The sequence below is a fragment of the Sphingobacterium sp. SGL-16 genome (genome assembly GCF_011043515.1).
In the GTDB taxonomy this organism is placed as follows: domain Bacteria; phylum Bacteroidota; class Bacteroidia; order Sphingobacteriales; family Sphingobacteriaceae; genus Sphingobacterium; species Sphingobacterium litopenaei.
This window is the reverse complement of sequence record NZ_JAAKGQ010000014.1, coordinates 1-57671: the sequence shown is the minus strand read 5'-3', so window position 1 is coordinate 57671 and position 57671 is coordinate 1. Positions and strand designations below refer to the sequence as shown.

The 57671-nt window shown below is 35.9% G+C and carries 45 protein-coding genes, 1 tRNA gene and 1 riboswitch (1 of these 47 running past the window's edge); of the genes, 28 read left to right on the top strand and 18 right to left on the bottom strand.

Features of this window, described 5'->3' with window-relative positions:
* Positions 1–260, top strand: partial view of a family 20 glycosylhydrolase gene (locus G5B32_RS07020; RefSeq protein ID WP_206366821.1) — the final stretch only. The gene continues 1702 nt to the left of window position 1, outside the view; 260 of the gene's 1962 nt are visible here — the last part of the coding sequence; its start codon lies off the left edge, out of view; it ends in the stop codon at positions 258–260.
* A 12-nt stretch (positions 261–272) separates the two neighbouring features.
* Positions 273–1433 carry a sialidase family protein gene (locus tag G5B32_RS07015; protein ID WP_165290833.1) on the top strand — a complete coding sequence of 387 codons (1161 nt, stop codon included), beginning with the start codon at positions 273–275 and terminating at the stop codon, positions 1431–1433.
* A gap of 69 nt (positions 1434–1502) precedes the next feature.
* Here the strand turns inward: G5B32_RS07015 and G5B32_RS07010 are convergent, their stop codons facing one another.
* Complete coding sequence (locus tag G5B32_RS07010; RefSeq protein ID WP_165290832.1) at positions 1503–2894, bottom strand: arginine decarboxylase; 1392 nt, start codon at positions 2892–2894, stop codon at positions 1503–1505.
* A gap of 108 nt (positions 2895–3002) precedes the next feature.
* Here G5B32_RS07010 and argS point away from each other — a divergent pair, with 108 nt between their 5' ends.
* From argS to G5B32_RS06970, 8 genes are all read left to right on the top strand, one after another.
* Complete coding sequence (gene argS / locus G5B32_RS07005) at positions 3003–4787, top strand: arginine--tRNA ligase (protein WP_165290831.1); 1785 nt, start codon at positions 3003–3005, stop codon at positions 4785–4787.
* Positions 4788–4898: 111 nt separating this feature from the next.
* Entirely contained in the window at positions 4899–5981 is a 1083-nt protein-coding gene (locus tag G5B32_RS07000; protein WP_165290830.1) for a Gfo/Idh/MocA family oxidoreductase, read from the top strand.
* A 250-nt stretch (positions 5982–6231) separates the two neighbouring features.
* Positions 6232–7425, top strand: coding sequence for an NAD(P)/FAD-dependent oxidoreductase (locus G5B32_RS06995; protein WP_165290850.1), 1194 nt, complete (start codon positions 6232–6234; stop codon positions 7423–7425).
* 280 nt (positions 7426–7705) lie between these two features.
* On the top strand, positions 7706–8119 hold the full coding sequence (locus G5B32_RS06990) for a response regulator (RefSeq protein ID WP_165290829.1): 414 nt from the start codon (positions 7706–7708) through the stop codon (positions 8117–8119).
* Positions 8120–8194: 75 nt separating this feature from the next.
* Positions 8195–9007: a hypothetical protein gene (locus G5B32_RS06985; RefSeq protein WP_165290828.1), complete on the top strand. Its 813-nt coding sequence runs from the start codon at positions 8195–8197 to the stop codon at positions 9005–9007.
* Positions 9008–9032: 25 nt separating this feature from the next.
* A complete protein-coding gene (locus tag G5B32_RS06980; RefSeq protein WP_165290827.1) occupies positions 9033–10121 on the top strand; it encodes a ThiF family adenylyltransferase in 1089 nt (362 codons plus the stop codon).
* 18 nt (positions 10122–10139) lie between these two features.
* On the top strand, positions 10140–12299 hold the full coding sequence (locus tag G5B32_RS17455) for a 7TM diverse intracellular signaling domain-containing protein (RefSeq protein ID WP_165290826.1): 2160 nt from the start codon (positions 10140–10142) through the stop codon (positions 12297–12299).
* A gap of 13 nt (positions 12300–12312) precedes the next feature.
* Positions 12313–13395 (top strand): hybrid sensor histidine kinase/response regulator, encoded by a 1083-nt coding sequence (locus G5B32_RS06970; protein ID WP_223815390.1) that lies wholly within the window; start codon positions 12313–12315, stop codon positions 13393–13395.
* An 8-nt stretch (positions 13396–13403) separates the two neighbouring features.
* Here G5B32_RS06970 and G5B32_RS06965 read toward each other — a convergent pair whose 3' ends face one another.
* The 6 genes from G5B32_RS06965 to G5B32_RS06940 form a co-directional block, all read right to left on the bottom strand.
* Positions 13404–13862, bottom strand: a complete 459-nt coding sequence (locus tag G5B32_RS06965; protein ID WP_165290825.1) for a response regulator — start codon at positions 13860–13862, stop codon at positions 13404–13406.
* Between the two features lie 143 nt (positions 13863–14005).
* A complete protein-coding gene (locus G5B32_RS06960) occupies positions 14006–14638 on the bottom strand; it encodes a hypothetical protein (protein WP_165290824.1) in 633 nt (210 codons plus the stop codon).
* A gap of 59 nt (positions 14639–14697) precedes the next feature.
* The gene (locus G5B32_RS06955) at positions 14698–15252 is read right to left on the bottom strand and encodes a DUF4256 domain-containing protein (protein ID WP_165290823.1); all 555 of its coding nucleotides are present in this window, start codon (positions 15250–15252) and stop codon (positions 14698–14700) included.
* 146 nt (positions 15253–15398) lie between these two features.
* Positions 15399–15779 carry a DUF423 domain-containing protein gene (locus G5B32_RS06950; RefSeq protein WP_223815391.1) on the bottom strand — a complete coding sequence of 127 codons (381 nt, stop codon included), beginning with the start codon at positions 15777–15779 and terminating at the stop codon, positions 15399–15401.
* Positions 15779–16459 (bottom strand): thioredoxin domain-containing protein, encoded by a 681-nt coding sequence (locus G5B32_RS06945; protein WP_165290822.1) that lies wholly within the window; start codon positions 16457–16459, stop codon positions 15779–15781. Before G5B32_RS06945 ends, G5B32_RS06950 begins: the two co-directional genes overlap by 1 nt.
* 50 nt (positions 16460–16509) lie before the next feature.
* Complete coding sequence (locus G5B32_RS06940; RefSeq protein WP_165290821.1) at positions 16510–18672, bottom strand: S46 family peptidase; 2163 nt, start codon at positions 18670–18672, stop codon at positions 16510–16512.
* 126 nt (positions 18673–18798) lie between these two features.
* Here G5B32_RS06940 and G5B32_RS06935 point away from each other — a divergent pair, with 126 nt between their 5' ends.
* Entirely contained in the window at positions 18799–19740 is a 942-nt protein-coding gene (locus G5B32_RS06935) for a hydrogen peroxide-inducible genes activator (protein WP_165290820.1), read from the top strand.
* A 10-nt stretch (positions 19741–19750) separates the two neighbouring features.
* Positions 19751–21538 carry a chloride channel protein gene (locus G5B32_RS06930; RefSeq protein ID WP_165290819.1) on the top strand — a complete coding sequence of 596 codons (1788 nt, stop codon included), beginning with the start codon at positions 19751–19753 and terminating at the stop codon, positions 21536–21538.
* An 18-nt stretch (positions 21539–21556) separates the two neighbouring features.
* Here G5B32_RS06930 and G5B32_RS06925 read toward each other — a convergent pair whose 3' ends face one another.
* From G5B32_RS06925 to G5B32_RS06910, 4 genes are all read right to left on the bottom strand, one after another.
* Positions 21557–22147, bottom strand: coding sequence for a riboflavin synthase (locus G5B32_RS06925; RefSeq protein WP_165290818.1), 591 nt, complete (start codon positions 22145–22147; stop codon positions 21557–21559).
* 774 nt (positions 22148–22921) lie between these two features.
* A tRNA-Arg gene (locus G5B32_RS06920) sits at positions 22922–22993 on the bottom strand.
* A 50-nt stretch (positions 22994–23043) separates the two neighbouring features.
* Complete coding sequence (locus tag G5B32_RS06915) at positions 23044–23637, bottom strand: hypothetical protein (RefSeq protein ID WP_165290817.1); 594 nt, start codon at positions 23635–23637, stop codon at positions 23044–23046.
* Between the two features lie 12 nt (positions 23638–23649).
* Positions 23650–25950 carry a TonB-dependent receptor gene (locus G5B32_RS06910; RefSeq protein WP_165290816.1) on the bottom strand — a complete coding sequence of 767 codons (2301 nt, stop codon included), beginning with the start codon at positions 25948–25950 and terminating at the stop codon, positions 23650–23652.
* 170 nt (positions 25951–26120) lie between these two features.
* On the opposite strand from G5B32_RS06910, the gene G5B32_RS06905 reads away from it, so the two are divergent.
* Positions 26121–27176, top strand: coding sequence for an alpha/beta hydrolase (locus tag G5B32_RS06905; protein WP_165290815.1), 1056 nt, complete (start codon positions 26121–26123; stop codon positions 27174–27176).
* A gap of 13 nt (positions 27177–27189) precedes the next feature.
* Here G5B32_RS06905 and G5B32_RS06900 read toward each other — a convergent pair whose 3' ends face one another.
* Positions 27190–28839, bottom strand: coding sequence for an ABC1 kinase family protein (locus G5B32_RS06900; protein ID WP_165290814.1), 1650 nt, complete (start codon positions 28837–28839; stop codon positions 27190–27192).
* 101 nt (positions 28840–28940) lie between these two features.
* Positions 28941–29954 carry a hypothetical protein gene (locus G5B32_RS06895; protein WP_165290813.1) on the bottom strand — a complete coding sequence of 338 codons (1014 nt, stop codon included), beginning with the start codon at positions 29952–29954 and terminating at the stop codon, positions 28941–28943.
* 124 nt (positions 29955–30078) lie between these two features.
* Positions 30079–30146: riboswitch (Fluoride riboswitch) on the top strand.
* A 35-nt stretch (positions 30147–30181) separates the two neighbouring features.
* Here G5B32_RS06895 and G5B32_RS06890 point away from each other — a divergent pair.
* Positions 30182–31474, top strand: a complete 1293-nt coding sequence (locus G5B32_RS06890) for a voltage-gated chloride channel family protein (protein ID WP_165290812.1) — start codon at positions 30182–30184, stop codon at positions 31472–31474.
* A gap of 4 nt (positions 31475–31478) precedes the next feature.
* Here the strand turns inward: G5B32_RS06890 and G5B32_RS06885 are convergent, their stop codons facing one another.
* The gene (locus G5B32_RS06885; protein ID WP_165290811.1) at positions 31479–32264 is read right to left on the bottom strand and encodes an ATP-binding cassette domain-containing protein; all 786 of its coding nucleotides are present in this window, start codon (positions 32262–32264) and stop codon (positions 31479–31481) included.
* 311 nt (positions 32265–32575) lie between these two features.
* Between G5B32_RS06885 and G5B32_RS06880 the strand changes: the two genes are divergently transcribed.
* Positions 32576–32830, top strand: coding sequence for a uroporphyrinogen decarboxylase (locus tag G5B32_RS06880; protein WP_165290810.1), 255 nt, complete (start codon positions 32576–32578; stop codon positions 32828–32830).
* Between the two features lie 36 nt (positions 32831–32866).
* Here the strand turns inward: G5B32_RS06880 and G5B32_RS06875 are convergent, their stop codons facing one another.
* Positions 32867–34705 (bottom strand): UbiD family decarboxylase, encoded by a 1839-nt coding sequence (locus tag G5B32_RS06875; protein ID WP_165290809.1) that lies wholly within the window; start codon positions 34703–34705, stop codon positions 32867–32869.
* A 276-nt stretch (positions 34706–34981) separates the two neighbouring features.
* Here G5B32_RS06875 and G5B32_RS06870 point away from each other — a divergent pair, with 276 nt between their 5' ends.
* The 5 genes from G5B32_RS06870 (at position 34982) to G5B32_RS06850 (ending at position 43713) form a co-directional block, all read left to right on the top strand.
* Positions 34982–36166 carry a deoxyribodipyrimidine photo-lyase gene (locus tag G5B32_RS06870; RefSeq protein WP_165290808.1) on the top strand — a complete coding sequence of 395 codons (1185 nt, stop codon included), beginning with the start codon at positions 34982–34984 and terminating at the stop codon, positions 36164–36166.
* Between the two features lie 140 nt (positions 36167–36306).
* Positions 36307–39045, top strand: a complete 2739-nt coding sequence (locus G5B32_RS06865) for a 2-oxoglutarate dehydrogenase E1 component (protein ID WP_165290807.1) — start codon at positions 36307–36309, stop codon at positions 39043–39045.
* 65 nt (positions 39046–39110) lie between these two features.
* The gene (gene odhB / locus G5B32_RS06860) at positions 39111–40346 is read left to right on the top strand and encodes a 2-oxoglutarate dehydrogenase complex dihydrolipoyllysine-residue succinyltransferase (protein ID WP_165290806.1); all 1236 of its coding nucleotides are present in this window, start codon (positions 39111–39113) and stop codon (positions 40344–40346) included.
* Between the two features lie 374 nt (positions 40347–40720).
* Positions 40721–42544 carry a DUF4859 domain-containing protein gene (locus G5B32_RS06855; RefSeq protein ID WP_206366819.1) on the top strand — a complete coding sequence of 608 codons (1824 nt, stop codon included), beginning with the start codon at positions 40721–40723 and terminating at the stop codon, positions 42542–42544.
* 191 nt (positions 42545–42735) lie between these two features.
* Positions 42736–43713, top strand: coding sequence for a c-type cytochrome (locus G5B32_RS06850; RefSeq protein ID WP_165290804.1), 978 nt, complete (start codon positions 42736–42738; stop codon positions 43711–43713).
* A 46-nt stretch (positions 43714–43759) separates the two neighbouring features.
* Here G5B32_RS06850 and G5B32_RS06845 read toward each other — a convergent pair whose 3' ends face one another.
* Positions 43760–44836 (bottom strand): fatty acid desaturase family protein, encoded by a 1077-nt coding sequence (locus G5B32_RS06845; RefSeq protein ID WP_165290803.1) that lies wholly within the window; start codon positions 44834–44836, stop codon positions 43760–43762.
* Between the two features lie 567 nt (positions 44837–45403).
* Between G5B32_RS06845 and G5B32_RS06840 the strand changes: the two genes are divergently transcribed.
* The 3 genes from G5B32_RS06840 to G5B32_RS06830 are packed head-to-tail and all read left to right on the top strand — an operon-like array spanning position 45404 to position 51809.
* Positions 45404–47167, top strand: coding sequence for a redoxin domain-containing protein (locus G5B32_RS06840; RefSeq protein WP_165290802.1), 1764 nt, complete (start codon positions 45404–45406; stop codon positions 47165–47167).
* Positions 47168–47181: 14 nt separating this feature from the next.
* Positions 47182–50415 carry a SusC/RagA family TonB-linked outer membrane protein gene (locus G5B32_RS06835; RefSeq protein WP_165290801.1) on the top strand — a complete coding sequence of 1078 codons (3234 nt, stop codon included), beginning with the start codon at positions 47182–47184 and terminating at the stop codon, positions 50413–50415.
* Positions 50416–50417: 2 nt separating this feature from the next.
* Positions 50418–51809, top strand: a complete 1392-nt coding sequence (locus G5B32_RS06830) for a RagB/SusD family nutrient uptake outer membrane protein (RefSeq protein ID WP_317166095.1) — start codon at positions 50418–50420, stop codon at positions 51807–51809.
* Positions 51810–51849: 40 nt separating this feature from the next.
* Here G5B32_RS06830 and G5B32_RS06825 read toward each other — a convergent pair whose 3' ends face one another.
* Positions 51850–52161 carry a hypothetical protein gene (locus G5B32_RS06825; protein ID WP_165290799.1) on the bottom strand — a complete coding sequence of 104 codons (312 nt, stop codon included), beginning with the start codon at positions 52159–52161 and terminating at the stop codon, positions 51850–51852.
* Positions 52162–53571: 1410 nt separating this feature from the next.
* Between G5B32_RS06825 and G5B32_RS06820 the strand changes: the two genes are divergently transcribed.
* The 5 genes from G5B32_RS06820 (at position 53572) to G5B32_RS06800 (ending at position 57059) form a co-directional block, all read left to right on the top strand.
* Entirely contained in the window at positions 53572–53943 is a 372-nt protein-coding gene (locus G5B32_RS06820; RefSeq protein WP_165290798.1) for a hypothetical protein, read from the top strand.
* Between the two features lie 123 nt (positions 53944–54066).
* Entirely contained in the window at positions 54067–55596 is a 1530-nt protein-coding gene (locus G5B32_RS06815; protein WP_165290797.1) for a sulfatase, read from the top strand.
* A gap of 47 nt (positions 55597–55643) precedes the next feature.
* The gene (locus tag G5B32_RS06810) at positions 55644–55922 is read left to right on the top strand and encodes a pyrimidine/purine nucleoside phosphorylase (RefSeq protein ID WP_165290796.1); all 279 of its coding nucleotides are present in this window, start codon (positions 55644–55646) and stop codon (positions 55920–55922) included.
* 105 nt (positions 55923–56027) lie between these two features.
* On the top strand, positions 56028–56720 hold the full coding sequence (locus tag G5B32_RS06805) for a hypothetical protein (RefSeq protein ID WP_165290795.1): 693 nt from the start codon (positions 56028–56030) through the stop codon (positions 56718–56720).
* A gap of 123 nt (positions 56721–56843) precedes the next feature.
* Positions 56844–57059, top strand: a complete 216-nt coding sequence (locus G5B32_RS06800) for a hypothetical protein (protein ID WP_165290794.1) — start codon at positions 56844–56846, stop codon at positions 57057–57059.
* A gap of 16 nt (positions 57060–57075) precedes the next feature.
* Here G5B32_RS06800 and G5B32_RS06795 read toward each other — a convergent pair whose 3' ends face one another.
* Positions 57076–57417 (bottom strand): Rieske (2Fe-2S) protein, encoded by a 342-nt coding sequence (locus tag G5B32_RS06795; RefSeq protein WP_165290793.1) that lies wholly within the window; start codon positions 57415–57417, stop codon positions 57076–57078.
* Between the last annotated feature and the right edge of the window lie 254 nt (positions 57418–57671).

Genomic DNA, 57671 nt, shown 5'->3' with positions numbered 1-57671 from the left:
ATAAAGGCAGTCAAGCTTTTGTAAATGGTCAGCGTATTGCACCTCCTGTTTGGAAGCAAGCAGGACAGAAAGGTGAATTGGAAGTGCCGTTGCTTGATGAAGGGTATTCTTACCGAGAGCCAACGATGATTTCGTTGAAAAAAGGTTGCAATGAGGTGCTATTGAAATTGCCAGTAGCAGAGTTTAGAGGAAGAACTTGGGACAATCCTGCAAAATGGATGTTCACGTTTATTCCTGTTGAAGAAGAAATAAATAAATAAACACTAAATACTATGAAGAAACTATTTTTAAGTGTCTGTGCTATCACGGCTTCTTTTGTGCTGATGGCGCAGGATGTGACTGTTTTCAAATCTGGAGATGATGGCTATGCGAGTTATCGTATTCCAGCTATTGTGAAAGGAAAATCAGGAGATTTAATTGCTTTTTCGGAAGGCCGTGTGGATCATGCTGGCGATTTTGGAAATGTAGATATTGTATATAAGGTAAGTAAAGATGGCGGAAAGACTTGGGGCAAACTTCAAATTGCTGTCGATTATGACAAATTGCAAGCAGGTAATCCAGCTCCAGTAGTGGACTTGTTAGATCCAGCATATCCAAAAGGTAGAGTTTTCTTATTTTACAATACGGGAAATGACCACGAAGGAGATGTGCGCAAAGGGAAAGGCTTGCGAGAGGTATGGTACATCGTATCGAATGATGGTGGTCAATCTTGGTCTCAGCCTGTAAATATTACAGCACAAGTGCATAGGCCAAAGCAACCACAAATCAATCCTGAATACAACTTCAAAGAAGATTGGCGTACGTATGCTAATACGCCAGGACATGGTTTTCAGTTTGTGTCTGGACCAAACAAAGGAAGAATTTATATCGCAGGCAATCACAATGCTGGGGATCCACTTCCTGGAAATAAGGATTGGAATGCACATGCCTACTATTCGGATGACCATGGTAAAACTTTTAAGTTGAGTGAGAAAGTTCCTTTTGCCAGTACAAATGAATCTTTAGCGGCGCAAATAGGAGAGAATTCCGTGTATATGTCGTCTAGAAATCAATCTTACACCCCGAAAACACGTATCATTTCTATTTCTCATGATGGCGGTCAAACTTGGATTTCTTCAGCTCCTGATACTAATCTTCCTGATCCCATAAATCAAGCATCGGTATTATCATGGAAAAAAGGTAAGAAATTTATCCTGGCACACAGCAATGCCGCTGATGAAAATAAACGAGATAACTTGACTTTACGCTTATCCAAAGATCAAGGCAAAACCTGGCATTTTAACAAAGTAGTAGCGAAAAGTCCGGAGGGATATAAAGGAGGGGCATATGCTGCCTATAGCGATATAGTTTTATTGAAGAAGAATTCGATTGGCGTATTGTACGAAAAAGATGGGTATAAAGAAATTGTATTCGTACCTGTTGCGATTAAATAATTTAAATTCTCCATTAGTAATAAACAAAAAACGCTGTTCAGATTTTGAACAGCGTTTCTTTTATCTTTTCTATTGGTATCCCAATAGTTTCATTACTTGTTTGGAGTTTTGCTCTTCACCGAAAACTTCATAGTTGAAAGTTTCGTCTCTATTGCGACGTATCAATACGTGCTTAGGTGATGGCAACAAACAGTGGTGAATACCACCATAACCAGATAATACGTCTTGGTAAGCACCCGTATGGAAGAATCCTAGATATTGTACTTTACGAGTTTTAGGCATAAATACGGAGTTCATGTGTGCCTCTTGATTGTAATAATCTTGACCATCACATGTGATACCACCTAAGTTGACACGTTCATATTCCGAATCCCAGTTATTTATTGGCAACAAAATGTATTTTTGATTCAACGCCCAAACATCAGGTAAGTTGGTGATGAACGAACCATCAATCATAAACCATTTTTCACGGTCATTTTGTTGTTTACGGCCTAATACCTTGTATAAGATGCCTGAAGCTTCGGCCACGGTGTATTTACCAAATTCAGTAATGATATCTGGTTCCATTACTTCGTGGTGCGCACAGATTTGTTTGATGCGGTTTACGATTTCATTCACCATGTATTCATAGTCGAAATCATGAACCAATGAATCTTTGAAAGGCATACCTCCACCGATATCCAATGTATCCAAATCTGGATTGATTTTCTTGAATTTACAGTAAAGTGTTACGTATTTCTCCAACTCATTCCAGTAATATGGTGTATCCGAGATACCTGAGTTAATGAAGAAGTGCAATAATTTCACTTTGAAATTAGGGTTATCTGCAATTTTGTTATTGTAAAATTCAATAACATCTTCTTGACGAATACCTAAACGTGAAGTATAGAATTGAGAATCTGGTTGCTCTTCTGATGCAATACGAATACCCAAAGCACAAGGCTCTTCTAATTCGATTTCATCATCGTACAAGTTGAATTCTTCTTTATTATCCAATACTGGTATGATATTCTTGTATCCATCATGAATCATATCAATAATGTACTGCTTGTATTGATATGTTTTGAAACCATTACAGATGACAGTAATATCTTTAGTTACCGTACCTTGACGCTCCAAAGAATCAATCATCGGCATATCAAAGGCTGATGAAGTCTCTAAGTGGATATCATTTTTCAACGCTTCTTCTACAATATGTTTGAAGTGCGATGATTTCGTACAATAACAGTATTTATAAGACCCGCGATAGTTGTGTTTCAAAATTGCGGTTTGAAACAAGATTTTCGCTTGTTGTATTTTTTTACTGACAATAGGTAGGTAGGTAAAACGCAATGGCGTGCCATACGTCTCAATCATTTCCATCAAGTTCAAATCGTGGAAATACAATTCGTCGTCGATGATTTCGAATCCGTCTTGGGGAAAACCAACACTTAAGTCAAGAAATTCCTGATAGCTCTGCATTTTTTATTATTTTTGCAAAGATATACTTTCGAAATGAATACCTAAATACCTAGGGTGTTATTTTTCCTGTTCATTATCAGAAAGATAGAATTATTACGCAATATTTACATGGCTAATTCGATACAACAAACGCTAGTTGAACAAACTGTTGCCGCTGTCAAAGCGCTTTATGGTGCTGATATTCCAGAAACACAGATTTCTCTGCAAGAGACGAGAAAAGAATTTGAAGGTCAAATTACTATCGTTACTTTTCCAGTAACTCGTTTTTCGAAAAAATCACCAGAACAAACTGGTACAGAGATAGGGGAGTATTTACAACAAAATATAGATCCTATTTCGGCATTCAATGTGATAAAAGGATTCTTAAATATCTCTTTATCGGATACCTATTGGATTGCTTTATTGAATAATACAATCGTAGCTGAAAACTTTGGTAAGTTCCCAGCAAATGGTAAAAAGTTAATGGTGGAATATTCTTCGCCTAATACCAATAAACCCTTGCACTTAGGTCACATCCGCAACAACCTGTTAGGTTATTCGGTAGCGGAGATTTTGAAAGCTTATGGTTACGATATTATAAAGGCGAACTTGGTAAATGACCGTGGTATCCACATCTGTAAGTCTATGTTGGCTTGGCAGAAATTTGGTAATGGCGAAACACCCGAATCCTCAGGCTTGAAAGGTGACCATTTAGTAGGTAAATACTATGTGGTATTTGACAAAGAATACAAGAAAGAAATCGAAGCCTTAAAAGCAGAAGGACAAACAGAAGAGGAAGCAAAGAAAAATGCGCCTTTGATGTTGGAAACGCAAGAAATGTTGCGTCAATGGGAAGCAGGCAATAAAGAAGTTATTGCTTTGTGGACGATGATGAACGGTTGGGTGTATGCTGGTTTTGAGAAAACATATAACCAATTGGGCGTTAACTTTGATAAGTTTTATTATGAATCAAATACCTACTTACTAGGTAAAGATATTATCCAAGAAGGTCTTGACAAAGGTGTTTTCTTCAAGAAAGAAGACAACTCCGTGTGGATTGATTTGACGGATGAAGGTTTAGACCAAAAATTGGTTTTACGTGGTGATGGAACTTCGGTGTATATCACACAAGATTTAGGTACAGCACAATTGAAATACGATGAGTTCGGCATGGACGAATCAATCTACGTCGTAGGTAATGAGCAAGATTATCACTTCAAAGTGTTGTTTACTATTTTGAAAAAATTAGGTAAGTCTTGGGCTGAGGGTATGTTCCACTTGTCCTACGGTATGGTGGATTTACCATCAGGTAAGATGAAATCTCGTGAAGGAACAGTGGTGGATGCTGATGATTTGATGGCTGAAATGATTGAAACCGCTCAATCTCGTACGGAAGAATTAGGTAAAACAGAAGGATTTTCAGAAGAAGAGAAGTTAGAGTTATACAATACTATTGGTATGGGGGCTTTGAAATACTTCTTGTTGAAAGTTGACCCTAAGAAACGTCTATTGTTTGACCCGAATGAATCGGTGGATTTCCAAGGTCATACAGGTCCTTTTATTCAATATACGCACGCTCGTATCAAATCGGTATTACGCAAAGCGGAATTCACAACTGATGTTGCGGTAACTGTACCTGCAACAATATCTTCATACGAACGTGATTTGATTCAAGCTTTAGCTGAGTTCCCGAATGTAATCGAGGCTTCTGCAAAAGAATTTTCGCCAGCGCAATTAGCAAACTTTGCATACGAAGTCGCTAGATTATACAATAAATTCTATCACGAAGAGACAATCCTGAAAGCAGAAGATGCTAACGTGAAAACTTTCCGTTTACACTTATCGGCTTCAGCAGCGAAAGTAATCGCAGAATCTATGCGATTGTTAGGAATTCAAGTTCCGGATAGAATGTAATTCATTATTTCTAAATATACTTAGTGAAATAATCTAACCTATTTGGGTTAGATTATTTTTTTTGCGCTTATAGCTGACTATATTTGGCATCTTATATGTAACAATAAAATTATGAAAAGATATAAAGTAGGATTAATTGGTTTTTCAATTGGGGGACATGTTTTTCATGCGCCATTTATTGCAAGCAATCCAGATTTACAATTATATAAAGTAACAGCTCGTAAAGAGGAGCAACAAAAAATGTTAGCTGAGCGTTACCCTGATGCGATTGGGGGATTATCAGCTGATGATATTATTAATGATCCCGAAGTGGATATTGTAGTAGTAGCGACATCCAATGATGTGCACTACAGTCTGACAAAACAAGCTTTGGAAGCTGGTAAACATGTCATTGTAGAAAAGCCATTCACTAATACTACAACAGAAGCGGATGAGTTAATTGCATTAGCAAAAGAAAAGGGATTGTTACTCTCTGTTCATCATAATGCACGTTTTCATTCCGATTATAAAACGGTTAAACGTGTGTTAGCAGAAGGTCGATTGGGTCGAGTAGTGAGTTATGAAGCTCGATTTGACCGTTTCCGTAATTTTTTAAGACCAGGCGCGTGGCGCGAGCAAGCAGGTCCAGGATCAGGAATACATTACGATTTAGGTGCACATTTGATAGACCAAGCTTTGCAGTTATTTGGTCATCCCGAATCGGTGTTTGCCGATCTACGGGTACAGCGGGACGGTGCGGAAGCAATTGACGATTTCGAATATATCTTATCTTATCCAAGACTAAAAGTAACCTTAAAAGGTCAAATGCTAGCGAAAGAACCTACACCTCGATTTGCTATCTATGGTATGAATGGTTCTTTTGTAAAACGAGGTGTAGACCCTCAAGAGAATTTACTCCGTGCAGGTGTAAGACCAGAATCAAAGGCGGATTGGGGAGTAGAGCCAGCTGATATACAAGGTTCCTTGTCTTTGTTGGAAAATGGAAAAGATGTACAAGAATATGTATTAAGCGAAGTGGGTACAGGGCAGGATTTTTATAAGAATATAGTAGCTACTTTGCGTGGAGAAGAGGCTTTATATATCAAGCCAGAAGAAGCTCGAGATGTAATTCGTATTTTGGAGTTGGGTGATATTTCTTGGCGAGAAAAAAGAACTGTACCAGTTGAAGGTGAACTGATTTCTTCAAAATATTAGTTTATTAAAATCCCGGAGTTAGGTATACTTCGGGATTTTTGTTTTCATTCTCTATATCTTTTCATTTTTTCAAGCGAAAAGAAATATGGTTAGAGATCGAATAATAGACTTCTCCTTTCGTTGAAGTGACTGGGAACAATAACGTTTTTATTTTCTATTTCTAATTTCCTACTTCTAACTTTTTACTTATTATTAACTTGCCATATTTCCTAAGACGACCTATCTTTGGCATTCTAATAGAAAAATAGTGGTGAATTACGACGCAATAATAATTGGTGCGGGAGCTTGTGGATTGATGTGTGCTGCACAGGCAGGATTGTTGGGCAAGAAAACGTTAGTTCTCGAGCGCAATGAAAAGCCAGGTGCTAAGATTCTCATCTCAGGTGGAGGACGTTGTAATTATACCAATCTAGGCACTTCCGTAGAAAATTTCGTTTCTGAAAATCCAAAATTTTTAAATACTGTCTTTTCACAATGGACAGTAGAAGATACCATTCAGTTTTTTGAAAATTTTGGAGGTATTAAACCGCAAGAAAAGACATTAGGTCAACTTTTTCCAACAACGAATAAGGCTAAGGATATAGTCGCTACTTTTACCAAATTGCTTTTTGAAACAGGACAAGATTTATGGCTGAATGCATTGGTAAAAGCTGCTCGAAAAGTTGAAAGCGGCTATGAGCTCTCGATAGAACGGAATGGCAAAGAAGAAGTTTTGCAATCTAAGAAAGTAGTTTTTGCTTCAGGTGGTTTGCCTGTTCAAAAGTTAGGCGCTTCGGATTTTGCATTACGTGTAGCGCGTCAGTTTGAGTTGGAAATCGTACAAACTGCGCCTGCTTTGGTTCCGTTGACGATTACCGGAAAAGACGCAGACTGGTATGCTTCTTTATCAGGTAATTCCGTTTTTGCGCGTGTGTACAATGATAAGATTTCGTTTGAAGAGAATATTCTTTTCACACATTGGGGCTTGAGTGGACCTGCTGTTTTGCAGATTTCCTCATATTGGAGAGCTGGTGAAACTTTTACAATTGATTTGCTTCCAAAATTCAAATTAGAAGATGTCATTAAGCAAGAGCGCAACAGTGGCGGTAAGCGTTTGGTAGGGCAGATGCTAAACGATTACTTTACTAAAAAAATGGTCGATGCATTGGGTAAATTCTTGCCATTGGATATTAAAATTGCTTCGCTGAGTAAAGCTGATGCAAAGCTAATAGTCGAAACTATTCACAAATTCAAAGTCAAACCAGCTGGTGACAAAGGTTATGACAAGGCTGAGGTGATGCGTGGAGGTATTTCTACTTCAGAATTAAACCCTAAAACTTTGGAGTCAAAGAAAAATCCTGGTTTATATTTCGGTGGTGAAGCTGTTGACATTACAGGTTGGCTTGGTGGCTATAATTTCCAATGGGCTTGGGCGGCGGGATTCGCTATTGCGCAGGATATTTAAAAATATCATAGTTTATATCTAATATTATTCAAATCTTTTATGGGCTAATAAAAAGTTTTTGTATTTTGCAGTAGACTAATCATTCTTTTTGGGGAATATTAGGATATATTTGCTATGAAAACATTTTGATTATTGTAGATAATCGATTCAATCTAACCTTTTGTATTCTAGAGTTTTATTGTGAATGACCTGTGAAGTATTATTTGATAGTAGCTCGGATGGTTATTATTAGAATATTGTAGCAATACATAATAAATTAGTACAAAAGGGATTACTACCTATGAGTTCAATGCGCGTAACGCTAGTAGAAGATAACGCTATCTTCTGTTTCTTATTTAAAAAATTTCTGGAAGATTATCCTTCTAGAAAGATAGATGTGGAAGTTTTTTCGGACGGTAAAAAAGCTTGGGATCATTTTTTGTCGATAAAAGATGCGCCTAATTTATATCCTGATATGGTTTTCATTGATATTAATATGCCATTTATGAATGGTTGGGAATTAGTAGAAAACCTGGTGGTTAATAGCTTTGAATTTATTCATACCGCACCGATATACATAGTTAGTTCTTCAAAAAGTTCATTAGATATAGGAAAATTACAAGAATATAAATTCATCAAAGAATATATAATCAAACCGATTGATAGGGAAGGGATTTATCAGATTTTGGATAAATATAACGAGAATCTATTATAACCGTATGGATTGTTAATGAAGTAGCTTTGTTGACATTCAATATATTATACATTTCATTTTATTGATTATTTTAAAGTGGCACTAGTATTCAAAGAAGGAAGGCCTGTAGTACGATTAAGAGCTTTTAGAGCTATAGATGATCCGAAAACTTGCGAACGCTTTATTGCGGGGCATGAACACGTCCTCACAGCGATTGGCGTAAAAAAAGTTACTTCATCCAAAAACGATTGGATGTATAATCCCGCCGCATTTGTACTTATTGTAGAATCATTAGACGGTGAAAACGTCTATGGTGGTGCGCGTATACATGTAGCTGGAGGTAATCAACCTCTTCCTATTGAGGAAGCTACTGGAAAGATGGATCCTAAGATTTTTGATTTGGTATGGGAGTACGGACAAGAAGGAACTGGCGAAGGTTGCGGTCTTTGGAACTCGCGAGAAATTGCTGGATACGGAATTGGCAGTATTTTTTTGACAAGAGCTGCTATCGCGATTGCTCCTCATATAGGCATCAAATCCTTGTTCGCCTTATGTGCTCCTTATACTATCAATCTTACAAAAAGTGTAGGATATAGGCAGGAAACTGGTGTAGGAAATAATGGTACATTTTATTATCCCAAATTGGATCTCTTAGCGACAACAATGATTTTGGAGGATGTTAATACCTTGGAATTGGCTTCCGAGGAAGATAAGAATGCAATTTTAGCCTTACGTAATACCCAAAATTGCACTCGAATCGAAATGTTACGTTCCAAGGAAATTGAAATTCAATATCAACTGGAACTTGATCTTAAAGGAAGTTGGGATATCAATGAGGTGATAGCCAATGCTCCTAGAAGAGCTGGATTGGATAAGTATGCGGAGGACAGCGATATTCAAATAATGTAACTAAACAAATATTGACGCTATAAATATGAAAGACATCTTGGAAAACCAATTTCCTTATAAACCTACTTTCTTCCGTATTTCGAATAAAGAAGAAAAGGACGCTTTGAATGACCTTAAAAAAATAGGTGATATTGCTTTTACGTACGATGAAATTGAAAGACAGATTAAAGAATTAATTCGTTGCCGTTTCCCGATGGGCGTGAGTGAGCAAGAAGCGGAAGTGTTACGAAAAGAAATTCTAGGAAATAAAACTGTCGAGGAGTTTGGTGTCTGGGTATATTATCCTTGGAGAAAGTCATTGGTTCATATTCTGGATGAGAGGGAGTTTATTGAGGTAAGAACAAATCGTAATCAGCTAAAAATTTCTAAAGAAGAACAACAGAAGTTAGCTTCTAAAAAGATTGGTGTAATTGGTTTGTCTGTAGGACAGTCTATAGCACTAACCATTGCGATGGAGCGTATTTGTGGAAGTTTAAGGTTAGCTGATTTTGATTCGCTGGATTTGAGCAATATGAATAGACTTCGTGCGGGGGTTTTCAATCTTTCGGTACCCAAAGTAGTCATTGCAGCACGAGAAATTGCAGAGATAGATCCTTTTCTTGATGTAGAAATCTATCCGGAAGGTGTCGCAGAAAATAATTTTGAGGCTTTTTTGAAAGGCAACGGAGGCGTAGATGTATTAGTTGAGGTGTGCGATAGTTTTGAAGTCAAAATAAAAAGTAGATTAGAAGCGCGTAAAGCTGGTATTCCTGTTGTGATGGATACCAATGATAAAGGAATGTTGGATATTGAGCGATTTGATTTGGAACCTGGAAGGCCCTTGTTTCATGGTTTAGCGGATGGATTAACAGCGGAAAAACTTTCTACATTATCCCCAGAAGAAAAAATGGGCTATCTGATGAAAATAGTGAATGCTGCTAATCTTTCGAACAGGATGAAACAATCTCTACCAGAAATAAATAAATCATTAGCATCATGGCCACAATTGGCCTCTGAGGTGTTTCTAGGAGGGGCTATTACCACTACAGTATGTCGTGAAATATTACTGGGACATTCTGTCCCATCTGCAAGACATTATGTCGATGTAGAAAGTTTGATAAGAACTGAGGAATAATCTATATACAATCTTCCTATGAATTTTAGAGTTATTCTTTTAGTTATATTAATATTCGCGTCTTATTTAAACGCATTTGCTTATAGTCCCGTTGTTTTCTCAAAAGAAAGTAATGGCAAATATATAGGTAAAAATATTTCTATTTTAAAGGATCCTACGCGAACACTCTCTTTTGAACAGATTGTTCAAATGGGAAATAAGTTTGTTGATAGTAATCAAGATGTACCTAACCTGGGTGTGGATGGTTCGAATAATTGGATTCGTTTTTCGGTAAAAAATGTTTGCGATATAGACGATTTAGTTATTAATCTTTCCCAAGTTGGTATTGATGAAGTAGTCTTTTATTGGGTTCATAATGGCAAAGTCGATAGTTTAAATGCAGATGCGAGGATATCTAGAAAGAAATTTGAATTCCATCATCAATTCTACCTATTTGAAGTTCCGGTTAAAAAAGGTGAACAAGTAGAATGTTATTTAAAACTTTTTAATCATACACAGCTTTCTGCACCGATTTCTATCCATAGTCCCGAAAGCTTGTTTGATACTTTATTGCAATCGGATATTTTCTCGGCAATATATATAGGTCTCATGCTTTCCATGATTCTCTATAATATTTTTCTTTATTTCTCCACACGAGAATCACATTATTTCACCTATGTAAACTATATCTTTTGGGTAGTAGTAGCACAATTGGCCATTCTAGGATTATTGGAGCCACTGTTGGCTATAGAAAGCACTTGGATTAAAAGTCGCCTTTTAACTTTGACTGGAGCTCTTTCTGGATTGGCAGCGATATTTTTCGTTAAGTCATTTTTACAAACGAAAGAGGAATCTCCAAGATTCAATAAGCTATTGAATATTTTTATAGGTGGTTACCTTATCGCTATTGGATTATTACTCGCGGGAATAATAACTCCAGCCTACAAAATGGTCAATATTGTTGCTGGTGGAGGATCTACGATCGTATTGGTATTAGCTTTTCGATTGTCTCGCGAGAAATATCGACAGACAAAATATTTTCTTTTTGCATGGTGTATATTTTTAATTAGTGTATTAGTGTATGTGCTCAAAGATTTTAATGTGTTACCGTACAACTTTTTTACTTTACGTTCTATTCAAGTAGGGTCGGTAATTGAGGCAATTCTCCTGTCATTCGCCCTTGGGGATAAAATAAATGTCTATCGCAAAGAGAAAGAAGAATCCCAATCCAAAGCACTTAAAATACTACTGGACAATGAACGATTAATTAGAGAGCAGAATGTAATGTTAGAACAAAAAGTAGAAGAACGCACGCGAGAATTGACGGAAAGTAATGAGTCTTTGCAAACAACGCTTACGCATTTGAAAGAAACACAATCTCAACTGGTGGAAGCGGAAAAAATGGCATCATTAGGTCAGCTTACAGCGGGCGTGGCGCATGAAATAAACAATCCAATCAATTTTGTAACCTCCAACGTAGCTCCTTTGCGTCGAGATATAGATATGATTTGGGAAGCCATTAAAGAATTCGAAAGCTTAGCATTGAACGCAGAGCTGTCTTTTGAAGAAAAATCTACTTGGATTCAAAAATATAAGCATGAGCTCGATATGGACTACCTAAAGACAGAGGTGGAATTCTTGCTTAAGGGTATGCACGAAGGAGCAAGTCGCACGGCAGAGATTGTGAAAAGTTTAAGGGTATTCTCACGAGTAGATGAAGATACTTTAAAATTTGCCGATATCAACGAAGGTGTAGAATCGACGATGGTCATCTTGAATAGTTTAGTTAAAGATAAAATCAAGGTGAGCAAATCCTATGGTGATATCCCTTTTGTGGAATGTTACGCAGGGAAATTGAATCAAGTGTTTCTAAATATCCTTTCGAATGCTATATATGCCATTGATAAGAAATTTTCAGAAGATTATGGGGGCGAATTACAAATAACTACAGGTCTGTACGAGGATGGTAATTCTATATTCATCAAGATAGCTGATAATGGAATAGGTATACCTGAAGATATCAAGAATAGAATTTTCGAACCATTCTTTACAACCAAAGATGTGGGTGAAGGGACAGGACTGGGCATGTCTATTGCATACAATACGGTAGACAAGCACAATGGAAAAATATTAATTGAGTCTGAAGTAGGCGAAGGAACGACTTTTATTATCGTTATTCCAATAAAGCAGACTGTTTAGTTAAATGAGTATTATGGAAAAAGTTGAAATCTTGTATGTTGATGATGAGGTAAATAACCTGTTGGGATTTAAAGCAAATTTCAGATTGGATTACATCATCCATATAGCTTCCAACACAAAGGAAGCAGAAAAAATATTAGCAGAGAATCCTAATATAAGAATCATTTTCTGTGATCAACGTATGCCTGATGAATTGGGGGTAGATTTTCTTGCGCGAGTAAGAAAGGAATATCCTCGACCAATACGCATTCTACTGACTGCATATGCAGATATGAGTGTAGTTATTGATGCCATCAACAGAGGAAATATATTCAAATTCGTTCGTAAACCTTGGATCAATGAAGATATTATCTCTTCTATAGAAGAAGCTAATAAGTTTTACATCGCAACCTCTTTATTAGATGTTCGCAATGAAGAATTGCAAAAAGCGTATGATGAATTGGATAAGTTTGCCTACAGTATTAGCCATGATCTTAGAGATCCATTGACTGGTGTTTTGTCTGCGATTACGTATGCTTTAGGCTATGATAAAGTGAAAGATATTCATGAACTGTTGAAGATGATGCAAGGCTCTATATTGAAGCTTGATCAATATATCGACAGTTTAAGGGATTATTATTTATTGCGAAGAGGAGAGTTGCTTTTAAAAGATATTGATTTTAATGAAGTCGCTAATAATCTGAGGGAATTTTATCAAGTATCCGTAGAGCGAACGCAAATTGATTTTAAAGTTGAAGTAGATCAACCTACTAATTTCAAAAGTGATATTTCTTTAATTGAGCTTATCATGCACAATTTATTGAGTAATGCTTTCAAATACCAAAGAGAAGGCGAAGCTAATAAATTTATACATGTAACAATAAAAGTAGCTAAAGGAATAGCCACCATTGAAGTAAAAGATAATGGTATTGGTATTCCAACAGAGGCTAAAGAAGAAATTTTTAAATTATTTTATAGAGCGAGCAATCAGTCACAAGGTATGGGATTTGGATTATACAATGTGAATACCGCTCTAATCAAGATCAAGGGAACTATACAAGTCGAATCTGAATTAGGAAAAGGAACTAAATTTACTATTCAGATTCCTAGTAAATAGCTTTTCTATTAAGACAAAAGCTTTTGTCTTAATAGAAATTCCAATTGTTCATTTGATACTTCCAGCTGCGAAAATTTTTCCATTGTGGATTTCCGATCTGAATAGATTTGATAAGCGCGTTGAATCGTATCATCCAATTCTTCTTCGCTCCATGGTTTAGTCAGATAATGAAAGATTTTTCCTTTGTTGACAGCATCTATTACTGCTCCCATGTCCGTATAGCCAGTTAGCAAAATACGTATTGGCTCCGCATTGATATCTATAACCTTTTCTAAAAATTCAACACCTGTCATTTCTGGCATTCTCTGATCGGTAATAATGATGTCGATAGGCGTTGATTTAATAATTTCTAATGCTTCATTACCACTAATAGCGGTATGTACATTATACTTAAGACGGAAAGTAGCTTTGAAAGAAAACAAGTTGTTTTCTTCATCGTCTACATAAAGCACAGATATTTTGCTCATATGTTTGTTCAATAGATAGAATACTTTAGTAAAAATGGGTTTTACATTCAGTCTTGCAATATACACAAAATATTGTATTTTAATAAAATTTTAGTGCCTTCTGTTGATAATCAATGAGTTGTGTGGATTATATTAAGTGACTTTTAATTTAAATGATGATCATTAGTTTGCTTTTTGACTGCTAATGGTTTTGCGGATAATACGATTTTCTGTATGAGTATAGAAATAATAATGATTATCACAATCTCTAAATAGGAGAGTATACTTCTCGTATTTGTCATGCTCAAGACTTCATCTAACTTATTTTTTCCTTCATCGACCTGAATAGAAGATAACTTTTTTAGGATTTGAAGTGCTTCTACACTTTGCTGCAAAGCTTCTTGATTTTTTAATGTAGTAGTGGGTTTCTTCATCTCAGTGATGAGAGAAGTGAATCTTGTAAAATTATCTTTTTCTATTTCTGTCAGATAAGTCTTATCATATTTGATATTTATCGAATCAATCTGATCAAGAATAGTTTTAACATCTTTAGTGACTGAAAGATCATTAGATTGAAGATGATGGATAATTTCTTCAACATGGTAAGAAAGTAGTAAGATATAATTGCCAACCACGACTCTATCTTCGTAAATAGAAGTTACTGTCTCGTTTACTCTTTTGATCATCATGCGTTCCTGAAGATTAGTCAAAAGAATCAAACAAAGTACGGAGAAAACTAGCGTTGTGGTTTTAATTTTGTTTTGGGCATTAAAGCCTAATTTTTTGAATAGCATCATCAGATTTCTTTTACTTATCAGGAAATATTGAACAGATGGATAGTTATTTGGAGTGAAAATTACACGCGAAGAAAACCTCTAAAACCTCTAACGCCATAATATGAATCAGCGCCATTGTGGTAAATAAATAGGCGACCAAATCTTTTATCTCCAAAAAGTGCTCCGCCGCGATCCCGTATTTCTTTCGGAGTTTTAATCCAGCTGGAGGTCTTGAGATCAAATTCTCCAAATTTTTGTAATTCAAAATATTGATTCTCATCTAGCAATTCTATTCCTATTTCCTCAGCCATATTGATTGCCGAATTTTCTGGTTTATATTGCTTTCGTGCTTCTAATGCTTCGTGATCATAGCAAATACTGCGTCTTCCTTTCGGCGTTTCTGTAACACAATCTACAAATACTATTTCATTGTCATTACCTTCCCAGCAAATGACATCAGGTTCGCCACCTGTTTCTTCCATTCTGAATAATATACTTAGTTTTAGAGGACTATCTTTTAATTTTTTATAGACTTCTTCCCATTTCACTTCGGGATGACGGTGGGAATTTTTGTGAAATCTTTTTTCCAGAATATTTAATAAATCGGTTTCTTGCTGTATATCTAAAGTTTTCATTGGTTATTAGACTTTTATTTTTTTATTAAGATATCATTCAATATACAAATCTGCTCGCAAAATATAGATGATTATAGAATTATTATTGAAAGTTTATTAATGATTATAAAGGTCTTAACGAAAAATATAAGCGAAAGGCTTTCTTCTTATTTCAAAAATGAGATCAATAATGCTCCCCATCCAATGATCATTAAAAGTCCTCCCAGGGGAGTAATGGGACCCAAGAATTTCAAATTCTTTTTCCAATATTCGGCGAATGACAGAAAGTAAATGCTAAAAGAGAAAAGAATCGTTCCTGCGGTAATACCATATACAGCTAGGCGTTCACTATAAATATCAAAATTTAATTGAAATCCAAGAATCAGTAAAATCAATGTCGAATACATTTGATAACGAACACCTACTTCAAAAGATGCTAACTTTTCGGCTGAAATAAGTTTCTTGAATGCATGAGCACCAAAAGCGCCTAAGATGATGGCACTACTTCCAAATAATGTAGCGATAATAAGTGTAGCAGTATTCATCATTATTTTAATTTTTTCTCTAAAGTTTTAAGAGTAGTTAAACCAGATTTTGACCAAGTTTTTTGGCCATCTTTAAATATATACAATTGGGGAATTCCTGAGATTCCCAGTTGCTTAAGTAAATCTTTGTTTTCATCGGCGTCAATCTTGATTACCTTCAAATTATCTGCTTGCTTTTGAGCTATTTTATCAATTATTGGAGCCAATTCTTTGCAAGGAGCACACCACTCCGCATAGAAGTTAACAAGCACTTTTGGATGACTTTTTGTTAGAGATTCGTACGCGTCAAGGTTGATTCCTGTTGTTTTTTCGTTGGCAGATACTAAAGGTAGATTTGATGCTTCCCATTTCATTATTCCTCCTTCAATATCAAATACTTCGAAACCTTTTTCCGACAAATATTGTGCAGCTTTATTGGAACGTCCACCAGACAAACAATACACATAAACTGGCTTTTTCTTATCTAATTTGCTAGCTAAAGCATCAAAGTTTTCTTTATCATTCCAATTAATATGGATAGAATTTTTAAGATGCTTCTTGCTGTATTCTTCATCAGTTCGTACATCAACGAGCTGAACATCTTCGTTATTTATTTTTTGTAAAGCTTCCGTATTTGCAATTTTGGTTTGCCCAAACGTCATTAGACTACAAAACAAACCAGCTATTGTAATGATATATTTCATGCTTAAGTCTTTTATAGTATAAGAGGTGCCATTCAGCACCTCTTCCAATTTTAAATTCCCATTTCTTTAATGATGAATTGTGCATTGTCAATTTTGTCAGCAATCCACAAGACATAGCGAATGTCGACTCCGATAGAACGACTGTAACTTTCGTTCCAAGCGAAATCATTAATTGTCGCATCATAAGAACGGTCAAAATTCACACCGATTAGTTCTCCGTATGCGTTCATGATTGGCGAACCTGAATTTCCTCCTGTAGTATCCATATTGTATAAGATATTTACAGGGACATCATTAGTTCCTTTTCTTACATATGGACCGAAGTTTTTGGCTAACCATGCTTCTTTAATAGGTTGTGGGTAGTTAAATTCAGGATCTCCAGAATTACCTTTTTCTATAAGACCTTTTACTGTCGTGAACGGAGACATATAGGTAGCATCAGCAGGGCTATATCCTTTTATATTTCCAAAAGTCAAGCGTAAAGTCGAGTTAGCATCAGGAATAAAGTTTTTCGATTGAAAAACTTCTTTTACAGCCACATAATCTCCCATAAGTCGATTTAAAACTCCTTCACGACGTTTTAATTCATCTTTGAAAATGCTGTGTTCGGCATCCAATTCCTGTTGGATAGTTAGAATGTCATCTGAATACGATAATAATGTATTAGCATCTCTTAAAACAGAATTATAAAGACTTTCTGCAGAATTCAATTTAGAATTATCTACTGCATTTTTAATGAATCCAGCAGCTGCATCATCGGAAGAGAAATTTCTTTTTGCGATTGTTTCTACACGATGTTTATCCGTCAATGCCATTGCGTCAGCAAACATTTTTGCAGCAATATTTTTATCAACATCTACATTATAGCTCTCGTAAATAGCATTAAGCTGTTTTTTTACATTGGCAATATTCAAATCAAAAACTTGCTGACGATTGCTTGCTGAAGTTTGTTTTATCAATGCATTCTTGAATGAATTAATCACATTCGCAACTTGCATTGTACGAATTCCCGAATACAAATTATTAAACCATAACTCGCGCAAAGCATCAGAGAAAACCAATTGATAATGTTGGTCAATATCCTGCATCAATGAGCCATATTTGCTTTTCAATTCTGGTTTAGAATTGATGAAATTCTCTAGCTCTTGGTCTTCTTTTTTCTTTGTGCCAATTAAATCAATATTTCGTAAACCTTTAAGTTTTCCTCGGTAATTTTTCATCACATTGGCATTACGCTTAATGCGCGTTGCTAATGCTAATTCCGTTGCTTTATCATTTTTACCCGCTAAAGCCATTTGCTGATTTTGAAAATCATACAATTCAGAAGTGAATGGTAACAAGAATTTTTGTTGGTATTCTATAAACTGTGCTGGTCTGTGTCTGAATGTACGACCTGGATAACCTAAAATAAACACAAAATCATTTTCTTCTACGCCTTTAGGATTTACCTTCAAGTATTTTTTAGGTTTATAGGGTACATTATCTTTAGAATACTTAGCAGGTTTTCCGTCAGGACCTACATAAGCTCTCAAAAATGAAAAATCTCCTGTATGTCTTGGCCACACCCAGTTGTCCGTTTCACCGCCAAATTCTCCAATATCTTGGCGTGGAATATATACGAGACGCACATCTTCAATAGTTTTGTATCGGAATAGGACGTATGTTTTTCCGATAAACATTTCCGACACTTCAGCTTTGATGCTTGGATCTTTGGCTTCAGCTTCTTTTGCAATTTGCTCACGCAATTTTGTGATGGTGTTGATACGTTTAATAGGGTCGGAGATGTTTGCTACGGCATTTAAAATACGTACTGAAACATCTTCATAAGAATCTGTAATGCGAATCGTCAATCCTTTCGCTTCTATTTCTTGCTCTTGAGAACGGGCTACAAAACCATTTTCTAAATAATTATGCTCAGGCGTAGAAGCCAATTGTACCGCGCTAAATGCACAGTGATGATTCGTGATAATAAGCCCACTGCCCGATACGAAAGAACCAGAACATCCTGAAACTTGTACTAAAGCATCGACTAGACCAATTTGTCCCGGATTGTAAATATCTTTTTCACTAATTTTCAAACCGGCTTTTTTCAATCCTGCACGGCTCAATTCGCTCAAAGGAAACATTCCTTCGTCTGGTATAGAGGCTGTAAATACAGACGCTGATCCAAACAAAAGCGCGATTAAAGCTGCTGACTTAAGATTTAATTTCATATTTAAATGTATTTTCTCAAAAATACGAATTCTTTTATAAGCATTTAAAAAGATACGAGAAGAATAGCTTTTGTTAATGTGTTTTACTTATAGGTTTCTTACCTTTGTATAAGAAAAATTTATAGAATGACTTTAGTTCAACTGGAATATATTGTTGCGGTGGATACGTATAGAAGTTTTGTCGCAGCAGCAGAAAAATGTTTTGTAACTCAGCCCACACTGAGTATGCAAATCCAAAAGTTGGAAGAATCCCTTGGTGTTAAGATTTTTGATCGCAGTAGACAGCCTGTTGTGCCAACAGAAGTGGGATTGAAAATCATTGAGCAGGCACGCGTAGTGTTGATGGAAAGCAAAAAAATCAATGAAATTTTACAGGAGAAAAAGGGGGAGTTAGAAGGTGAACTTCGTGTAGGCGTAATTCCTACGGTTGCACCATATTTGCTTCCGGATGTCATTACTGCTTTCTTAAAAAAGTATCCTAAAGTTAAATTGCAAATTTGGGAATATACAACCGAACGTATTGTGCAGGAATTGAAACAAGGGATTTTGGACTGTGGGATTCTTTCTACGCCTTTGACAGATAACAATATCGTTGAAACTCCCATTTTCTATGAAACTTTTGTAGCATATGTCTCGGAAAAAAGTAATCTTTTTCAAAAGAAAATCTTAAGCACGGATGATATTGCCGACGAGAAATTATGGTTGCTTAATGAAGGGCACTGTATGCGTGGTCAGGTGTTGAATATCTGCAACTATAAGCACAATTATGGTTTGGAAGGAACTTTTGAATACAATACCGGTTCCGTGGAGACATTGAAGCGTATGGTAGATATTAATTCAGGTATTACTATCTTACCCGAGTTGAGTATTATGAATTACAATGAAGATGAATTAACTCATGTTCGGTATTTCAAAGCACCAGAACCAGTTCGTGAAATTTCAGTTGTGACGACGCAAAACTTTGTCAAGAAACAAGCTGTTAATACTTTAATTAGGGAAATATTGGAAATCGTTCCAGAGCGTTTCAAATCTAAAAAGAAGAAAGAAGTCATGGGCTTTGATCTGTAAATCATAAGGAATGAATAGATTTTCTATAAAATTACAGCAATTGAATAAATGGCGGATGCAACGGGTTTCGAATAGAAACTTTATTATCATCCTTGCCTTTGTGGTTGGAATTGTCGGAGGGATTGCTGCTTCTTTACTAAAAGGAATGACGCATTCCATTGCCTCTTTTTTGCAGGATGATATTGATTGGCACTATAAATATTCCTTGTACCTGATTTTCCCTCTTATAGGTATTTTACTATCTGTTCTTTATTTGAGGAAAGTTTTGAGAGGTAAGAAATTTGAACATGGTATTACGCCAATTATTTATGCCATATCTCGAAAATCTAGCCGCATTGAACCTCATAATATTTATTCCCAAATAATTACTTCAGCGCTAACTGTTGGTTTTGGTGGATCGTCGGGATTGGAAGCACCTATTGCCCACAGTGGGGCAGCCATAGGCTCCAATATAGGTCGTTTTTTTGGGTTGAGTTATAAGGAAGTAACCATGTTGTTAGCATGTGGAGCTTCTGCAGGTATTTCAGGTGCTTTCAACAGTCCAATTGCCGGAATGATTTTCTCCATAGAAATTCTATTGACTGAATTTTCTATCCCGGTGCTTATTCCGCTTTTGATTTCTTCTGCTTTAGCAGCTGTCGTCTCAAAAATTGTATATAGTGAACCCTTATTCCACACTAGCGTAACCGATTGGAATGTTAACGCCCTTCTATTTTATATTCTCCTTGCAACTATAGTGGGGGTTTATACCATATTTTTCTCCAAATTCAGTCAAGCTGTCAAAGGCTGGCTCGGTAATATTCACAGTCCTTACATGAAGGTTTGGGTAAGTGGGGTGTCATTAGGGGTGTTAATATTTGTGTTTCCTGCTTTATATGGCGAAGGTTATTTGACCATACAACAGATTTTGGATGGTCAGTTCGATGCTATCGTTAAGAATAGTCTATTTGCTGATTTTCGTCATATAGGCTGGGTTATTGTTGCTTATACTACTCTTACTTTATTTGCTAAGGCACTGGCTGCGCTCGTTACGGTAAATAGTGGGGGTAACGGCGGTGTATTTGGCCCGAGTTTAGTCATGGGAGGTTTATTGGGATTTGCTTTTGCATATGGGATTAATCTTACTGGCTTGATAGAACTGAATGTTCCGAATTTTGTGATGGCTGGTATGGCAGGAGCATTGAGCGGGATTATGCATGCGCCTTTAACAGGTGTATTTTTGATCGCGGAAGTGACTGGAAGTTATATGCTAATGGTACCTTTAATGATTGTAACTTCTATTTCGTATCTAATTAATAGAAATGGTATGAAGCATTCTATTTATACGAAGGTATTAGCAGAATCTGGAGATCTAATTTCATATGAGGATAAAGATCGCACAGTCTTGAGCATGATGAAACTTCGTTATATTATTGAAACGAATTTTGTTATTTTACGCCCTGTGGAAACTCCTAATGATCGTAAAACGGATATTATACATTCCAAAAGAAATATCTTTCCTATAGTGGAAGCTGACGGTAAATTTTTGGGAATTATTTACAGTGAAAGGTTGTTTTCTATTTTATTGGGCGAAGAAGATGGTGTTAATCGAAATTTTATGACCTTAGCACAGAAACCCAATGATATTATTCGTATTGATGAAAATATGGATATTGTGATGAAGAAAATGAATAGGGAAGATGTTTGGATTTTGCCCGTCATTGATAAGAATGGAAATTACTTAGGTTTTATTTCCAAATCAGCTGTATTCAACAAATACCGGGCATTACTGATGCGGCAAGGTTCGTACCTAGAATAGAATTAAAAATAATGGCTCTTATCCTCTAAGAGCCATTATTTTTGAAACATATTTTCCTACTATATCAAATTCCAAATTAACCGTCGTTCCTATATCGACATGCTGCAGGTTTGTATGTTCGATGGTGTAGGGGATAATAGCGACAGAAAATTGATCTATTTGTGAATTCACAACCGTAAGACTTATTCCGTTTACGGTTATAGAACCTTTTTCTACAGTTATATTATTGGAAGAGGGATCATATTGAAAAGTAAACAACCAGCTTCCATTTTGATCTTCTCGCGCAATACAGACCGCAGTTTGATCCACATGCCCTTGTACGATATGACCATCAAAACGACCATTCGCTTGTGTACAACGCTCTAAATTCACCACGTCACCCACCTGCAAATGACCTAAGTTAGTTTTCTGTAATGTCTCATCAATAGCCGTTACCACATGTGTATTCGCATTAACTTCTACTACAGTTAAGCAAACTCCATTGTGCGATACACTTTGATCTATTTTCAATTCATTTGAAATGGATGATTCAATATGAAAATGAATATTAGACTGTTCTTGTTGAATGTTTTTGACTATACCTAATGTTTCTATAATCCCTGTGAACATGCGAATTTATTTTTTACAAAAATACACAAACTATTCGAGAATAATCTTCCTGCATGAAGAATTGGAGATAAACGTTAAATAAGGAAATAGAATGGGGGGGGGAAGTATAATAAGGGAACAAAAAAATATATGTATTGATAATGTTACATTGAAGATTAGCTGTAAATTTTAAATGTAATTTATGCTTAATTACTAAAAGAAAAATTCATAAAAAAGGCTTTCAATAATAATATACGCAGTTTTTTATTGTTTAAAAGAATAACAACTTCTTTCAAATGCCATGATTTTTAAACCAAAAGCAATAGTAAAATATTGCTAACAAAAACTTTTTTTCAAAATCATTTGCATATGTGTAAAAAGTACACTATCTTTGGTGTATCATAATTTAGGTTTATAATTGGTTATCGAAGGTTTTCATTCTCCCCGTTTGAAAACCTTTTTTTATTAATATTATCTAATTGATTACCAGAATTTTAATGAACCAATAGTTAAATAAATAATATTTTTTGCAGTAAGTATTTGGAACTTAATAAATTATTTTATTACCTTTGTGAAGGTTTAGGTTGATTTACCTCGTAATGAGGTTTTATTAAGCCTAAGAATTCGCTCGAATTTCTTAGGCTTTTCTTATTTTAAAGAATTAAAAAGGACTTTTTATTTGCGAAAAGTCCTTTTTGTTTTTGTATAAATATGATTTTAATGGAACTTATAGCAGTTTAACACAAAACATAAAAGCTCATTTACGAAAAGTAAATGAGCTTTTGTGTTTTTAAGTGCCCGCGGCGGGAGTCGAACCCACATCGGCAGAACCGGAATCTGATATTCTATCCATTGAACTACGCAGGCGGTTTCGCAAAAATATCATTTTTAGGCGAAACTAAAATTAGTTTTTGATATTAATGTCCGTGACCTTCTTCTACAAGGTGTGCTTCGAATTTTAAATCCAAATCTATAGCACCTAATTTGATTGCAGTATTGTTCCAATCGGAAGCTTTCAGCGTTTGTTTTGATGCTGCATTAAGATGACGCATGATGTAATTTAATACGACAGATGCTTCTTTTTTCGGCGTGATGTATGCTGTAATACCAACATTATTTTCGTCTCCGTACACAAATTCCAGTGTGGCGTTATCTGCGCCTAATAAGAAAGCTTGGTGACTTTCTGAACGATTTAAGAAGGTTTGCTCTGAAGCCCTTCCAGCAAAGTCTGTAGTTTTCAATGATAATTTATACGTTTCGCCGACATGTAAATCCAAATGCGTACCCACTTCAGGCAAATAGCTTGGTGCTTGGAACTTGATGCTTTCTACTTCTCCACCTTCGATTGACGTATATATAGTTTTACCGTCTTTAATTTCTTTTTCTACAGGAGTAAAAGTTAAGGTAGCTGTACTTAACTGTTCTTGATCAACTTCTGGAATTGGATCATCTTTTGTACATGATGAGAATGCAAATACGCTGATCAGAGCTATTAAAATGTAATTTTTCATAATATATAAGTGTTAGAATGTGTAATTTATCTTTAAAGATGTGTTTCTTCCTGGGCTATGTGTGTAATATCTAAATCTGTCCAAATAGTCCTTGTATGCTGTGTTGAAAATATTTTCTACCGATAAAAGCAAACCGATAGAATTCATATTTGGTAATTTCCAGTTGCTGCTAGCTATTAATGCGAAAGTATGATAGCTTGCGGGAGGCGCCGCGAAATCTGAATTCGCTTCATATCGCGTTTGACGTGCTTGAAATTGATGTTTAAGCTTTAAGTAGGAATTATTATTTTCTTTTAGCAAGAATTTGTAAGCAATAGCTTGTTGTATTCTATCCGCTGGGATGTAAGGCAAGTAGCTATTTTTACTTATGTTTTTAGCTCTTACCGAAGAAAATCCCATTTCGTAAATTGTTTTTTTACCTAAATCAATATGCGCCTGTAAATCCAATCCATAGAAGACCGCATTATCCTGCTGATATTGAAAAATTGGAAAGGTGCCTCGAATAGTTTGACGTACAGAATCAGGATAAGGTTGACTGTAGATGTAATTGTCAATCATTTGAGTGAATAGATCCGCATTAACTGCTAACCAAGGAGTTTTGTATTGCAAAGTATTGACCCACTTTAACCCCTTCTCACTTTTCAAATCGATGTTGCCGATTTCATAAGTACCAGTTCCATGGTGTATTCCATCGCTGTACAATTCACTAGCAGATGGCGCACGCCAAGCTAAGGAAATTGTACTTTTCCAAGTGAAGTGTGAATTTATGGCTAAAGTATTGCCCACTACACCCGAAATATTATTGAAATGTCTTCTGTCCTTTAATAAATACTGTGGTACTGTTCCGTCATCGTTCATTTTGTCATAGGCAAATCGATAACCTGCAGCATCGAAATATTTATAATCATAGCGAGCACCTAATTCAACCTGGTTTTGTCCATATAGAATCTTGTGATTGGCAAACAAGGCGATATTATGATTATCAAAGTTTGGAATGATTGGCGTAGTACCTGTACCTGCAGTATTATTGTTTATTTGTAAAGAACCTACTAATCCGACTTGCGTGTATTGATTAGAATAAACAGCTTCTACTTGTTGTGTAGTCAATACCATATCCGCCATAGGTGTATTATCCGATTGGGCGCGACGTAAATCAAATTCCCGACGGTGATTTTGTTGAATACTATAATATGTTTCTAATTTTTGATTCTCATCAATTTGATATTGGTAAGTCAATTTTGCCAATTGATGCGTAACCTTCTGTTTTGGAGCGGCAATTTCATAGGAGAAATTATAGTTTTCGAATGGTCTTCCATATGCAATGCGTGCAAAAATGTCTTCTTTCGTACCTATATGCGCGCCTTGGAAAATTCCTAATTCAGTCCCGAAATGACTGAAGAAAATGGAAAAGTCGTGCTTTTCTTTTTCGTACTGCAGAAATGCATTACCATTTAATTCATTTTTTCCAGTATTTCCGATGTAATAATCTGGTGTTTTAAGATTTCCAGCTTTCATCGCCGTAATGCCTGCACGATAAGAAAAATGGCCTTTAGTTCCTTCCAATTGCGTATTGAGATATCCACCACGACCATTGGTATGTGCCCCAAGACTTACATTTCCTGCTAATTCTTTATTTTTAATAATATCTTGTTGCTCTAATTTTATCAGACCACCTAAAGCGTCCGCTCCGTAGCGAATGGCTTCTGCATTTTTGAGAATAGAAATTTTTTGGAATGCAAAAGGGTCAATTTCAGGCGCGTGATCCAATCCCCATTGCTGGCTTTCATGTCTCGTACCGTTATTCAGCGTAATAATACGATTACCATATAAACCATTAATCATTGGTTTGGCAATAGTTGCCCCAGTACGAAGAATGCTTACACCTGTGATATCAGCTAAAGCGTCTGCTAAGTTTTTGCCTTGACTTTCTTTACGTTGCTCGATTTTTAAGGTGTTTGCAGTATTGTTTGGACCTGCTTTATGGACATTGACCTCGTCTAAATCAATGGATTTTGGTGTTAGATAAATATTAAAAACAGTGTCTTTTGAAAGGTTTACACTTAGCTTTTGAACTTTATAAGCGACATGTGAAATATCTAGATTTAAAGTTCCTTTTGGAAGTCCATTTAAATTAAATTCACCTTGGTGGTTAGATAATACCGTGATTTGATTGCCGATCCGTATATAGGCGTGAACAATGATTTCTTTCGTGTCATCGTTTAATACTTTTCCCGAGATATGGATTTTTTGTTGAGCTTGTACAGCTCCAAAGAAGACTAAATTGTATATCAAAAAAAGTATAATTCGATTCATGAAAAATTCGTTGTTGCAACAATGCTACAAAATTATATCAAATGCATCAAAGTTGCAAATTAAATGCATCAAAGTTGCATAAACTTTTCTCAAACCAAAACCTGACTTAATTGTGTTATATTGGATAATAATAAAAATCTATGCTTTTCTGTCTTTTTCAGAACTTTAATATGAGATTATTCTTTTATTCAATTTTACTTATTGGGTTATGTATTTCATGTGGAATACAGCATAATGCACCCACTGCGGTAAATCCCAATCGTCAAATTCCACCGCGCACTACGATTGCATTTGTAGACCAGTATGGAGCATTCTATCCCAACGATTGGAGTAAAGTGTATGGTATCCCGCCTCGTAATGGGAAGAAGAATGCATATTCTTTGAGTAAATTAGCAGAAGAGAAATCCTTGTCCAAGGATTTAGAAAAATTCGAAAAAGAATACCTCAGCCTTTTAAAGAAACATTTACAGAATAAGAAGCGTGTTTTTATTTTAATTCATGGATTCAATGCTAAAGAACGAGAGGTAACACGTAATTACGAGCGTATTCAAAACAAGCTTAATCTTACCAATTCGGATGAAGTCATTCAATTCTATTGGGATGGATTGTATACCAAAAATCCTTTCTCCAGTTTGAAAACGTGGTTCACAGCTTCGGATTATTCTCAATATGTGGGAAAATTCGCGTTGCGAAAGATTTTAAATAGTATTTCAAACAAGGATGTGTATTTAATTTCGCACAGTAGGGGAGCATCGGTCATTATGTCCGCATTGAGTTCGGCGCCGATAGATAGTGTGAAGATGTCTGATGTGGTAGAAAACCATTATATAGATACTGCAAGTTTGCAAAACGACCTTATCCGCAATCAGAAAAATAGGATTTATGCTATCGCGTTGGCGCCTGCTATTGGAAAATCAGATTTTGAAATTAAACATGAGGACAGCATTTATAATGTGCTATTTACACCACAGCTTAAAGCTTTTCATATTTCTACGAATAAAGACGATTTAATGCTCAAAAAAGTGGTTGGTTGGCTGTCCAATAAATTACATCCTACAGATTTAGGTTACAAAAGCGACTCTTTTGAGGAATTGTCCCAATCATATAAATTTTTGAAACGAACGGATTTTTCTGGTTTACGATCCCATCATTTTATAAATTACATTCAAGACAAGCACTTCAATGTAATTCTCAAAGAATATAAGCTAAACAAAGTAAAAAAATAATATGTGGGGTACTCTAATTATTCAACTTGTATTTTTTGAGCATCATTTTAATAAAAATAGCAAAAGAGAATGCAAATAAAATCCAAGAAATAACAGATATGCCTTGATAATTTACTTGCTCTACATTGGCTAATAGACATCCACCTAAAAATAGCACAGCGGAAATAACAAGCATTCTATTCAACGAATTGTTACGAAGTTCTTGCGATCGGAATCTTTCAAATTCACGGTAATTGACCGAAACTTTGAATTCTCCTTGATTGAACTTGTCGATAATAGAAGTGAATGACTGAGGAGCGCTATGTAGCATACGACGCATTTCCCAAAGCGTCCCCACATTGTCTTCCAACAATTTTTCTGGAGATATACGTTGCGTAGCTATTTTAGTAATGTATGGTTTTACTTTGTCCACAATATTGATTTGAGGAGAAAGTTCCCGACCAATTCCTTCCATAAGTACAATACCTTTGACCAGAAGATAAATATGTTCGGGCATAATGATATTGTTTTCATTCAAAAGATGAGAAAATTTGCTAAACAAGGCTTTTATATCCAGTTCTTCTAAAGAATGCGTATTGATTATGTCCAACATTTCTTGAAAAGCACGAATCAATAGTTTATCATCCTTGATATCAACATGCAGTGCCATTTTCTTTAATGTGTTCACTAGTCGATTAGCGTCTTTATAAATGAAGTAAACAACGAAGTCTTCTAACAAATCCTTGTCGTTTGGAGACATTTTAGCAACCGCGCCCAGATCAATAAAAGAAACTTTTCCAGTTGGAGTAACCAAAATATTGCCTGGATGCGGATCCGCATGAAAGAATCCATGTTCAAGCATTTGGGTAAGGTAGAGATTGAAGCATTTGTCCAATATCGCTTCAGGGTTAAGATTTAAGGCTTGAATACCTTCCTTATTATTAATTTTAACACCTTCTATATAAGAAATACACAATACATTATCATTGCTCAACTCCGGATAAACTTTCATGGTCTCGATGTCCGGATTTCCTCTAAAATTCCGTCCGAAAAGTTGAATATTCTTTTGTTCGTTTGTAAAGGATAATTCTTCTTGAATACTTGCTGCAAAAGCATCGAAAACATGTAAAAGGTTTATTTCGCGTACAACGCTGTAATAGTTTGTCAATAATTCGATGATATCTTTCATCAACAGCAGGTCTGCATGAACGATTTCTTTGATACCTGTCCGTTTGAGTTTTAGGATAACCTGTTCTCCAGATTGGAGTTTGCCTACATATGTTTGAGCAATGGAGGCTGAAGCGATAGGCGTATTATCAATTTCAGTAAAATAATCACCTACTGCTATTTCCAGTTCCTTCTCAAGATGAGGAATCAAATCAATCTCTTCGGGAAGCACATTGTCCTGTAATTTTTTGAATTCTTTGATTAAAGCGGAAGGAAACAAATCTTCACGCGTGGATAATGTCTGTCCAAATTTCACATAGGTAGGTCCTAGTTCTTCAATAGCACGGCGTACACGTTCATAAAAAGCGGAATCTTGCGCTATTTTGGCCTCATCGGTACTGTCGGAATTATTATCGAGCTTTGACTTAAAGTCTTCAAAACCATACTTCGTTAATATTTGCATGAGTTTAGCTGCTCTTTTAAGCTTAGCCTTTTGTCTGTCTAAAATTCCGTCCATATGAATTACTGTTTTTGTCTACCCATGCATAAATAATACCTAATTGCACTAAATTGTTTGTATTACAATAAAAAAATAAGGCATTAGAAATTTCTAATGCCTTATTTTTTCCAAATAGATTGGTCAAATCTATACAGTAATGTAAACGCTTGTTGATTATCCATTCCATCTTTATGAAAGTGAAAAGAGGCGGTAAATTTCCCGTCTATGTTTTTGCTTTTAAATGGTATCCAGCCTAAATCTAGTCTATTGTATTTATCACGATGATAAAATGAGTCGCCGTTAGGAAGATTGATTGCATCTCCTAAATACAACGTGTTATGTAAAAAGACTTTCTTGTATCCTAGATGAATGTTGTTTATAAAAGCTTTGCTGTTTGTATTATATTCCGTTCGTACTCGGTCGTAGCCTAAAACTGTTCCTGCATCAATTGTCAACGAATCCAATGCTGTACTCGCGGAAAAATCCAATCCTAAACGTAATACTAGCACAGCGTTATCTTGAATATGTGTGGTCGGATCTTCCACATTCGTCAATGCATTGTGATAGAGTGTTCCATCATTAGCAAAATACCCTTTGCCAAATTTATAATGTCCTGAAATACCTGCTATAAATCGTTCTCGGTTTTCTGAACCTTGTTTGCTCAGCCAATCGATGTAAAGAGACTGCAAAATTTTGCTTGTATGGTAGTTGAAAAATATTCCTTCCAAATTGGGCCTGTCATACAATAAAGTATCAGCTAAAACGACTAGTGGAATGTTTTTTAGCTTTTCGTGACGTGGTATGAATCCAATTCCAAAATCAATCCGTTCAGAATTGTAGTTATAATAAGCTATGGGATTGACTTTGTTCTTATTTTCGGAATTTATACCAAAATCTTGATTATAATGTAAGCCACCTACTAACTGATGATTTCTGTCAAGCTTGATGTAGAGTTGAGGCGAAAGAATCGCGCCAAAGAAGGTTTTGTCTATGGTATATGGAGCTTTATACTCTCTGTTGTCGGCATAGCCAAAAAAATCAATCTTTGTTCCTACTTCTTGGCCTTTAGTATGATGAATGGAAATACAGCAAAGAGTACAAACGGTTGAAGCAAGAAATTTTGATAAGTTCATCGCTGGGATTTTGTTTTACACAAAAATAGAAAAAGAGGTAGAACTTTAGGGAAGAAGCGTGAGAAATCACCAAAAAAATAAAAATAGGATTGAAAAATGGGATGAACGCTTATATTTGTGTCAAATAATTAAAGGAAATGGTGTTCTTCCTTAACCAACCGCTAAAAAATAGCTGATGACGCCTGATGAGTTATTCAATTTATTTTATAATTTGATCAGGAGTTTTTATGTCAGAAAATAATCAAACCAAATCAAACATTCTTACGGCTGTATTGAATACTAAATCTATTTATGCCTATGCATTGAAATGGATCGGTCTTAGTTTATTGCTTTCGATATTAATAGGATCTGCTTCAGCAGGATTTCTTATTTCATTAGAATGGGTAACAAACTACAGAGAAAGTCATCTTTGGATTATAGTATTTTTGCCGATTGTAGGTTTTCTAATCAGTTGGATATACGACAAATATGGCAAAAATTCTGGTCAAGGAAATAATCTGCTAATTGATACTATTCATGATGGCGAAGAAAAGATTCCGTTTAGAATGGCACCTTTTGTTTATATAGGAACAATTTTAACGCATATGTTTGGTGGTTCTGCGGGACGTGAGGGTACTGCTTTGCAAATGGCTGGAGGAATTGCAGATCAATTTTCGAAATCATTAAAACTTAATAAAGAAGATCGCAGTATACTGTTAATTGCGGCTGTGGCAGGAGGTTTTGGGGCGGTGTTTGGTACGCCATTGGCAGGTGCAATATTTGCTTTGGAGTTTTTTTTAATAGGTCGTTTGAGGTATAATGCACTATTTCCAGCGTTACTAACTGCAGTTTTATCAGATCAATTCACAACACTTTGGAATGCACACCATACACATTATTCTATAGATTTTGTGCCTGAACTTAATTTTCAAGGAATTTTGTATACCCTAATAGCAGGTGGACTTTTTGCTTTATGTGCTGCAACGTTTAGTAAAGGGATGCAGTGGATGTCTGGTTTTTGGAAAGCAAAAATCCAATATGCCCCTTTACAAACCTTTGTAGGAGGGCTGTTCGTGATTGCTGCAGTTTATCTATTGGGAACTTCAAAATATATCGGGCTGGGTATTCCCACTATTGTTTCTTCGTTCAATCAGCCTTTACCGGCTTATGATTTTGCGTTGAAAATGATTTTCACCGTGGTGACTTTATCTGCAGGATTCAAAGGGGGAGAAGTGACGCCATTGTTTTTTATAGGAGCGACTTTGGGTAATGCCTTGAGCTTTTTTATTCCATTGCCCATGGGGTTGCTTGTCGGAATGGGGTTTGTGGCTGTATTTGCGGGAGCCACAAATACGCCTATTGCCTGTACCTTAATGGCCATAGAATTATTTGGTGCCGATTGTGCGGTATATGTTGCGATAGCTTGTTTTACTTCGTATTTGTTTTCAGGAAATACAAGTATCTATAGAAGACAGATTGTGGGCGAACCCAAAAATCCAGCTCAACGGGATATCCTCGGTAAAAGATTGAACGAATTGTAGTGAATTATTCTTCATCAAAAGTTCCTTCAGGAACATAGAACATTTCTAAATCTTTTTTAGATTCAATTCTTCTGCATCCACCATTTTGTAGAAGAACTATTCTTGTAGCAGTTTCGAGTACAGTTTGGTAGTGATGATCTGAGATTATAAAGCCTTTATCATTGTGTGAAAGAATGATTTGTTGAATTCGTTCTTTCATATAAGGTGATACTCCCGAAAAAGGTTCGTCTAATAAATAAAAATCAGAATTTTTTTGTAATAAAATCATGAGTTCCAAATAACGTATTTCTCCGCCAGATAATTCTGCAACCTTTTGATTTTTGATGGTGACGATGATTTCGTCGTCATTTAATAAGGCGTTTTGTTTAATCTTATCCTCTACCATTAGTTTGATTACGTCTGTCACTGCTAAATAATTGGGAAGGAATTTTTGCTGAGGTAAATAGCAGATATTTTTTGACAAATATCCTTTGCTATACCTAATGTCATTAATTCTAATGAATGCCAATTTTGGTTTTATAACACCAAAGATTATTTTCATGAGGGTTGACTTTCCACAACCATTTCTACCTAATAATCCGACCACTTCGCCTATTTCGCATTGAATATGAACCCCAGTTAATATATCGACGGAATGTGTGTAGGAAAATTCTATCGAATCAGCGTACAATAGCTTTTTTAGAGTATCCATAGCAACAGTGAAAATAGACTTGAGATAACTGTATTGATTAAGAATGTATATAAGATTATTCTTGTCTTCGAATATCCGATGTTGAGATATACGTACCAAACACTATGGTAGAAGTAGAGGTAAATAGCTATTGTGCTCATAAATCCAAATGTCCCAAAAGTAAGGGGAAAAGGATTAGAACTCACTAAACTAAAAGCAATTGAGATTGCTAAGTTTATAAAGAATAATTGCTTGTATGCGAACCAATAAACTTTCATGCATGAGGATGGTTTGTATAAAAATACTAATATTTGGATTTGCTGAAGAGGGATTCACACTATTTAACAATATATCTATTTGTTAGAAAGTGCTGAGTTAAATGATGTTCAAACAATGAAGGTTTATTTGTGTTATTTGTAAAAGTTTCAACCATGGACAATCTTATCACCCAAATTAGTGGCTACGCAGCTTCATTTTTCTTAATTATCTCTTTTTTGATAAAAGACCAGATAAAATTGAGAGCAGTGAATTTAATTGGTTGTATATTTTTTGTGATTTATGGCTTTCGGTTAGATTATGCTTGGCCTATTATTATTCCAAATGCTATAATTGCATTTACGCAGATTTATTATTTATGGATAAAACCGATTCCAAAAGAAGAAAGTCAAGAAGATAATATAAACTAAAAGCATCGAAATTTCGATGCTTTTAGTTTATATTATTTAACCTATTCCGTGTAAAGAACCACCTTTTGCAAATAGACGGTCAATATGTCGTTCTACTGTTTCATCTTTTATCAAATCAGGCGCATGATGCGGCTTACGTCGTGAATCGATGATTATTGGCCCTTCGCAGCCCCAATGTTTAAATCTAGTAAAGGATTTGATTCCGTATATATCGTATGCTGGATTTGATTTAGTGAAAGTTTCCCAAACAAAATTATTTTCATTTGCACTCGCGAAATTAGCATTATTCACCAATACTAGAAGTTGAATTCCATCAAAATTAACTTCTTTGGCAGCATTTGTCCAAGCTTCTAATACTTTTTCTTCATTTTCGTAAGAAGTGAAATCCGCACCTTCTAGGACTAGAATGCCTGGTAAAGCAAGTTTAGCCTTATTAAAAGGTCTTGGTAAATCTATATTTGCTAGAATTTCAGTCGCTAGCTCTCTTTTTTTAGCTCCAGCAGCTGCAAAGATAACTTTCGAACCAGCATTCAATCCATCACCTGTATAATCCAAGGTGTCAATAGTCGTGTTAGTTTGGAAATGTAAATCTCTTGTGTTGTCAATTCTTTCCAAAATATGGGTGAAGAATCCTTTGATATCATGTATGTCCAAATTGGGATTATCTTCTCCAGCAGCAATAAATAGATATTTTGCTAAGCTTAGTTGATTCTTACCTAAAACCTGATTCGCAATTGTCAAGATTTCCTGCGGTCTATCAACTTTTTGGTATGGCGTATACGATTCACGACCAATAGCAAATAGAAGTGGGTGTACGCCAGCTGGGTCTACCGCGTGAATTGCTTTCAATCCGTTAATTTCTTGCGGAATAGCTGAGCCTGTGATTTCGTGAATCAAAGCACCAAAACTTGTATCTTCCTGAGGAGGACGGCCGACCACTGTAAAAGACCAAATCGGATCTTTCTTGTGGTATACGTTGTGCACTTTCATCAACGGGAAATCATGTGTCAAACTGTAATAACCGATATGATCTCCAAAAGGTCCTTCTGGTTTGTTCTCACCTGGATAAACTGTTCCTGTGATTACAAAATCTGCATCTGCTGAAATACAAAATCCCTCCTCATCGTAAAAATAACGGAATCTTCTATTGCCTAAAGCTCCGGCAAAAATCATTTCAGATAAACCTTCTGGCAACGGCATTACTGCCGAAAGGGGATGCGCTGGAGGACCACCAACGAAAATACTTACTTTAAGTGGTTTGCCTATGGCATTAGCTTTTTGTTGATGAACCCCGATGCCACGGTGCAATTGGTAGTGCAAGCCTATCTCTTTATCTTGTATATAATCGTTTCCTGATAATTGGATGCGGTACATACCCAAATTGGCTTTCATAATGCCGGGTTTGGTTACGTCTTCTGTGTATACTTGTGGCATTGTCACGAAAGTGCCACCATCCATGGGCCAATTGACAATTTGAGGAAGCTTGCTGATTTGTGTTTTACCATATAAAATGGATGCACCAGATTTCTTTTTCCAAGGTAATGCGCCTAAAGCTACAGCGGAAGAGCCAATATATTGAAAAGGATTTTTAAGCACCGCAGTAGGATCCATCTTCACATCTACTAATTTTTTGATGTGATCTAAGGTATCCCTAAACATAAACTTCGAACGATCGAGCGTGCCGAATAGATTGGAGACAGCAGGAAATTGTGAGCCTTTGATATTTTCAAAAAACAAAGCTGGACCTTCTGCATCAAATACACGCATATGTATAGCCGCCATTTCTAAATATGGATCTACTTCTTCTTTGATTCTTATCAAATGACCGTGTCTCTCTAAATCAGCCACACATGCTGCCAAACTTGGGTACCCCATAATTTTTCGAAGTATTTGTGAATTGCAAAAATAACAGATTATTTCACTTTATCGTACTTTGTAAATGCTTCATATATATTAAATATCTGTCACCACTTATGTTTTTCTACGCTCAAATTCTTGATTGTGTAGGATAACCTGTATTACTCAATTATTGTTAGATTTATATTGTTAGAATTGTGTAATATTGGGTTGCCAAAGTTTATTTATACAGATAAATACAATATCTTTACGAATTAACATTCTAAATTAAGAGGGACTTCGCACAATTTTATAATGAGTAGAAAGGTAATACTAGTTTGGTTTCGAAACGATTTACGTACATCTGATAATGAAGTATTGTTCTCAGCCGTTGAAAAATCAACTTTCGTAATTCCTGTATACATTTTTGATCCACGTTATTATACCGAAGGAAAATACGGATTCTCCAATACAGGAGATTTACGGCAGCAATATATTGTACATTCTGTAGCAGCTTTGAAAGATAAGCTACAAAAACTTGGTGGCGATTTATTGACTTTCGAAGGTTATCCTGAGGAAATCATTCCGCAATTAGTTCAAAAATATGAAGTAGATGAAGTCTACCATCATCGTGAAGTTGCTAGACGAGAGACACGTATTTCTGAGCTTGTAGAAGAATCATTGTGGCAAGTAAAACGTAATTTGAAGCATTTTATTGGTCATACAATGTACCACAAAGAGGATTTACCTTTTCCTATTAAAGACATTCCAAACGATTTCAATACGTTTAAAAAGAAAACAGCTAAGGAAAGTTTCGTACGTGCGTGTTTGCCGGATTTAGAACAAATTTCATTGCCACCTCATTTAGAAAAAACGGATTTCCCATTCGAGATAGATACCAATTCCTTAGTAAATTATGGTGAGTGGGCTGCTCAAAATGCGCTGGAGACTATTTTGTCAAATACAGATAACAAAAGAGATTTGTATACCACTATTTCTCCATTTTTAGCATTAGGTGTATTGTCTGCTACACAAGCCTTCCATTTTATTCAGTCTAAAATTACAGCGCAGAATAAAAAGAAGATAAACTTTATTTTGGACGGTTTATTGTGGAGAGATTATTATCGCTTTATGCTGAAGAAATTCCCTAACTGTTATTTCAAATCTTCAAATGCGTTAAATAATGATTCACAAATCGTTCAGTCATTTATTGAAGGGAATAGTGATGATGGAGAAAGTAATGCTTTGGTTCAAAAATTGAACGAGAGAGGAGAATTGACTAGAGCGGAGCGCGAATATCTAGCTTTGTATTTTATCTATGAACTAAATCAAAATTGGTTGATTGGTGCATCTTACTTTGAACAGCAACTGATAGATTACGCTCCAGCTACAATTTATGGCTTTTGGGCTCACGTAGCAGGAGAGGGAACAAGTGTGAAAAACAACAGGTCTAAAGCGGACTGGGAAAGAATAAAAAAGAGTAAAGAACAGGTAGTATAAGATTGAAAATTATCCATAAAAGTCAAAAATATTTCAGTAGCTAAAACTTTGATTTTTATGGGACAAAATATCAAATTTCAATAGGTATTACTGCTTTTTTATTCTTAATTTTGGCGAATTATTTAGACTATAACAAAATAATGGATAAACTGACATATTTGAGTAATGCCGATTCAAGTTACATTGACGGCTTATATCAAGCTTACAAACAAGATCCAAATTCGGTAGATTTTGGATGGCAAAAATTTTTCGAGGGATTTGAATTTGGCCAAAGTTCTGAGGGCGTGGTAATTGAAGATGAGAACGTATCAGAACATGCGCTTAAAGAAATCAATGTATTGAATATGATTCACGGGTACAGAGACCGTGGTCACTTATTTACAGATACTAACCCTGTTCGTGAGCGTCGTAAATATTACCCAGGCAAAGAATTAGAAACATTCGGTTTGTCAGAAGCTGACATGGATACCGTTTTCAATGCAGGTATTGAAATTGGTCTTGGTCCAGCGAAATTGCGTGATATTCGTCAGATGATTGAAGATACTTACTGTCGTTCAATCGGTGCTGAGTTCAAATATATCCGTAATCCAGAGAAAATTAAATGGTTGCAAGATCGCATGGAAGCGGATCGCAACAAACCTAATTATACAGTAGAACAAAAGAAACGTATTTTACAAAAAATCAATAGAGCAGTAGTTTTTGAGAGCTTCTTAGGAACGAAATTCTTAGGTCAAAAACGTTTCTCTTTGGAAGGTGCTGAAAGCTTAATTCCTGCATTGGATTCAGTAATTGAAAAAGGTGCGGACTTAGGTATCCAAGAATTCATGATTGGTATGGCGCACCGTGGTCGTTTGAACGTATTGGCAAACATCATGGGGAAACCATACAAAACTATTTTATCAGAATTCGAAGGTAAAATGTACAAACAAGAAGATCCTGAGTTGCAATTTGGCGGTGACGTAAAATACCACTTAGGTTATTCTTCAGATATCAAAACTGACAACGGTAAAAGCATTCATTTGTCATTAGCACCTAACCCATCACACTTAGAGACTGTAGATCCTATCGTAGAAGGTATGGTTCGCTCTAAAATTGACATGAAATATGATGGTGACTCTTCTAAGATTGCACCTATCTTAATTCATGGTGATGCAGCTATTGCTGGTCAAGGTGTTGTGTACGAAGTGACTCAAATGTCTAAATTGGATGGTTACAAAACTGGTGGTACAATTCACATTGTAATCAACAACCAAGTAGGTTTCACTACTAACTACAAAGATGCGCGTTCAGGAACTTACTGTACTGACGTAGCTAAAATCACTTCTTCTCCAGTATTCCATGTGAATGGTGACGATGCTGAAGCTGTAGTATACGCAATCAACTTAGCGGTAGAATACCGTCAAAAATATAAAACAGACGTTTACATCGACTTATTATGTTACCGTCGTTTCGGTCACAACGAAGCGGATGAGCCTAAATTCACGCAACCTTTGTTGTACAAACTAATTGAAAAGCATGCTAATCCTAAAGAAGTGTATGCTAAAAAATTAGAGGCTGAAGGTACTATCGATTCGAAATACGCTAAAGAAGTAGAGAAAGAATTCAAAGATTACTTGCAAACACAATTGGATGCTGCTAAAGCTGTTGAAGTTTTAGTTGATGAAGTTCCAATGTTTAGCGGTGCTTGGAAAGGTTTACGCCCTGCTAAGAAAGCAGATATCTTCAAACCGGTAGATACTAAAGTTGACGATAAAACTTTCTTAGAATTAGCTAAAGAAATTACCTCTTTACCAAAAGATAAAAAATTCTTCCGTAAGATCTCTAAATTGTATGAAGACCGTGCAGCAATGATCGGTAAAGATTCATACGATTGGGCAATGGGAGAGTTGATGGCTTACGCTACATTGTTGAATGAAGGTAAACGTGTTCGTATCTCAGGACAAGATGTTCAACGTGGTACATTCTCTCACCGTCACGCGGTATTGACATTAGAAGATTCAGAAGAAAAATACGCTCCTTTGGCTCAAATTAAAGGTGGTGATAAATTCAATATCTATAACTCATTCTTATCAGAATACGGTGTGTTAGGTTTTGAATACGGCTATGCTTCTGCCAACCCTCAATCTTTGACAGTTTGGGAAGCTCAATTTGGTGACTTCTACAATGGGGCTCAAATCGTTGTTGACCAATACTTGAGTTCAGCAGAGACAAAATGGAAACGTTCAAACGGTTTAGTAATGATGCTTCCTCACGGTATGGAAGGTCAAGGTCCAGAGCACTCTTCAGGTCGTATCGAAAGATTCTTGGAATTGTGTGCTAACGACAACTTAATCATTGCGAACTGTACTACGCCAGCGAACTACTTCCACTTATTGCGTCGTCAATTAGTACGAGACTTCCGTAAACCATTGGTCGTATTTACTCCAAAAAGTTTGTTGCGTCACCCTAAAGTAGTTTCTCCTTTAGCTGACTTTACAACAGTTAACTTCCAAGAAGTAATTGATGATACTGCAGCTGATACAAAAGCAGTAAAACGCGTATTGTTCTGTTCTGGTAAAATTTATTACGAATTGTTAGATCGTCAACAAGCTGACAATCGTACTGATGTAGCAATTGTTCGTATCGAACAATTGTATCCTTCACCTGTAGAACAATTGCAAGCTATTCACAAGAAATACAATAAAGCAACAGAATTCATTTGGGTTCAAGAAGAAAATGAGAACATGGGTGCATGGCCTCACTTCTGCCGCAAGTTCCGTAGAACAGACATTGAATTCACGGACGTAATCGCAAGAACTGAAAGCGGAAGCCCTGCAACAGGTTATATGAAACAACACGTTGCACAACAAGAAGCAATTATTAATAAAGCATTTGCATAAACAAAAATAGAAGACCGGCGTTGTAATAGATAACTATTGCAACGTTGGTTTTAAAGAATAAACACATGAGCTTAGAAATCAAAGTCCCTACCGTTGGTGAATCAATCACCGAAGTAACATTAGCCCAATGGCTAAAACAAGATGGTGATTTCGTCGAAATGGACGAAAACATCGCTGAATTGGAATCAGACAAAGCTACATTTGAATTACCTGCGGAAAAAGCTGGTATTCTACGTATCATCGCTCAAGAAGGCGATACGTTGGAAATCGGTGCTGTAGTATGTACTATCGAAGATGGTGATGCACCTGCTGGTGAGAAAAAAGCTGACGCTCCTGCTGCTGCTGAATCGGCTGCTCCAGCTGCTAAGGCAGAAGAAGCATCAGAAGATACTGACTCGTACGCTGCTGGTACAGCTTCTCCTGCTGCCGCAAAAATTTTAAGAGAAAAAGGTATTGATTCTTCAACTATAAAAGGTACAGGTAAAGACGGTCGTATCACAAAAGAAGATGCAGGAAAAGCACAAGCTAAACCTGCAGCTCCTAAAGCGGAAGCAAAACCAGCTGCTGCTGCGCCTGCTGCTACTCCAATTGTTGCTGGTGCACGCAATGAGCGTCGTGAGAAAATGAGTTCTTTACGTAAAACTATCGCTAAGCGTTTAGTTTCTGTGAAAAATGAAACTGCTATGTTGACTACATTCAATGAAGTAAACATGCAACCCATCATGGATTTGAGAGCTAAATACAAAGACGTTTTCAAAGAGAAACATGGTGTGGGTCTTGGTTTCATGTCGTTCTTCACTAAAGCAGTGACTACAGCATTGAAAGAATGGCCTGCAGTAAACGCGCGTATCGAAGAAAACGAAATCGTTTATTCTGACTTTGCTGATATTTCAATTGCAGTTTCTGCGCCTAAAGGTTTAGTAGTTCCTGTTATTCGTAACGCGGAATCACTTTCTTTACAAGGAATTGAAAAAGAAATCATCAACTTAGCTACTAAAGCGAGAGATAATAAATTAACTATTGACGAGATGACTGGTGGTACATTCACTATTACTAATGGTGGTGTATTCGGTTCGATGATGTCTACGCCGATTATCAACGCACCTCAATCAGCTATCTTGGGTATGCACAATATTGTGCAACGTCCTGTAGCGGAGAACGGTCAAGTGGTAATTCGTCCAATGATGTACATCGCATTATCATACGATCACCGTATCATCGACGGTCGTGAGTCTGTTAGCTTCTTAGTTCGTGTTAAACAATTATTAGAAGATCCAGCTCGTTTATTATTAGAAGTATAATAGTATCCTATATTTTATACTCAAAAGCCTCATCATATTTGAATGGGGCTTTTGTTTTCAGTTTGCTTCCATTTTTTGTATAAAACATGTAATCAACCTAACTTATTATTTCTCAGTAACTTCTTTTATGCGAGAATATGGTTGTTATTGGTTAAGTTTTGATTGTTTTGGATAAAATATCTTATCTAATTTCGATATACGTTGTTGAGTAGTTTTTATTACTTGTTGTAAATCAATATGCTATAATTGCCGGAATTTACTTAGCAAATTAATTTTCAAGCATTATATGCTAATTATAAACTTATAACATTACCTTACCCATGATCAGCTTATATCAAAAAAAATCGAATTTCTACAAATGGCTTTTTGTCTTCATGATGATAAGTTTAGTACCCTTTTATTCTTGTGGCAAAAAAGATGTTATAGAGGAACCTATTGTGGAAGAGGAGCCTGTAGAGGAGCCAGAACCAAATAATTCCCTTAAAATATATATACCGAAAGAATTTGCTAGTTCAGGTTTTGAATCCAATGTCAACAAGTGGGCTTACTCACGTAGCAAACAGTCTGAGCATTTTATTTTATTCTGGGAATCAGGTTATGGTGATTTGCTTCCTTCGGATAGTAAAGTCCCAGCTGATTATCGAGTGGATATTGACAATCTAATTCTTAAAGCTGAAGAATTTTACAAGTTAAATGTGGACCAGTTGAAATTTGCAACGAAAGACAACAATTCATCTAAGTTGGAATCCTATAAAATGATGATCTTTTTGCATTATACAAAAGACTGGATGGCATACGGAGGAGGTTATGATGATGTTATTGGAGCTTTATGGATTAGTCCTAGTACTTGTCAACCTGTGGGAGCTACTATAGCACATGAAATTGGACATAGTTTTCAGTATCAGGTACGATGTGATTTAGGAGCTAATCATGGGTTTAGATATGGTTTTGGTGGAAATGACGGAAACGGTTTTTGGGAACAGACCGCCCAGTGGCAGGCTATGCAAAGCTATCCGGAAGAAATTTTTGCTACACACCACTTTCCTGTATATCTGGATAATCATCATAGACATCAGCTTCATGAGAATTATAGATATGCTAATTATTTCATTCATTTTTATTGGGCAAGTAAGCATACAAATCAAATTATTAGTAAAATCTGGAGAGAGTCAAACAAACCCGAAGATCCCATTCAAGCCTATATGCGTCTAACGAATATTAATGCGCAGCAGCTTAACGCTGAAATTTATGATATGGCTTCAAAATTTGCGACTTGGGACTTGAATGAACTACGTGCTAGGGGTAAAGATTATATAGGTAGACAAACTAATAAATTTGATGTGCTTCCGAATGGTCAGCTTCGAATCAAATATGTACAATGTCCAGGAACGACAGGATTTAACGTTATTGGTTTAGAAGTACCTCAATCAGAACAACAGATCACAGTAGATTTTGAAGGTTTAGTGAATGCAACAGGATATAATACTGTTCAAAATCCAAGTCGCGCAGGTTGGCGTTATGGTTTTGTGGCTCTATTAAAATCGGGAGCACGTGTGTATAGTCCTATGTATGAGGATGCAAAATCTACAGTTTCTTTTTTGGTTCCTAATCAATGTGAGAAGTTGTTTTTTATAGTTACAGGAGCTCCTTCAACTTATATGCCTCATCCTTGGGACGAAAATGAAAATAATGACGATCAATGGCCATATCAAATTAAAGTTTCGGGTACAGAGGTAATTGGTTACCCTAATATTGATAATTCGCAAGAACCAAAAGATATAACTTTTACGCATAATTTGGAGATACCCTTTGATGCAGTTTCTTATTCTGGCGTTACGGTTCAAGTAGATCAGAGTGCATTAGCAAAAGCATTTGTTTTACATCCAGATGCAATAAAAAGTTCAATTGGTACTGTTATTAAATTTTATGCAGTTGAAAAAAATGGCGATCTCAATGGTAATAATACTGCTCAAGGATTGGGACATTGGTTTTCTGCCGAAGGCAATGTAACAAATTGGGGATCGTCTGCTAAAGTTTTTTCTGAGTTTAATAAAGATGCTTTACTGTTTACAATAGGTCAATATCCTAATCAAACTAAAGTTGGAGATACATTTACTATCAAACAAAAATTACAATATGTACTTAATGATGGGCAAAAAGTCAGCGCTACTTTTGTCTTTAATATCAAAATAATCTAGCATAACTAGGGAGATTAAGGCGGTTTAAATTTTTTATAGTACTTCATTTCAAAAGTTCGAATTAATAAAAGAGAGCTTTTAGAATGAAGTATTTATTTATATTTTAATTTTATATTAAAATAAATCCTAAAAATAAAAATATTTTAATAATTTTATTTTCAATTTACTAACCAACTTAGTTATCTCTATTTATGAATAAACTTTTCAAAGTTATCATAATAGTACTCGCTTTTGTACTATTATTGGTGCTGTTTGCAGGAGTATATCTCATCACCTTTATGCCTAATATTAGTCCCGCTCCACAACTTAATGTAGAAAAAACGACGGAACGGATTGAACGAGGGAAGTATTTAGCTCATCATGTCACGGTATGTATGGATTGTCATAGTTCCCGAGATTGGTCCAAATTTTCTGCTCCGCTTGCAGGACAGTTAGGTGCTGGAGGTGAAATCTTTAATAATGATATGGGCTTCCCTGGCACCATATATTCCCTTAATATAACCCCATATAATTTACAACATTGGACGGACGGGGAGATTTTTAGAACCATAACGACAGGAGTGGATAAAGATGGTAAAGCATTATTTTCGGTGATGCCTTATCATAATTATGGGAAGATGGATAAAGAAGACATTTATAGCATTATAGCTTATATACGCACATTAGACGCGATAGATTCTGAAGTTCCGGAAAGAAAATTGGAATTTCCTGTAAATCTATTAGTAAATCTTTCTCCTCAAGAAGCAAGTTTTAGTACTATTCCTGATGAATCAGATCGCATAGCCTACGGTGGTTATTTGATTAATGCAGCCGGATGTGTGCATTGTCATAGTCAAACAGAACAAGGTGCTATTGTGCCAGGAACCGAATATGGAGGCGGAATGGAATTTGTGCAGCCTGCAGGAATTGTTCGTGGTGCAAATATTACGATGCACAAGACAAAAGGTATAGGTACTTGGACAATGGAATCTTTTGTTAAGCGTTTTAAGCATTACGCGGATAGTAGCTATGTGCCAGAAGATTTAAAACCTACAGATTGGAATACACCTATGCCTTGGACCATGTATGCAGGGATGAAAGTTTCAGATTTAGAAGCTATTTATACGTATTTGAGTTCTTTAGAACCAAAAGATAATACAGTCGTCAAGTTCTCGCCACATAAACGCTAAAAAGTAAAGGGGCAAGATTTCACTAACCTTGCCCCTTTATTTTCTCTTATTTATAAGCTGGTTTTGCCATCAGCTTGATTACCTTAATATGGGATAGAAAAGCTTGCCAGAAGGATTTATACTCAATGTATGGAATGTTATGTTCCTCGCAAGTTTGTCTCACGATTTTATTAAGTGCAGGGTAGTGTACATGACTGATTTTAGGAAATAAGTGATGCTCTACCTGGAAGTTTAATCCACCTAATAACCAGGTCAAAACTTTATTTTTCGTAGAAAAATTTGCTGTTGATTGCAATTGATGTATCATCCACTCTTCTTCAACCATAGAATTATTTATAGTTTTGAATTCTGTATCGGTAACCACATGCGCTAATTGGAATACAATTGCTAAACACAAGCCGCATACAACGGCTGTAATCAATAATCCCAATAGAGCTGTAGCCCAACCTAACATATAAATAGGAATAACTATAAATAACACAAAATGAAATATTTTGGAAGACCAGAATATTAATTTCTCGTGAAGAGGAAAGTGAAATTTATCCTCGGAATGCGGAGCCATTTTTTGTCTAAAATATTTTTCATAATCCTGATAGAATATCCATGCTAAATAGGAAATACCATACAGAAATATAAAGTAAATATGCTGATATTTATGATGTTTCTTAAGTTTTTGATCGTGATGTATGCGCATAAATTTTACTTCAATATCATGATCTTCACCATCAATATTGGTATAGGTATGGTGTGCAATATTGTGTTTTAATTTCCAGAAGTAAATGTTACCACCTAATAAATTAAGACTGTAGGATAGTACAGTATTTAACTTTTTATTGTCTGAAAATGAATTGTGGCCTGCATCATGCATTATGTTAAATCCAATAGCGGCCAGATTCACACCGAATATTAAACAAAGTAAAATGCTAATGGACCAATGGGGTTGGACGAATACTAAGATGCTATATATTGCTAAAAAAGAAACGAGCAATACAGATGCTTTAATGAAAATTCTTCTATTTCCGGTTTTTTTGGTGAAAGTGCTACTAAAATAATTATTAGTTTTTTGCTTTAGGCTTTTTGAGAATAGTGAATTCTTTTGATTGAACTTGATTGTTTGAGTCATTATTTATTTGACTTATTTGGGTGTTGGATAGTCACTTCCAATATTAATTTCTTTAAATATACTTATAAGAAATCAGATATTTTTCTTTTTAACATAATTTGACAATTATTCTGTATACTGATGATATTTTTATAATTTTCTAAATATTTATTACATACTATAGTGCATGGGCTACTACTGTATACCGTTTTTGGAGGGCGTCGGAACCCTGTGGCGCGGTGGTGGTAGTCCAACTATAGCTACGCCTCCCGAGACTCACCATTTATAAATAAAGGCGAGTTATGAAAAAGCAACTGTACAAATTAATTATTTCAGCTCCGGAATAGTTCTGGATCCCCTTAAGACATATTCTGTCTTCATTTACCGAATCTGTGTTTGAATTCTACATATTTAAGGTAGGATGATCGCTAACGACCAATTATACACGCCACAATTCGGCAATCAATTCTTTTATTTAATGTTAGCTGACGTTTATAAATAGGCAGTTTTTCAGGGATCTAAAAATTATCTGCTGGATATTCCTTTTATAAACCGGTTAACTTTTTACTTACTTATAATACTTGGAAAATGAAGAATTTTTACAAGCCAGGACTTCGTATGTCCATAATACGACTGCACTTATACCTAATAAAATTTCTTGCTGATATACTGATATTCATTATTTCTTTTATTGGCAAAGGAGATGACAATACAAATTCTGATTTTTCTAAAGGGAATTCTAAAACGAGTAGCTCGAGAGCTAATAAGAAATCTAGAATTCTTATGCTGTCGGGGATATTATTTTCCAAAAGAGCTGTTAAAAAGAAAAATGATCAGCAGCAAGAGGAACAGGACTCCTATGGCCAGTACCTCTCGAATAAAATCTATGAACATCAGCTTTCCCTTGCAAATCGAGAAAAGGGGATTAAGATAGCTGAGGACATAAAATCCAAGCGCGGAGCCTTAAGATTTTCTAAAGGCTATTTTCCGTATGCTCAAGATTTACTTTGTGGTTTCGCTTTGCTGTTTATATTTTCTTTTCTGAACTTTAGCAGTTATGCTCAAGCTAGAGAAGCCACTGAGCCAGAAGCACTTCAAGTAGGGGATACTGTACCTCAGGATTTGTGGGAATTACCTATCCATGTTGTGAACGATAATTCGAAAAACGTAAGATTAAGAGATTTTAGAGATAAAAAAATAATTATTCTTGATTTCTGGGCTACCTGGTGCGGTCCGTGTATCAACTCGCTATATAAACTGGACTCACTGCAGCCTGCATTTTCTAAGGATGTTCAGTTTATTCCTATTTCTAATGAAAGTGCAGAGAAAGTAAAAACATTTCTTGATACAAGAAAAATAGGTCTTCTCTCGGGTCATGGAAACTCTGATATATCAAAATATTTTCCTTATCGTAGTATCCCTCATCAGGTTTGGATAGTGGGGGAGAAAATATTTGCTACTACCGATGGAATAAATACTACCGGGGAGAACCTTGGAGAACTTATTTCAACCGGGCATGTGCAACTACGAAATAAAGTGGATAACATGAGCGTGGATCTACAGCAGCCCTTGCTTATCGGCGGCAATGGGGGGACTGCTGAGCGGCTTGTTTACCGTTCTTTATTTATGAAAAGGATTCAGGCTGACATCGGGGGTATATCTTTTGATAGAGGGGCCAATAATGTGCTGATGTATAATGTAACTCTAGCCATGATGCTTACCAGAAGCTTTTTATATGATCTTCCCTTAGCGCTACGAAAGGAGAATCGGATAGTTTTTGAATGTTCAGATTCTTTGATGAATACTATTACAGCCCGTAATTTAAAACGTTCGAGTGGAAACTACCAGGATGATGTTGCTTACCACAACTGGATGGATAGTAACCTTTATTGCTATAATCTTATCCTTAATAGGAAAATTCCGCAGCGTGATGCTTTAGAAATCATGAAATCTGATTTAAAAAACTTTTTGCTTTTGGAGAAGGGTATAGAGGTGAAATTAGAAAAGCGAGTCACACGTACCTATGTACTTCAAAAAATGGACAGCTATAAAAACCTTACTACAGCCGGAGGTAGAAGCTCCCTTGAGGCTAGCAATGGTGAGATTTTTCTTATTAACAACTATATGAGCGCATTAGTATCCTCGGTGTCCAATGCGCTGGATAGAAAAGGAGACCCCTATCCGGTAACGGATGAAACGGGGATAAAACATAAGATAGATTTACGGCTAGCAATAAGCCGTATAGAGAATATCGATCAGCTCAATGGAGCCCTTAAAAGATATGGCCTTGAGCTGGTTCTTAAGGACATACCTATGGAGATGATCGTGTTAAAAGAAAAAAATTATAACTAATAACCTTAAGAAATATGAGAAAGAAGATATTCTATAAATATATACCATTAATAGCAGGAATGTTAATGACTCTTACCGGACATGGTCAGCAAATTGCGCTTAAGGGCAAGGTAAGGGGTAAAGGCAGCAATGCCGGACTTCAAGGAGTAAAGATACAAGATCTAAAAAGCCGAAAGGTACAATATGCTGATGTGGAGGGTCTATTTGAGGTTCGTTATAATTTAAGGGATACACTAATTTTCAGCGCTCCAGGTTATTCTGATTTGAAGTGGTCTGGTATAATATCAGCGGAGGATACACTTCAAATAGAGTTACAACAGCTGCATCAATATATCGATGAGGTGGTTGTAAGCACCGGTTATTACAATATTCCTAAAGAAAGAGCTACGGGGAGCTTTACGCATGTTGGAAATAAGTTACTTCAGCGGGAGCCCAGTACAAATATCTTGGATAGACTCGAAGGAGTCGCAAATGGAGTTAATTTCATTCGCGGCACAGCCAATAAGGAAGGCAGCAAACAGGCATCTTTTCGGGTGAGGGGGCTGGCTACAATACAGTCAAATTCCAGTCCGTTGATTATTGTAGATGATTTTCCTTATGATGGCGATATATCGAGTATTAATCCGAATGATGTGGAGGATATTACGATTCTCAAAGACGCGGCTGCGGCCTCAATCTGGGGCGCGCGAGCGGGTAATGGAGTTATTGTTATCCGCACAAAGAAAGGCAGGAATGATCAGAAGGTAGGCATTAGTGCAACAGGCAGCATGCTGGCCACAGCACGGCCAGATCTGTTATATAATCCAGATTTTTTGAATGCCGCCAGTACGCTTGAAGTGGAGAAATTCCGCTTTGATAAAAAGATGATGGTGGAGAATAACTGGACACTGCTGAGCCCAGGAGTGGAGCTTTTGATTCAACACCGCGATGGTAAAATTAGCGCAGATGATCTCCAGCAGAAGCTCGATCTCCTTAAGGAACAGGATATACGTAAAGAGGCACTTGATAATCTCTACCAGCTGGGTCTGAACCGTCAGATGCAGGTAAGCCTTAGTGGGGGCTCTACAGGCCACAGCTATTACTTTTCTTCTGGCTATGACGATAACAGATCACATATACGTGGCAATGGTTACTCTAGGTTGACCCTGAGCATGAATGATAGCTATCAACCTGCAAAGTGGTTAGATCTGCGTGCATCGGTGAACTATTCACAGGACGGCTCTGCCAGTAATGGTCTAGGGATAAGTGATATTGTTCCTATGGAGAACTATTCCGCTCAGTTTCCATATCCCTATCTGCGGCTGAAGGATGAAAATGGTGCTGCCCTTGCTGTTCCTAGAAAATATAGAAGCGCATATGTAGAGGGTGCCCCAGCACTCGGATTATTAGACTGGCAGTTTCGTCCTTTGGATGAAATAGAGCTGAATGATATTACGGGTAGCAGCAATACGGTTCGGATTTTTACAGGAGCCAACTTTAAATTATTTCGCAGATTCGCTCTGGGATTAAAATATCAGTATCTGCGAAGCCAAAGCGATAGAGAGAATTACTACAGCCCAGAATCATTTTTAGTTAGAGATCTGGTTAATTCCTTTACTCAGAGTGATATGAGTAGGGTCATACCCCTTGGAGGTATTCGTGAGGGGTCAGGGGGTAGTAGCCATTGGCATCAGGGTCGCCTTCAGGCTGATTATAATAGAGCATGGGACAGACATAATCTAAGTGGAATTGCAGGTGCCGAGATAAGGCAGGTAAATCAGCAGTCTGCTCCGGGGTATAGGGTGTATGGATACGATAAAAATACGATAACAGGAACTTCACTTTTTGACTATAGCAAGCTATATCCTTCGCGTCCGCGCAACAGCCAGCGCATTGCTCAGGCGATTAGCAACTTTAGCGATGTCACGGACCGTTTTCTGTCTTATTATAGCAATGTTTCCTATAGCTATACACAGAAATATACGCTTTCTGCAAGCAGTAGATGGGATGGCTCGAATCTGTTTGGTGTTAAGGCCAACCAACGAGGTGTTCCGTTATGGTCTGTTGGAGGAGCCTGGCTAATGAGTGAGGAAGACTTTTTTAGCACTAAATGGGTGGACCGCTTAAGATTTCGCCTGAGCTATGGGCATAACGGAAATGTAAACCAACGCGAGAGTGTTTATCCTATAGTAAGCTATATGGTAGATACCTATACCCAGCAGCCAAGCGGTAAGCTACAAAACATAGGTAACCCTTCGCTACGCTGGGAGAAGGTTTCCAATCTGAACGGTGCCGTGGACTTTAGCCTGCTTGGAAGCCGAATATCTGGAAGTGTAGAATGGTATAGCAAGAAAGCAAATGATCTAATAGGCAATAACATTGTTGCTGGATCAACGGGGATTTATAAGAATGGAGTGGTGTATAATATGACCAATAGGCTTAACTATGCATCAATACATACTAAAGGGATAGACCTGGAGCTGCGTACGGTCAACACCTCAGGCCAAGTTGGCTGGCAGACAGATTGGATTTTTAACTACACGGGTAATAAAGTGACAGATTATATGCTGGAGAGTAAGCCTATTATAACCAATTATCTTGGAGTAAATACAAATGCTGTAGTGGGGGAATCATTGGATCAGCTTTATGCTTTACCCTGGCAGGGTCTTTCCTCCGAAGATGGCTCTCCTCTTGTTGGTAAGGATGGGGTGCTGAATAAAGATTACACAGGCTATCTGAGCGGTTTAACTCTAGATGATCTGTTACGTGTAGGTGTTTCGGTAGCTCCTTATAGCGGATCGATGCGCCATACCTTAACCTATAAGGCCTTTCAGCTCAGCTTTAATATGCTGCTAAGCGCAGGGCATGTATTTAAGAAAAGTTCACTGAACTATCAGGATCTTTTGAATAATGCCAAAGGTCATCAGGAGTTTCAGGAGCGCTGGCACCAGGCTGGTGATGAGCTGAGTACGTCGGTACCATCACTGCCTTCCTCGATCATTGCTAACCGGGACTTGGTATATCAGAGTTCACAGATACATTTCCAGTCAGCCTCGCATATCCGTCTTCACGATATAAATATGGGATATAGGCTGCGGGGTACAAAGTTGAATCATCGTTTGGGGATGGAATCTCTAAGCGTGATGGTGAATGCCCGCGATCTAGGGATATTGTGGAAGAAGACTGATATAAATGTTGACCCATCCTATGCTTATTCGTTATATCCGCCACAGCGGACCTATTCGTTTACCTTACAATTAAATTTTTAGCCATGAAAAGTTTATTAATATTTATAGTAGGCCTGATGTTCCTTTTTAGCTGTACGCCAGAGTTTTTATCCCTTAAGCGTGATATGAAGAATGTGGTACCCCAGAGCCTGGAGGACTTTCAGTCGTTGATGGATTACTCGGCAGTGATGAATCTAAATTCAGCATATCTACTGGGAGAGATTGGTGCAGGAGATTTTTATCTGAAAGACGAGACGTGGAATGCCCTTAGTTCCCCTTGGGTAAAAAATGCCTATAACTGGCAGAAAGATATTTTTCAGGGTAGTCAGAGCGATATATGGAATAGGATGTATGAGAAGGTGCTCTATTGTAATATTGTATTGGAGGGATTGGCTCGTAATAAGGATGATATATATGATATTAAAGGATATAACGATGTGCGTGGTCAGGCTCTTTTCTGGCGAAGCTATAGTTTTTATCAGTTAGCTCAGTTTTTCTGTGCAGCCTATGATAAGCAAAATTTAGAGGGCATTATTGGTCTACCCTTACGTTTAGAATCGGATATTGACCAGAAAGTGCAGCAGTCCACCTTGCAGCAGACATATAATAAGATTGTAGAGAATCTTTTGGAAGCAGAAGAGCTTTTGAAAGATGATAAACCATCGGTATATGGCACATACTTTAAATCTCGTCCTTCAAAGATAGCCCTTAGAGCTCTGCTAAGCAGGGTGTATCTGCAGATGCAGGATTATTCCGGGGCCAAGGAGTATGCCCAGAAGGTGCTTTCGATGCAGTCCGAATTACTGGATTACAATAAAGTAGCTGTAAAACCAGCAAAGGAGTACAGTTTTGACTTTTTTGGTGCCACAAATCCTGAAGTTTTACTGTATGATGTAATGTTTTATAATAATGTCATTGCTCAAAGCAGGCTCATAGTAGACTCTGTTCTGCTTAGAAGTTATCAGGAGCATGACCTTCGCAAAGAAAGATTTTTTACCAGTACAAATGGCGGGGATACGACTTTTAGAGGTTCATATAATGGAAATGTAGACCTCCATGGATTTATTACTCTACCGGAGGTATACTTAACACTAGCTGAAAGCAGTGTAAGAACGGATGATTTAATAAAAGCTAAAGATGTTATGAATGTGTTTTTAAGCAAACGTTATGCTAATGGATCAGCTAGAGATATAAGTTCTCTTGACAAGGGGACATTATTAGATTTTATCCTACAGGAGCGAAGGAAAGAATTGGTGTTTAGAGGGGTTAGATGGCAGGATTTAAGAAGGCTAAATTTAGAGCCTCAGTTTGAAAGAACAATAACAAGAAATATTGAAGGGACAGTTTATACACTTCTTCCAAATAGTTCTAAATTTATCTATCCTTTACCCGAAGATGAGGTAATATTAAATGGATATAAACAGGTGCAAAGATAATGGTTAGGGCTAAAGGCCCTAACCGTAGTTTGTAAAAAGCTTATTGTTCTCTTTGGAAAGCTTGTTGTTTTATTAATTCATCAGGATCATCTTCTACTTGTAAAGGAGGCGTTACCCCTTGAGGAACTGCAATTTTACACATATCCCCAGTTAGACCAATATTACAATCATCTGTTGGTGCTGGCGCTGTGGTAGAAGAGCCCACATCATGCTGAGAAGTAGATGGATTAAAAGAAACATTATACCAATCATAAGATTGGACATTTGAAGATCTAAAAGACATCAAAGAGATGCTGAAAGCTGCAATTACCATGGCTATGAGTGGTAATGCAAAAGTTTTGCTTTTTTTCATAACTTTAATTAGTTGAAACATTATTCTTTATAAGAATAAGGTTTAATTAATGAATGGGACCGATAAGTAATTATTGGTCCTTTATTATTTATTTACCAGCTAGAATTTTTATAAGATGTGAACCAACAAAAAATATTAGCTGTATAAGCACTTTGGCTGGCTCTGCCCCTTGCCTTAATTATCTGAAATTAAGGTTTGGCTGTGAAAATCTATTGTTAAGTAAATGGTCTTTTTGGAAATTTTCTGGTCTTATATTCAAACATGAGACAGCTAACGTTTTATGGGACCAATTAAGATGTATAAATAGTAAAAGCTAAATTAAAGAGACATCGACTTGAAAAAATTCTCTATAGGGAAACTTAATATTATAAAAAAAAGACTATTTATTAATAGACTTTCCATTTTTCAATACTAAATATAAGTTTGTGGAGTTTCCATATATAAGCCTATATTTATAACATTTTATAATGAAGGAACAAAGGACATAAATATGAAATCATAACTGTCATAAATAAAACTTATGACGTATAAAACCTACTTTCTTCTATTCATTATGAAAGTTTAGGTGAGAAATTCAATTATAGCCTACCTTAGATTTTAGAAGAGTTTATATGGTCCTTTTTATTAGGAGGTTTACTTGAAAAGAATGGATCATTAGCCCATTTCCAAAGATCAATTTTCACAATATAATCAAGCAAATAAAGTTCACCAGATTCGATAAGTTCCATTCATATGTGGCCTTCTTTTGAATGTATTTAAATAGTATTATACCTATTAATGCAGTCTAAATCTGGATATATACTGCATTTTCTGAGGTTTATACAAAACTGGTTTCTTTTAAACGCTTTTTTAGATGTTTGAAGAAAGTTTCAATCTCTCATCTTTCCTTATATTAAGGTTGCTTTCCAGGTGTATCAAACTCTACGATCTGATCTTGAAACACTTCGCTGTCCTTGATTGCTTCACTTTTATATGTGCACACTACACACAGTATATTTCATATTGCTCTTATTTCGTGTGACAAAGAAGCTCTGGTTGCTGTCCAAAACAATCATCCAACGGATTGATATTGTTGAACCAATTTATTAAAATGTCCCGGTCTATTAGATATAATGTTTGAGAAAATACGATTATATTTACCATGGTGGTATTTATTTTAGCTAATTATATATAGCAATCCCTGCTATATTAAACCACCGCCAATTTTCCCCTTATTTGGGACGCTTCTGAAATAAATATATAAAATATTAATTTTAACAACCAGATATTAATCATAATAATTATATCAAATAATTTTATTCAAAAATTATTTGATATAATTATTTTATATAATTTAGTATTAAATTATAATCTATACTGAAAGGCTTGTTATAGTAAAATAGCTGACTAATTATAAATATATCTTTATTGATGAAAAAATTAATTCATGTAGACGGTTTGGTAATTGGTAGATTTTCTTTTCATGGATTTATTGTAGACAAAGAAAATAATCGATTGGCTTATTCCATTTTTGTCAATGATATAGATGAACCCTTAGTAGAATTTGAAGCGGATGAGAAAAGAAATGTTAGAATAGGGATTAACTATAATGTACTTAATTTTATTAAGGAAAATAAGACTGCAGATAAAAATCTTCGAAAAGCATATTTTAAGGAATTTTATAATTTTATTATCGCCAGCGAGAAGAAAGCTTCTTATATGGTTTTTAAAAATCAGAAACTAAATTACGTAAAGAAATCCTCCGAGATAATCGAACTTAAAAAAATTTATATTGAATCTTAGAACAATATAAGCGAAATCAGATTTAGAAATATTTTAATTTTTCTTAAAATATAATCTATTAATCTTTATAATTTTTATTAACATTACGCAAAATTAAAATCTACTTACGAAAGAAACTTAAAGATGAAGATTAGCCGATTTTGGAGTGCTGTAGCATTGTTACTTTTATCTATTACAACTGTCAAAGGACAACAAAAACCAAACATTGTTATTATTATTTCTGACGACCATGCTTATCAATCTATTGGCGCATATGGTTCTAAATATGGTAAAACACCAAATATTGACCGTATCGCAAATGAAGGTGCGGTTTTTGAAAATATGTATGTCAACAATTCTATTTGCGGACCTGCACGTGCCACTTTGTTGACAGGAAAGTATAGTCACAAGAATGGTTTTAAGGATAATGAAACATCCAATTTTGATTTCAATCAAAATCTTTTTGTAAAAGACTTGCAAAAATCAGGGTATAATACAGCATGGATAGGTAAGATTCACTTAGGACATCAATTGCAAGGATTTGACTACTATGATATTTTGGTGGGGCAAGGTCATTATTTTAATCCTGATTTTATTTCTAAAGAAGGTAGAAAAAGGGAAGAAGGCTATGTTTCCGACTTGGTGACATCAAAAGCGTTGAATTGGATGGATCAAGTGAAAAATGGCCCTTTTTGTATCGTTATCGGTCATAAAGCAACACATAGAACCTGGATGCCAGATCCGCAAGATTTTGGCAAATATGATAAAGTGAATTTTGAAACTCCCGAAACCTTATTTGATGATTATGCAACAAGAACGGCTGCAGCTAGTCAGGAAATGACTATTGCGAAGCATATGGATATGGGTTACGACCTGAAAATGTTTCCCAATAAAGAAGCGATGTTTGTAGATGGAAATTTCACACGCATGAATGCAGAGCAAAAGAAAGCTTATATGGATTATTACCTTCCAATATATGAGGAGTTAGAAAAATCCAAGCTAAAAGGTGCTGATCTAACGAAGTGGAAGTACCAAAGATACATGACAGATTATCTGAATACAGCGGAATCTATGGATAGAAATATTGGTGAGGTGTTGGATTATATTGATAAATCGGGTTTGAAAGATAATACGATTGTTATTTATTTGTCCGATCAAGGATTCTATATGGGAGAGCATGGTTGGTATGACAAACGATTTATGTATGAAGAATCTTTCCGTACACCTATGGTGATGCGTTATCCAAAATTAATCAAGCCGAATACGCATATCAACTCGCAAGCAATCAATGTGGATATCGCACCAACTTTATTGGATCTTGCAGGAGTAGAATTACGTGATGACTTTCAGGGCAAATCCTTTAAATCCATTTTATCACACCCTTCTAAAACACATAGGGAGAATATTTATTATCATTATTTTGAAAATGGGGAACATGCTGTAAGCCCTCATTTTGGCGTGAAAGATAAGCGCTATAAACTAATTCGCTTTTATAAACGTCATAACGCATGGGAACTTTTTGATTTGGAAAAAGATCCCAAAGAGCTTAAAAATGTTTACAACGATAAAGCATATCGTAAGATAGTTGCTAAAATGAAAAAGAAACTTCTTCAAGAAATAAATACGTTTGACGATAAAGAAGCTTTAGCAATTTACGAACAGTCTATCGATTAATCATTTAAGAGTGTTGGAAATTAAATACATATCAGTATTTTAGTGTTATGATCAATTTAAACGAATATTTTGAGGGAGCCGTAAAATCATTGGCTTATGAAAATGGTGGAAAGTCCACCGTTGGTGTTATCGATATTGGGGAATTTCAGTTTGGGACTTCTACTCCTGAAACTATGGTTATCATAGAAGGAGAGATGAAAGTATTGCTTCCGGGTAATACGGAATGGAAAGTCTACAGTGCAGGACAAAAATTTGAAGTCGCTGCTAACTCATCTTTTAAAGTTCGTGTTGAGACACCTACTTCTTATTTATGTAAATACAAGTAACGTTTACCATATTATAATAAAAAGTTCGGTTTTATTACTATAAATAAGGCCGAATTTTTTTTGACCAGTTTTCCTCGCTTAAACCCTTAAGTGTATAAATTTTTTATGGAAAACCTGTTCAATTTTACGGATGCGCAACTGCTCAAGGAGTGGTTGAAATCAAATTCCTACCAACAAATTTTATCCACGTTTGATGTAATAGCTGTAGGATTAGAAGGCTTCGAAATTCTTATGGAACTTAAAGCTTTTTATCCAAACTTGCAAGTAGGGTATTTCTACCATAGTACTTTAGATCAGCTTTCTGATGTTCATGGGAATTCAGTTTTAGCGAATTTTACATTTATCCCATTGGATATGGAAGTGAAGTGCTATAGTGGTGATTATTATCTCATCAAGTATTTGAATAAGGATGTTGTACTCGAAACATTAAAATATCTTTCCGATAATGTCTTGATAATAGGTTCTATGGCGGATCCTATACTCATACGGCTTTTAGAATTTTATTCCTTCAATCAAAAGAATTTGCTTTTGCGAAGACCTATGTATTTCGAAACTTCTTCACTACGTGGTAATATTAATAAATACTTACATTTTTCAGTTTTACCTGCAAACGTGCGAGTAATTGATGCCGTAAAAATTAATCGTTCCCTACTAAAACTAGATGGTCAGGTTACGATGTTTAAATTGCATCAGGAAATTTATAAGCATTGGTTTGCACATATTAAGCTTTTCCTAGACTTGCAAGAGAACGAAAATTGGGATTTACCAAGGGTAAGGTTGGAAGCTGCTACTTACTAAATATTCTCCCCCTGTAATACATTTGTGACGTATTACAGGGGATATTTTTCGAAAGGATTTGGTATTTTACGGTTTCCCGTATTGATAAAAGAAGATAATTATCGACTTTTACATTAACTACCAATGAAAGCTAAGGAGAATATGATTCAGTTTCTAATTGAAAATAATTTTGATTTTTCAGAATTTAAAATTATTCGTGAAGAGCGTAAATATATGCTTTATAAGGTTCATAATATGATACTAAAAGTGTATAATAAAGAAAATCCAATAGAAGAAAATGATGAGGAAGTCAAAAGAGAACTTTTCATCGAGGATTTTCAGCGCCTAAAGCGAGGTTGATGTAGATGGTTAAATTTTATTTAAACAGATTTAGTAGTTTATTTATCATACTTTCAGGCAATTCTACATATAAGTCATCTTTCCTCGATTCTAGCCTATTGATACGAATCGCATTGTTTTGTCCTTTTGTCCCTTTGTCATCAATTAAATTAAAACTATGTCTATGAAATGGGCAAATTATTTTACCCTCTTCGCACCAACCATCAGCTAAATTCGCGCCGGCATGTGGGCACTTATAAGAAGTCGCATGCCATTCTCCTTGATGATAAATAAGGCAAAATTTCTGTCCACCCAATTGCAGCAATTGGACAGGAGTTTTAGTTCTTATTGCTGAGGAAGGTATTTTGTGCCATTTCATAATATTAAAGATAGGGAATCCAATTTGAGATTCACCAAATCACATCTGGAATTGTTCTTCACTAGAAACAAGAAAGCTCAATCATTGGATTGAGCTTTCTTGTTTTCTTTGTGGAGTCGGAGGCTCTTTTTTTATGGTTTTTTAAAGATTATTACGCACTTAATAAAAAGCATAAACAACTGTAAATCAGTGTAAAAATATCATTTAAGATTTTTATGAGTTTTTAGGTATTCTGAAAAATTGGGTGTAAATTT

Excerpts from the sequence above, each read along its gene's own strand:
- G5B32_RS07015 (WP_165290833.1), top strand. The coding sequence starts at position 273 with ATGAAGAAACTATTTTTAAGTGTCTGTGCTATCACGGCTTCTTTTGTG.
- G5B32_RS07010 (WP_165290832.1), bottom strand. The coding sequence starts at position 2,894 with ATGCAGAGCTATCAGGAATTTCTTGACTTAAGTGTTGGTTTTCCCCAA.
- argS (WP_165290831.1), top strand. The coding sequence starts at position 3,003 with ATGGCTAATTCGATACAACAAACGCTAGTTGAACAAACTGTTGCCGCT.
- G5B32_RS07000 (WP_165290830.1), top strand. The coding sequence starts at position 4,899 with ATGAAAAGATATAAAGTAGGATTAATTGGTTTTTCAATTGGGGGACAT.
- G5B32_RS06990 (WP_165290829.1), top strand. The coding sequence starts at position 7,706 with ATGAGTTCAATGCGCGTAACGCTAGTAGAAGATAACGCTATCTTCTGT.
- G5B32_RS06980 (WP_165290827.1), top strand. The coding sequence starts at position 9,033 with ATGAAAGACATCTTGGAAAACCAATTTCCTTATAAACCTACTTTCTTC.
- G5B32_RS17455 (WP_165290826.1), top strand. The coding sequence starts at position 10,140 with ATGAATTTTAGAGTTATTCTTTTAGTTATATTAATATTCGCGTCTTAT.
- G5B32_RS06970 (WP_223815390.1), top strand. The coding sequence starts at position 12,313 with ATGGAAAAAGTTGAAATCTTGTATGTTGATGATGAGGTAAATAACCTG.
- G5B32_RS06965 (WP_165290825.1), bottom strand. The coding sequence starts at position 13,862 with ATGAGCAAAATATCTGTGCTTTATGTAGACGATGAAGAAAACAACTTG.
- G5B32_RS06960 (WP_165290824.1), bottom strand. The coding sequence starts at position 14,638 with ATGATGCTATTCAAAAAATTAGGCTTTAATGCCCAAAACAAAATTAAA.
- G5B32_RS06955 (WP_165290823.1), bottom strand. The coding sequence starts at position 15,252 with ATGAAAACTTTAGATATACAGCAAGAAACCGATTTATTAAATATTCTG.
- G5B32_RS06950 (WP_223815391.1), bottom strand. The coding sequence starts at position 15,779 with ATGATGAATACTGCTACACTTATTATCGCTACATTATTTGGAAGTAGT.
- G5B32_RS06945 (WP_165290822.1), bottom strand. The coding sequence starts at position 16,459 with ATGAAATATATCATTACAATAGCTGGTTTGTTTTGTAGTCTAATGACG.
- G5B32_RS06940 (WP_165290821.1), bottom strand. The coding sequence starts at position 18,672 with ATGAAATTAAATCTTAAGTCAGCAGCTTTAATCGCGCTTTTGTTTGGA.
- G5B32_RS06935 (WP_165290820.1), top strand. The coding sequence starts at position 18,799 with ATGACTTTAGTTCAACTGGAATATATTGTTGCGGTGGATACGTATAGA.
- G5B32_RS06930 (WP_165290819.1), top strand. The coding sequence starts at position 19,751 with ATGAATAGATTTTCTATAAAATTACAGCAATTGAATAAATGGCGGATG.
- G5B32_RS06925 (WP_165290818.1), bottom strand. The coding sequence starts at position 22,147 with ATGTTCACAGGGATTATAGAAACATTAGGTATAGTCAAAAACATTCAA.
- G5B32_RS06915 (WP_165290817.1), bottom strand. The coding sequence starts at position 23,637 with ATGAAAAATTACATTTTAATAGCTCTGATCAGCGTATTTGCATTCTCA.
- G5B32_RS06910 (WP_165290816.1), bottom strand. The coding sequence starts at position 25,950 with ATGAATCGAATTATACTTTTTTTGATATACAATTTAGTCTTCTTTGGA.
- G5B32_RS06905 (WP_165290815.1), top strand. The coding sequence starts at position 26,121 with ATGAGATTATTCTTTTATTCAATTTTACTTATTGGGTTATGTATTTCA.
- G5B32_RS06900 (WP_165290814.1), bottom strand. The coding sequence starts at position 28,839 with ATGGACGGAATTTTAGACAGACAAAAGGCTAAGCTTAAAAGAGCAGCT.
- G5B32_RS06895 (WP_165290813.1), bottom strand. The coding sequence starts at position 29,954 with ATGAACTTATCAAAATTTCTTGCTTCAACCGTTTGTACTCTTTGCTGT.
- G5B32_RS06890 (WP_165290812.1), top strand. The coding sequence starts at position 30,182 with ATGTCAGAAAATAATCAAACCAAATCAAACATTCTTACGGCTGTATTG.
- G5B32_RS06880 (WP_165290810.1), top strand. The coding sequence starts at position 32,576 with ATGGACAATCTTATCACCCAAATTAGTGGCTACGCAGCTTCATTTTTC.
- G5B32_RS06875 (WP_165290809.1), bottom strand. The coding sequence starts at position 34,705 with ATGGGGTACCCAAGTTTGGCAGCATGTGTGGCTGATTTAGAGAGACAC.
- G5B32_RS06870 (WP_165290808.1), top strand. The coding sequence starts at position 34,982 with ATGAGTAGAAAGGTAATACTAGTTTGGTTTCGAAACGATTTACGTACA.
- G5B32_RS06865 (WP_165290807.1), top strand. The coding sequence starts at position 36,307 with ATGGATAAACTGACATATTTGAGTAATGCCGATTCAAGTTACATTGAC.
- odhB (WP_165290806.1), top strand. The coding sequence starts at position 39,111 with ATGAGCTTAGAAATCAAAGTCCCTACCGTTGGTGAATCAATCACCGAA.
- G5B32_RS06855 (WP_206366819.1), top strand. The coding sequence starts at position 40,721 with ATGATGATAAGTTTAGTACCCTTTTATTCTTGTGGCAAAAAAGATGTT.
- G5B32_RS06850 (WP_165290804.1), top strand. The coding sequence starts at position 42,736 with ATGAATAAACTTTTCAAAGTTATCATAATAGTACTCGCTTTTGTACTA.
- G5B32_RS06845 (WP_165290803.1), bottom strand. The coding sequence starts at position 44,836 with ATGACTCAAACAATCAAGTTCAATCAAAAGAATTCACTATTCTCAAAA.
- G5B32_RS06840 (WP_165290802.1), top strand. The coding sequence starts at position 45,404 with ATGAAGAATTTTTACAAGCCAGGACTTCGTATGTCCATAATACGACTG.
- G5B32_RS06835 (WP_165290801.1), top strand. The coding sequence starts at position 47,182 with ATGAGAAAGAAGATATTCTATAAATATATACCATTAATAGCAGGAATG.
- G5B32_RS06830 (WP_317166095.1), top strand. The coding sequence starts at position 50,418 with ATGAAAAGTTTATTAATATTTATAGTAGGCCTGATGTTCCTTTTTAGC.
- G5B32_RS06825 (WP_165290799.1), bottom strand. The coding sequence starts at position 52,161 with ATGAAAAAAAGCAAAACTTTTGCATTACCACTCATAGCCATGGTAATT.
- G5B32_RS06820 (WP_165290798.1), top strand. The coding sequence starts at position 53,572 with ATGAAAAAATTAATTCATGTAGACGGTTTGGTAATTGGTAGATTTTCT.
- G5B32_RS06815 (WP_165290797.1), top strand. The coding sequence starts at position 54,067 with ATGAAGATTAGCCGATTTTGGAGTGCTGTAGCATTGTTACTTTTATCT.
- G5B32_RS06810 (WP_165290796.1), top strand. The coding sequence starts at position 55,644 with ATGATCAATTTAAACGAATATTTTGAGGGAGCCGTAAAATCATTGGCT.
- G5B32_RS06805 (WP_165290795.1), top strand. The coding sequence starts at position 56,028 with ATGGAAAACCTGTTCAATTTTACGGATGCGCAACTGCTCAAGGAGTGG.
- G5B32_RS06800 (WP_165290794.1), top strand. The coding sequence starts at position 56,844 with ATGAAAGCTAAGGAGAATATGATTCAGTTTCTAATTGAAAATAATTTT.
- G5B32_RS06795 (WP_165290793.1), bottom strand. The coding sequence starts at position 57,417 with ATGAAATGGCACAAAATACCTTCCTCAGCAATAAGAACTAAAACTCCT.